At 47.0% G+C, this 57,671-nt stretch carries 53 protein-coding genes and 4 tRNA genes (1 of these 57 running past the window's edge); 20 read left to right on the plus strand and 37 right to left on the minus strand.

Annotation, left to right across the window (positions count from 1 at the left end):
* The 3 genes from I8H75_01210 to I8H75_01220 all read right to left on the minus strand — a co-directional run.
* On the minus strand, window positions 1–589 hold a 589-nt coding region (locus tag I8H75_01210), incomplete at its 3' end, for a hypothetical protein (protein ID MBH2005960.1).
* 260 nt (window positions 590–849) lie between these two features.
* Window positions 850–1,047, minus strand: a complete 198-nt coding sequence (locus tag I8H75_01215) for a hypothetical protein (protein MBH2005961.1) — start codon at window positions 1,045–1,047, stop codon at window positions 850–852.
* 45 nt (window positions 1,048–1,092) lie between these two features.
* Window positions 1,093–1,437, minus strand: a complete 345-nt coding sequence (locus tag I8H75_01220; protein MBH2005962.1) for a hypothetical protein — start codon at window positions 1,435–1,437, stop codon at window positions 1,093–1,095.
* On the opposite strand from I8H75_01220, the gene I8H75_01225 reads away from it, so the two are divergent.
* Complete coding sequence (locus I8H75_01225) at window positions 1,373–1,735, plus strand: transposase (GenBank protein MBH2005963.1); 363 nt, start codon at window positions 1,373–1,375, stop codon at window positions 1,733–1,735. The two genes, I8H75_01220 and I8H75_01225, sit on opposite strands and share 65 nt — an antisense overlap.
* Before the next feature lie 86 nt (window positions 1,736–1,821).
* Here the strand turns inward: I8H75_01225 and I8H75_01230 are convergent, their stop codons facing one another.
* Genes I8H75_01230 through mnmG form a run of 4 tightly spaced genes read right to left on the minus strand, consistent with a single transcriptional unit; the run spans window position 1,822 to window position 5,788 of the window.
* Entirely contained in the window at window positions 1,822–2,079 is a 258-nt protein-coding gene (locus I8H75_01230; GenBank protein ID MBH2005964.1) for a type II toxin-antitoxin system prevent-host-death family antitoxin, read from the minus strand.
* 37 nt (window positions 2,080–2,116) lie between these two features.
* Window positions 2,117–2,725 (minus strand): threonylcarbamoyl-AMP synthase, encoded by a 609-nt coding sequence (locus I8H75_01235; protein MBH2005965.1) that lies wholly within the window; start codon window positions 2,723–2,725, stop codon window positions 2,117–2,119.
* Between the two features lie 32 nt (window positions 2,726–2,757).
* Window positions 2,758–4,062, minus strand: coding sequence for a tRNA uridine-5-carboxymethylaminomethyl(34) synthesis GTPase MnmE (gene mnmE / locus I8H75_01240; protein MBH2005966.1), 1,305 nt, complete (start codon window positions 4,060–4,062; stop codon window positions 2,758–2,760).
* On the minus strand, window positions 4,055–5,788 hold the full coding sequence (gene mnmG / locus I8H75_01245; GenBank protein ID MBH2005967.1) for a tRNA uridine-5-carboxymethylaminomethyl(34) synthesis enzyme MnmG: 1,734 nt from the start codon (window positions 5,786–5,788) through the stop codon (window positions 4,055–4,057). The genes mnmE and mnmG overlap by 8 nt, the downstream gene beginning before the upstream one ends.
* A 51-nt stretch (window positions 5,789–5,839) precedes the next feature.
* On the opposite strand from mnmG, the gene I8H75_01250 reads away from it, so the two are divergent.
* On the plus strand, window positions 5,840–6,421 hold the full coding sequence (locus I8H75_01250; GenBank protein ID MBH2005968.1) for a hypothetical protein: 582 nt from the start codon (window positions 5,840–5,842) through the stop codon (window positions 6,419–6,421).
* Between the two features lie 10 nt (window positions 6,422–6,431).
* Here the strand turns inward: I8H75_01250 and I8H75_01255 are convergent, their stop codons facing one another.
* The 5 genes from I8H75_01255 to I8H75_01275 all read right to left on the minus strand — a co-directional run bounded on the left by I8H75_01255 (window position 6,432) and on the right by I8H75_01275 (window position 12,476).
* Complete coding sequence (locus tag I8H75_01255; protein MBH2005969.1) at window positions 6,432–9,179, minus strand: hypothetical protein; 2,748 nt, start codon at window positions 9,177–9,179, stop codon at window positions 6,432–6,434.
* A 72-nt stretch (window positions 9,180–9,251) separates the two neighbouring features.
* Window positions 9,252–9,971: a hypothetical protein gene (locus tag I8H75_01260; GenBank protein ID MBH2005970.1), complete on the minus strand. Its 720-nt coding sequence runs from the start codon at window positions 9,969–9,971 to the stop codon at window positions 9,252–9,254.
* A 161-nt stretch (window positions 9,972–10,132) separates the two neighbouring features.
* Complete coding sequence (locus I8H75_01265) at window positions 10,133–10,381, minus strand: DUF1566 domain-containing protein (GenBank protein ID MBH2005971.1); 249 nt, start codon at window positions 10,379–10,381, stop codon at window positions 10,133–10,135.
* Between the two features lie 72 nt (window positions 10,382–10,453).
* Window positions 10,454–10,801 carry a hypothetical protein gene (locus tag I8H75_01270; GenBank protein MBH2005972.1) on the minus strand — a complete coding sequence of 116 codons (348 nt, stop codon included), beginning with the start codon at window positions 10,799–10,801 and terminating at the stop codon, window positions 10,454–10,456.
* Window positions 10,802–10,934: 133 nt separating this feature from the next.
* On the minus strand, window positions 10,935–12,476 hold the full coding sequence (locus I8H75_01275) for a tetratricopeptide repeat protein (protein ID MBH2005973.1): 1,542 nt from the start codon (window positions 12,474–12,476) through the stop codon (window positions 10,935–10,937).
* A 118-nt stretch (window positions 12,477–12,594) separates the two neighbouring features.
* On the opposite strand from I8H75_01275, the gene I8H75_01280 reads away from it, so the two are divergent.
* A complete protein-coding gene (locus I8H75_01280; GenBank protein ID MBH2005974.1) occupies window positions 12,595–12,960 on the plus strand; it encodes a hypothetical protein in 366 nt (121 codons plus the stop codon).
* Here the strand turns inward: I8H75_01280 and I8H75_01285 are convergent.
* Window positions 12,944–15,046 carry a hypothetical protein gene (locus tag I8H75_01285; GenBank protein ID MBH2005975.1) on the minus strand — a complete coding sequence of 701 codons (2,103 nt, stop codon included), beginning with the start codon at window positions 15,044–15,046 and terminating at the stop codon, window positions 12,944–12,946. The genes I8H75_01280 and I8H75_01285 overlap by 17 nt on opposite strands.
* Window positions 15,043–16,479, minus strand: coding sequence for a signal recognition particle protein (gene ffh / locus I8H75_01290; GenBank protein ID MBH2005976.1), 1,437 nt, complete (start codon window positions 16,477–16,479; stop codon window positions 15,043–15,045). Before ffh ends, I8H75_01285 begins: the two co-directional genes overlap by 4 nt.
* Window positions 16,480–16,537: 58 nt before the next feature.
* Between ffh and I8H75_01295 the strand changes: the two genes are divergently transcribed.
* Together I8H75_01295 and maf are read left to right on the plus strand one after the other, a co-directional pair.
* A complete protein-coding gene (locus I8H75_01295; GenBank protein ID MBH2005977.1) occupies window positions 16,538–16,822 on the plus strand; it encodes an integration host factor subunit beta in 285 nt (94 codons plus the stop codon).
* On the plus strand, window positions 16,809–17,402 hold the full coding sequence (gene maf / locus I8H75_01300) for a septum formation protein Maf (protein ID MBH2005978.1): 594 nt from the start codon (window positions 16,809–16,811) through the stop codon (window positions 17,400–17,402). Before I8H75_01295 ends, maf begins: the two co-directional genes overlap by 14 nt.
* Here maf and I8H75_01305 read toward each other — a convergent pair.
* Both I8H75_01305 and I8H75_01310 read right to left on the minus strand, forming a co-directional pair.
* Window positions 17,362–17,436: transfer RNA gene (locus tag I8H75_01305), tRNA-Glu, on the minus strand. The genes maf and I8H75_01305 overlap by 41 nt on opposite strands.
* Window positions 17,415–19,193, minus strand: a complete 1,779-nt coding sequence (locus tag I8H75_01310) for a lytic transglycosylase domain-containing protein (protein MBH2005979.1) — start codon at window positions 19,191–19,193, stop codon at window positions 17,415–17,417. Before I8H75_01310 ends, I8H75_01305 begins: the two co-directional genes overlap by 22 nt.
* Here I8H75_01310 and I8H75_01315 point away from each other — a divergent pair.
* From I8H75_01315 to I8H75_01325, 3 genes are read left to right on the plus strand one after another with little or no spacing between them, the layout of a single operon-like run.
* Window positions 19,192–20,625: a trypsin-like peptidase domain-containing protein gene (locus I8H75_01315; GenBank protein MBH2005980.1), complete on the plus strand. Its 1,434-nt coding sequence runs from the start codon at window positions 19,192–19,194 to the stop codon at window positions 20,623–20,625. The genes I8H75_01310 and I8H75_01315 overlap by 2 nt on opposite strands.
* Complete coding sequence (locus I8H75_01320; protein MBH2005981.1) at window positions 20,622–21,107, plus strand: histidine phosphatase family protein; 486 nt, start codon at window positions 20,622–20,624, stop codon at window positions 21,105–21,107. The genes I8H75_01315 and I8H75_01320 overlap by 4 nt, the downstream gene beginning before the upstream one ends.
* The gene (locus I8H75_01325; GenBank protein ID MBH2005982.1) at window positions 21,074–21,439 is read left to right on the plus strand and encodes a dihydroneopterin aldolase; all 366 of its coding nucleotides are present in this window, start codon (window positions 21,074–21,076) and stop codon (window positions 21,437–21,439) included. Before I8H75_01320 ends, I8H75_01325 begins: the two co-directional genes overlap by 34 nt.
* Here I8H75_01325 and frr read toward each other — a convergent pair.
* Both frr and I8H75_01335 read right to left on the minus strand, forming a co-directional pair.
* Window positions 21,426–21,983, minus strand: coding sequence for a ribosome recycling factor (gene frr / locus I8H75_01330; GenBank protein MBH2005983.1), 558 nt, complete (start codon window positions 21,981–21,983; stop codon window positions 21,426–21,428). The genes I8H75_01325 and frr overlap by 14 nt on opposite strands.
* An 18-nt stretch (window positions 21,984–22,001) precedes the next feature.
* Window positions 22,002–22,706: a UMP kinase gene (locus I8H75_01335; GenBank protein ID MBH2005984.1), complete on the minus strand. Its 705-nt coding sequence runs from the start codon at window positions 22,704–22,706 to the stop codon at window positions 22,002–22,004.
* Window positions 22,707–22,761: 55 nt separating this feature from the next.
* Between I8H75_01335 and I8H75_01340 the strand changes: the two genes are divergently transcribed.
* Window positions 22,762–23,706, plus strand: a complete 945-nt coding sequence (locus I8H75_01340) for a DUF111 family protein (GenBank protein MBH2005985.1) — start codon at window positions 22,762–22,764, stop codon at window positions 23,704–23,706.
* Here I8H75_01340 and I8H75_01345 read toward each other — a convergent pair whose 3' ends face one another.
* The 9 genes from I8H75_01345 to I8H75_01385 form a co-directional block, all read right to left on the minus strand.
* Window positions 23,707–24,951 (minus strand): dicarboxylate/amino acid:cation symporter, encoded by a 1,245-nt coding sequence (locus I8H75_01345; protein ID MBH2005986.1) that lies wholly within the window; start codon window positions 24,949–24,951, stop codon window positions 23,707–23,709. It lies immediately after the preceding gene.
* 77 nt (window positions 24,952–25,028) lie between these two features.
* On the minus strand, window positions 25,029–26,630 hold the full coding sequence (gene uvrC / locus I8H75_01350) for an excinuclease ABC subunit UvrC (GenBank protein MBH2005987.1): 1,602 nt from the start codon (window positions 26,628–26,630) through the stop codon (window positions 25,029–25,031).
* Window positions 26,620–27,393 (minus strand): ABC transporter permease, encoded by a 774-nt coding sequence (locus tag I8H75_01355; protein ID MBH2005988.1) that lies wholly within the window; start codon window positions 27,391–27,393, stop codon window positions 26,620–26,622. The genes uvrC and I8H75_01355 overlap by 11 nt, the downstream gene beginning before the upstream one ends.
* Window positions 27,390–28,325 carry an ABC transporter permease gene (locus I8H75_01360; GenBank protein MBH2005989.1) on the minus strand — a complete coding sequence of 312 codons (936 nt, stop codon included), beginning with the start codon at window positions 28,323–28,325 and terminating at the stop codon, window positions 27,390–27,392. Before I8H75_01360 ends, I8H75_01355 begins: the two co-directional genes overlap by 4 nt.
* Entirely contained in the window at window positions 28,303–29,778 is a 1,476-nt protein-coding gene (locus tag I8H75_01365) for an ABC transporter substrate-binding protein (protein ID MBH2005990.1), read from the minus strand. Before I8H75_01365 ends, I8H75_01360 begins: the two co-directional genes overlap by 23 nt.
* Window positions 29,779–29,783: 5 nt before the next feature.
* On the minus strand, window positions 29,784–30,437 hold the full coding sequence (gene gmk / locus I8H75_01370) for a guanylate kinase (protein ID MBH2005991.1): 654 nt from the start codon (window positions 30,435–30,437) through the stop codon (window positions 29,784–29,786).
* Between the two features lie 81 nt (window positions 30,438–30,518).
* A complete protein-coding gene (locus I8H75_01375; protein MBH2005992.1) occupies window positions 30,519–32,279 on the minus strand; it encodes an ABC transporter ATP-binding protein in 1,761 nt (586 codons plus the stop codon).
* Between the two features lie 69 nt (window positions 32,280–32,348).
* Window positions 32,349–32,786: a type II 3-dehydroquinate dehydratase gene (gene aroQ / locus I8H75_01380; GenBank protein ID MBH2005993.1), complete on the minus strand. Its 438-nt coding sequence runs from the start codon at window positions 32,784–32,786 to the stop codon at window positions 32,349–32,351.
* Between the two features lie 48 nt (window positions 32,787–32,834).
* A complete protein-coding gene (locus I8H75_01385) occupies window positions 32,835–34,430 on the minus strand; it encodes a hypothetical protein (GenBank protein MBH2005994.1) in 1,596 nt (531 codons plus the stop codon).
* A 115-nt stretch (window positions 34,431–34,545) separates the two neighbouring features.
* On the opposite strand from I8H75_01385, the gene I8H75_01390 reads away from it, so the two are divergent.
* The 3 genes from I8H75_01390 (at window position 34,546) to I8H75_01400 (ending at window position 39,337) form a co-directional block, all read left to right on the plus strand.
* Window positions 34,546–35,232 carry a CYTH domain-containing protein gene (locus I8H75_01390; protein MBH2005995.1) on the plus strand — a complete coding sequence of 229 codons (687 nt, stop codon included), beginning with the start codon at window positions 34,546–34,548 and terminating at the stop codon, window positions 35,230–35,232.
* Window positions 35,233–35,293: 61 nt separating this feature from the next.
* Window positions 35,294–35,370 (plus strand) — tRNA-Arg (locus tag I8H75_01395).
* Window positions 35,371–35,443: 73 nt separating this feature from the next.
* On the plus strand, window positions 35,444–39,337 hold the full coding sequence (locus tag I8H75_01400) for a tetratricopeptide repeat protein (GenBank protein MBH2005996.1): 3,894 nt from the start codon (window positions 35,444–35,446) through the stop codon (window positions 39,335–39,337).
* An 8-nt stretch (window positions 39,338–39,345) separates the two neighbouring features.
* On the opposite strand, the gene I8H75_01405 is transcribed toward I8H75_01400, so the two are convergent.
* From I8H75_01405 to I8H75_01430, 6 genes are all read right to left on the minus strand, one after another.
* Window positions 39,346–41,085, minus strand: coding sequence for a hypothetical protein (locus I8H75_01405; GenBank protein MBH2005997.1), 1,740 nt, complete (start codon window positions 41,083–41,085; stop codon window positions 39,346–39,348).
* Window positions 41,086–41,117: 32 nt separating this feature from the next.
* Window positions 41,118–42,344 (minus strand): serine hydroxymethyltransferase, encoded by a 1,227-nt coding sequence (locus tag I8H75_01410; protein ID MBH2005998.1) that lies wholly within the window; start codon window positions 42,342–42,344, stop codon window positions 41,118–41,120.
* Complete coding sequence (locus I8H75_01415) at window positions 42,341–43,057, minus strand: hypothetical protein (GenBank protein MBH2005999.1); 717 nt, start codon at window positions 43,055–43,057, stop codon at window positions 42,341–42,343. The genes I8H75_01410 and I8H75_01415 overlap by 4 nt, the downstream gene beginning before the upstream one ends.
* Window positions 43,058–43,073: 16 nt before the next feature.
* A tRNA-Ile gene (locus I8H75_01420) sits at window positions 43,074–43,148 on the minus strand.
* 135 nt (window positions 43,149–43,283) lie between these two features.
* Window positions 43,284–44,423, minus strand: coding sequence for a class I SAM-dependent rRNA methyltransferase (locus I8H75_01425; protein ID MBH2006000.1), 1,140 nt, complete (start codon window positions 44,421–44,423; stop codon window positions 43,284–43,286).
* Window position 44,424: 1 nt separating this feature from the next.
* Window positions 44,425–45,603 (minus strand): mechanosensitive ion channel family protein, encoded by a 1,179-nt coding sequence (locus I8H75_01430; protein ID MBH2006001.1) that lies wholly within the window; start codon window positions 45,601–45,603, stop codon window positions 44,425–44,427.
* A 180-nt stretch (window positions 45,604–45,783) separates the two neighbouring features.
* Between I8H75_01430 and I8H75_01435 the strand changes: the two genes are divergently transcribed.
* The 5 genes from I8H75_01435 (at window position 45,784) to I8H75_01455 (ending at window position 49,236) form a co-directional block, all read left to right on the plus strand.
* A complete protein-coding gene (locus tag I8H75_01435; protein ID MBH2006002.1) occupies window positions 45,784–46,608 on the plus strand; it encodes a hypothetical protein in 825 nt (274 codons plus the stop codon).
* Window positions 46,545–47,444 (plus strand): RluA family pseudouridine synthase, encoded by a 900-nt coding sequence (locus tag I8H75_01440; protein ID MBH2006003.1) that lies wholly within the window; start codon window positions 46,545–46,547, stop codon window positions 47,442–47,444. Before I8H75_01435 ends, I8H75_01440 begins: the two co-directional genes overlap by 64 nt.
* Before the next feature lie 716 nt (window positions 47,445–48,160).
* Window positions 48,161–48,601, plus strand: a complete 441-nt coding sequence (locus tag I8H75_01445; GenBank protein MBH2006004.1) for an IS5 family transposase — start codon at window positions 48,161–48,163, stop codon at window positions 48,599–48,601.
* A gap of 99 nt (window positions 48,602–48,700) precedes the next feature.
* On the plus strand, window positions 48,701–48,961 hold the full coding sequence (locus tag I8H75_01450; protein ID MBH2006005.1) for a DUF4160 domain-containing protein: 261 nt from the start codon (window positions 48,701–48,703) through the stop codon (window positions 48,959–48,961).
* A gap of 41 nt (window positions 48,962–49,002) precedes the next feature.
* Window positions 49,003–49,236: a DUF2442 domain-containing protein gene (locus tag I8H75_01455; GenBank protein ID MBH2006006.1), complete on the plus strand. Its 234-nt coding sequence runs from the start codon at window positions 49,003–49,005 to the stop codon at window positions 49,234–49,236.
* A 93-nt stretch (window positions 49,237–49,329) separates the two neighbouring features.
* Here I8H75_01455 and I8H75_01460 read toward each other — a convergent pair.
* The 3 genes from I8H75_01460 to dusB all read right to left on the minus strand — a co-directional run bounded on the left by I8H75_01460 (window position 49,330) and on the right by dusB (window position 50,857).
* Window positions 49,330–49,406: transfer RNA gene (locus I8H75_01460), tRNA-Arg, on the minus strand.
* 47 nt (window positions 49,407–49,453) lie between these two features.
* Window positions 49,454–49,849: a TraR/DksA C4-type zinc finger protein gene (locus tag I8H75_01465; GenBank protein MBH2006007.1), complete on the minus strand. Its 396-nt coding sequence runs from the start codon at window positions 49,847–49,849 to the stop codon at window positions 49,454–49,456.
* 9 nt (window positions 49,850–49,858) lie between these two features.
* A complete protein-coding gene (dusB, locus tag I8H75_01470; protein ID MBH2006008.1) occupies window positions 49,859–50,857 on the minus strand; it encodes a tRNA dihydrouridine synthase DusB in 999 nt (332 codons plus the stop codon).
* 59 nt (window positions 50,858–50,916) lie between these two features.
* On the opposite strand from dusB, the gene I8H75_01475 reads away from it, so the two are divergent.
* Genes I8H75_01475 through I8H75_01485 form a run of 3 tightly spaced genes read left to right on the plus strand, consistent with a single transcriptional unit; the run spans window position 50,917 to window position 55,277 of the window.
* The gene (locus tag I8H75_01475) at window positions 50,917–51,780 is read left to right on the plus strand and encodes a prolipoprotein diacylglyceryl transferase (GenBank protein MBH2006009.1); all 864 of its coding nucleotides are present in this window, start codon (window positions 50,917–50,919) and stop codon (window positions 51,778–51,780) included.
* Window positions 51,781–51,819: 39 nt separating this feature from the next.
* A complete protein-coding gene (adiC, locus tag I8H75_01480) occupies window positions 51,820–53,100 on the plus strand; it encodes an arginine/agmatine antiporter (GenBank protein ID MBH2006010.1) in 1,281 nt (426 codons plus the stop codon).
* Window positions 53,097–55,277, plus strand: coding sequence for an arginine decarboxylase (locus I8H75_01485; protein MBH2006011.1), 2,181 nt, complete (start codon window positions 53,097–53,099; stop codon window positions 55,275–55,277). The genes adiC and I8H75_01485 overlap by 4 nt, the downstream gene beginning before the upstream one ends.
* Window positions 55,278–55,458: 181 nt before the next feature.
* Here the strand turns inward: I8H75_01485 and I8H75_01490 are convergent, their stop codons facing one another.
* Window positions 55,459–57,671, minus strand: the 3' portion of a protein-coding gene (locus I8H75_01490; protein ID MBH2006012.1) for a hypothetical protein. The gene runs 13 nt beyond the window's last position; 2,213 of the gene's 2,226 nt are visible here — the last part of the coding sequence; the start codon falls outside the window, past its right edge; the stop codon is at window positions 55,459–55,461.

The raw sequence follows: 57,671 nt of genomic DNA on the forward strand, positions 1-57,671 counted from the left end.
GCGTCTTGTTGTTGAAAACGCGTTCGCTAATTCCCCAAGGAATCCAGGAATCGGGTAAATCTTGACGCACGCCTGCCGGCAAAGGCTCCGGTTGAGGCGGCGGGCCACCGGCGGGAACCAACCGTAGCCCCGGCACCGAATGCTTGGCTTTAGAGGCAGGCAAAGACAACTCACCCGGTGCTGCATCCCGAAGCTCCAGCCCTATCTTCAAAGCTCCTGCCTTCGAACGCTTCTCAGGCAGAGACCCCAGCTCGATCAATCGCAAGAGCTCTTCTTCCGCGGCCGAAGCTTCCGAAGCTTTGTCTATTTGACGCAGTCTGTGCATCTTTTGTCGAAGTTCTTTCATGCGCTTATCCCGCTGGATCATTTGCGAGATGTAGTCGTCACCGATACGCGTGAGCGGCACCCAAGCTGAACCGAGTGAAAGGGGCTTCACTTCTCGAACGCTGTCTCGGATCTGCTGACCCATGCGAGCCACTTCCGAGTAAGCATCTTGCAACCAAGCAGGTCGATACCCCAGCAAATTCCAGGCGAACAGATTGGGAGATAAAGCAAAAACAAAGAAAATAGAAACGCAGATTTGATTCATACAAATAAACACTCCCTCTCATTGACGAGGCCATTCAACGACTTTCTCTGTTCCTAGACTTTCCACTGAAAATCGTCAATGCTTGAACCGATTGGATCAGCCATTCCCGCCAACGTGGAAAAATGGCAAGGGATGCAAGAGCAGCCCCTTATTTTTGAGAAAAATAACTCATTTTGACTGATTCAAGCTACGAGAGAATAAACCACCCCTAGATCCCCAAAAAAAAGAGATTAACAGTCAGAACAGATTGTGCCACACCCTCAGCTGCTGTTGTACCGATGCTCTGGTAGGATTTTCAAATACAAACCTTCAAAGCTCTCCACCATAAAAAACTTCAAAACAGCCCGCAGCTCTTCCCATAAAACGCAATAGCTCTTCGCAGACGCTTTCGCTCGTTGAAAGCTTTGATCCGATAGCTCCGAAAGCGGATCAATCAGAAACGCCAGCAGCATCAACAAACCCAGATTGCTGCACAGGTTCTGATGAATTTCAAATCCAATTCTTCAAGCAATTGCAGATGCTTGCCAGCCGCGTACAGACTGGTTCCAGAAGAGGCAAGATTCCAATATCTTGCCCCGCTGGGCAAAAGCGAAGAGGATTTTGAAGATGCCTCGCAGGCTTTTGGAAGAGAGCTCATCTAAACGTTCGCGTAGGGTGGTGTCACAAGGGAGGTTTTGGACTCGATACAAGGTCTTGAGGTTCGAGCCGGTGATTTTTCGGCATTGCTGATCGTATTGGAGCAGAGAGGGAAACTTGAGGTGAAATACGGCCAAACCTGCCAGGATGAAGCTTATTTTGACGGGAATCGCTGGTGAAGTACAAGAGGCAACCGTCGCCCATAAAATCATCAGCCAGGCCTATGGAGCCGAGAACGTAATTGCTGATAAGGGCTATGATTCAGATGAAATTCGGCGACACATCCGAAATCGAAGTGCAATACCGATTATTCCGCGCCGTTCGAACAGTATGAGACCAAATTCAGAATTTGACTCCCATTTGTACAAGCACCGCCATCTTGTTGAAAATTTATTCGCGAGACTGAAGCATTTGAGAAGTATTGCGACTCGGTTTGAGAAATTAGCTCGAAACTACCGGGCAATTGTGTATTTGGCCTGTTCGATGATTGGGTTGAAGTTAGGAAAATGAAATGAGGACACACCCTAGGACTTTTGATGGCAAAATTTCAAGCAAAGGCAAAAAATTTTAGTCATGATATCAACAAGCAATAATCGTTAAACGATCGGACTCGAAAGAATAGACAAATCAATACCATTTTTAACATCCCTCACGGCATCATTTAGTCGTTGTGCGTTATTGGGAGTTCGAAGAAGATGCAAGGTTTCGGCTATTGCATTAAAATCTTCTAGAGAAAGCATCACGACTGGTGCCTCATTCTGGCGAGTAATCATGAGTGGAGCATGATCTGAACAGACACGTTTCATTGTTTTCGTAAAATTTCGGCGTGCTTGAGCATCACTAATCGCATCCACAGCTGCATGCTACCATATCTGTACTCATTCGATCAATTTAAACCGTCAACCAGCTTAAATCCCCCGCGCCTTCTCGAATCACGATGGGATAAGGCCCGCTTAAATCCACCACAGAGGAATCGGATCCATCGAGAGTACCCGCGTCCAGAATGAGATCCAAATCGTGGCCGATGTGTTCAACAATTTCTTGAGGACCGTATAAAGTGCGATTGCCAAGCTTGGTGCTGGAAGAAACAATCGGGCGCTTATAAGTACGAGCTAAAGCGAGGGTAACAGGGTGATTCGGCACACGAATCCCCACGGTTTTACGCTTGCTTTGGAAAATTTTAGGCACTTCTGGGGCGGCTCGCAGAATAAACGTGTATGGCCCTGGCAAGTAGCGCTTCATCATCCGATAGGCATCGCTTTCAATTAAAGCGTAACGAGCAATATCCGATAAATCCGGAACCACAAACGATAAAAGATGCTCCGGATCTAAGTTTCGAATTCGATAAATTCGGTCAATCGCTTGTTTGTCAAAAATCCCACAGCCGATTCCATAGCGGGTGTCGGTAGGATACGCGATCACCCCACCTCGTTCCAAAATCGTCACCGCATGAGCAATCATACGAGGCTCCGGAAACTCTGAATCGATTTTGAGTCTCAAGGACGAACTGTGGGCCATGGTTTTGTACCTTACTACTTCCCAATGCAAAAGCGACTAAAAATTAAGTCTAAGACCTCTTCATTCAGCGATTTACCCAGCAAACGATCCAAAGCGTGACCCGCGCTGCGCAATTCAAACGCAACAACTTCATCAGGCTCTCTATTTTTTAAAGCCCAAAGAGCTTCTTCCAGCGCCTCCTTGGCCGTCTGAACCTCTTCTACTTGCCGCGCGCGAGTCAGAATCGTGTTTTCTGGATCGCGAGAAGGCCCAGCCAAAAAGTCAAAAAGCTTTTCTTTTAAAGATTCGATCCCCCAGCCTGTCTTAGCAGACAGAGCCTGTTCACAGTTTTCACACCTGAGACCCAAGTCGGATTTACTCGCTATAGTCAGCAAGGGTACGTTCATCTCGGGTTCTTCTAAAGAGCAATCTCCCTGCGGCTTCAACCAAAGCACGAGATCGGCACTCTGCAGCTCTTTTCGCGCTCGCTCAATGCCAAGCTGTTCAACCGGGTCCAAGCCTTGATCTACTCGAATGCCAGCAACGTCAATCATACGCACCGGTATTCCATTCAGCACCCACTCGGCTTCGATCACATCACGCGTTGTGCCTGGTTTTTCATGAACCAGCGCTTTCTCCTCCCCTAAAAGCGTATTCAGCAAAGTCGACTTACCGGCATTGGGTGCACCGTACAAGACAACACGGGCTCCTTGCATCAAGCGTTTGCCCAATTGGGCGTTGGCAATCAAGCTGCTGAGATCGGTAACCACTTGTTCTAAAGCCAATTGGAGGCTTTGTCGAACGGCGGAACCGATATCTTCATCCGGAAAATCCAAACGAGCCTCAATTTCACACAAAGCATCAATAATTTGGATCCGAGCCGGTTCAAGAACTTGGGCAAGTCCTCCTTTGAGGTTTCGAAGAGCCACTCGAGCAGCTTCTTCTGAACGAGCCGAAATCAGATCACAGACAGCCTCTGCTTGAGTTAAGTCAAGTTTACCAGAGAGAAAGGCTCGCATGGAAAATTCACCCGGCCGAGCCAATCGAGCCCCTGCTTTTTGGAGAGCATGAAGCGTTTGCTGAATAATGAGGGAACTTCCATGCAACGAAAGTTCAAAACTCGCTTCTCCAGTAAAGCTCTTTCCTTCTGGGAAAGAGATGCAAACTGCGTCATCAAAGTCGAGCACATCGCCACGAATCGCTTTGAAGTCCGCTTGCTTGCCATACTTTGGAGTGAAGACGGCTTCACGAATTCGAACAGAATCCGGCCCGCTGACTCGGACAATGGCTAAAGCGCTTTGACCAGGAGATGTTGCCAGTGCACAGATCGTGTCACGCATAAGATTCTTGGCTCCGAGCATGGCGTTTAATGGCTACTCGAATCAGCGTTTGAGCGGCGGGGGTAATGCCGCTCAGCCGAGCCGCTTGCCCCAAAGTTTGAGGTCGGTGTTTTTTGAGCTTTTCAAAAACTTCGTTGCTCATGCCTGGAATTTGCGAATCGAATACCGACTCCGGAATCAAACAAGCATCCAAGTCCATCTGCTCGCGGAGTTCCTTCTGAACGCGTCCGATGTAACCTGCGTACTTTTGCTCCACTCGTGCCCGATGGCGAACGCGGGGATCCTCATGCTCTAAAGCTAAACTACTGCGAGCCATGTCTTCAAATGCCTGTATGCTTTCAAACCTTTCCGAACTGAGTAAGCCCGCTTGATGCCCCAGCAGCGCCAAACGCTCGTAAACGTTATCCTCTCTCAAAACTAAGCGATGCTCGGCTCTGGAAGTAAACATACGATAAGGCTCGTCTGTCCCCAGCGTGACCAAATCATCGATCAAAACGCCTGCGTACGCTTGATGTCTTCCAAGAACGATAGGCTCTTTGCCCAAAAGTTTCAAAGAAGCATTGAGGCCCGCTAGAAGTCCCTGAGCAGCGGCTTCTTCGTAACCGGTTGTTCCATTGATCTGCCCCGCGCAATAGAGCCCTGAAATGCACTTGGTTTCCAAGGTTGAAAAGAGTTGGGTTGGTTTGACAAAATCATATTCGACGGCATAACCCCAACGAGTCACTTCGACGCGTTCCAAACCTTGCACGGTTCTTAAGAATTCAATCTGGACATCGGGAGGCAAGGAAGTGGAAAGGCCATTGGGATACACTTCGTAAGTATCAAGCCCTTGCGGCTCTAAAAAAATCAAATGAGATTCTTTTTCAGCAAATCGAACAACTTTATCCTCGATGCTTGGACAATAGCGAGGGCCTGTTCCTGCAATTTGGCCGTTATACAACGGAGCTCGATTGGAACGAATGCTCTCTCCGATCACTTCATGCGTTTTAGGGTTGGTGTAGGTCAGATGACAAGAGATTTGGCGCAACACCGGTTCACGGCTCTCAAATGAGAACAAAGGCGCTGGATGATCCGGTTTTTGCTCTTCTAAAGCGGCGTAATCGATGGTTCGAGCATCCAATCGTGGACAGGTTCCTGTTTTGAGGCGACCCAGTTCAAAGCCCAGATCCGCCAAAGAAGCAGAGAGCCCTGAAGTGGGAGCCTCTCCAGCTCGTCCACCCGGCATTCTTTGAAAGCCCAAGTGAAGTTGAGCGCCCATAAAAGTACCGGTGGTGATAACAACTGCAGAAGCCAAGAGAGAACCGCTGTTTTTCGTTGAGACACCCTGTACACGACCTTTTTCAGTCAAAATACCCAACACGTCGTCTTGTTTTAAATGCAGATTGGGAGTCGCGAAAAGCACTTCCGTCATTCTTCTGCGATAACGTTCCATGTCGCTTTGACAGCGCGTCGCCTGTACAGCGGGCCCCCGTGAAGCGTTTAAGGTTCTAAAATGGATTCCTGTTCGATCAGCGATGCGAGCCATTTCGCCACCCAGCGCATCGATCTCTTTTACCAAATGACCCTTGCCCACGCCTCCAATCGCCGGATTACAGCTCAAAGCAGCCATTCGATCCAAAGATCCTGTGATCAAAAGAGTCTTAAGACCTAAACGCGCCGCAGACAAAGCCGCTTCGCACCCCGCATGGCCTGCTCCTACTACGATGACATCCAATTTCATCGCCATTTTTTATCAAATAGCTTGATTTCAGCAAGAGGGCAGGAGTACTTACAACAAATGAGAAAGTTTCGCTGGATGGTTTGCTTCATTTCCTTAGCCACTCAGGCTCAGTACTTTAACAGCAGTGCCTTCCAACTCTATCTCGGATGGGCGGGTTATGACACCTCTGCTTCTTTTTTAAGACCCCAGCCAGATCCCAACGAGTGGCCGATGACCGACCAGCTTCAATTGGGCCTCGGTTATCAATACGCCCTGTACCAATACAGTCTTTGGTGGTTCACCCAAAGTGCGGTTTCGTTTGGCTACGCCCGGAATTACGGTTTATCGCAAACTCAAATCTTGCCCGCTGTGAACGCTTTAACGGGTTTGCGTTGGAATTTTGCATCGCAAAACTGGCGACCCTTTGTTCAAACCGGCATAGGTCTTGTGGCTTTGTTTAACAACCCTAATTCGAGCTCCGACAGCAGCAGCCCAAGCAAACAAGCCTGGATGATTCTAGAGCTTGGACCTGGTCTTGAATGGGTGTTCATGAACGAAATGAGTTTTCAAATCGATCTAGGAGCCCAAGCCTTTTTTGATTTTCATCATGCAACGCGTTTCTCATACGCGGGCCGCTTTTCTTACCTTTTTTATTTCTAAGCGATCTACTTTAGACATCGGATCCCGTTTGTATGATCGCCAAATTTTGCATGAGAGGCGAATCTTCTGGATAATGCCGACCTTCCGACGTAGCAAAGGCCTGCAATAAAGCAGCCTGGTTCTGGGATAAATGATAGCCAATTTCCAGAAAACTCATGGGATCCTGCCCAATAAGCTTCGTTAGGCTGAAATTGGCTTGCGTGCTGGTCTCTTTAAATCCGAGCTTTTGAAGCAGTATTTCTGGCGTGACTTCCATTCGAACGCCCAGCATTCTACCCATCGTCTTTACTTGTTCCAGACTCGCTTCTTCAATTTCTTCGAGGATGGAACTTAGGCTTTCACTCGACCCATCTGAGCGAAGAATGTGATCCACAAATTTCTGAATCAGATCCTCTTGCCGCTCAGTTCTTGGGAGAAGATCCGATTCTTGCTCTAGAATTTTGCTGGCTCCCTCTTGGTCCGCATTAACTTCTTCTCTGAGACGATGTTGGGGGGAAGATTGGCGCATGAGAGCCAGTCTTTGTTCAGAATACGCTAACAAGATTTTGGCTTGGTATTTCTGCAAACCATAGCTGCCCTCGCCTATCGATTCGAGCATGGTATACTCGCCGCCAGGACTCATGTTGGCGCGGCTGGTCGCTTGCCAATTTCCAAAAATTTCTCTTTTTAAACCCATACGCTCTAAGAGCTTTTCCGCGCTCGAATGAACGCCGTACTGAGTCGCTAAGAGTTGCCCCAGTAATTTTAAGTGTTCATCCGATGCTCCAGAGAGCCTCGCTGGAACATCGCCCTGAGCGATGGAGTTGAGATCTTTTCGAACCGCTAGATTCAGACTTATCTTTGCTTTGATTGCCAACAGCCGCGCTGCATCGCTATCCGGTCTGGGTTTTATACCCGTTGGAGGCAACCAAATTCGATGGGCCGCTGAACGCTCAATCTGCTCAAAAAGCCGCTGATAGCCGATGGAATCCGGATTGCGCTCTTTTTCAAGAGTTTCAAGCTGCTGCTGAAACGAATTGAGCTGGGTTCGCAACAAAGTTTCTGTCTGATTGCGTGCCATCGCACGAAAGTCAGAGTCCTTTTGCTTGACAACGATGGCAGCTTCCTCAGAAGTTTTTACAGATCTGAGCCAAGAATCCACCGCGTTGTTCATCTCCTCAGACCAATCTCCCACTTTTTTGGCTTTAAATGCCTCTTTTGCTTTCGCTCTCACGCCTAGAATGCGCTCGTGTTCGGATTGCAGGTTTTTCAGCTTTCTGAGAAGATTCGCTTTTTGCGATCTAAATTGCTCTCCCTCAGTGACTTTCGATCCATCCTGCAATTCAAGCACAGGGACAAAACGGATGTATTCATAGAGATGTCTTTCATGCCCACAGGGGTAACCCGGAAATCTCTGTTCCCAACGTTCTTTCGCCAAATGATGAAGCGTGAATTCCTCAACTTGAGGGACAAGAGCGTGTACTTGCACTTCAAATTCAGACGAACCCGGCTTGAGATCACGGAGCCGTTCATCAAACCGCTTTGACAGCTGATTCGACAACAATCGATCAGCATCCTCAAGCTCAAGCTGGTCAATCGCCTTGGAAATTTGATCAGGCAACGTCGTTTGATAGCGCCGAACGCTCTCAAATCGTTCGGTTTGTTGGATCCTTTCTAGCAACTGAGTATATTCTGCTGACTTGCCCCATTGAATTCGAACAGCTCCTATTTTTTCGACAGGTTCGAATTGCTTATCTACTTCGTCCAATTCCGTTTGAAGCGCTTGCATACTTCGATCGAATGTCTTTTCTATGCGAGCGGCCTCTATTCTCTCGCTTAATTGACTTCGATAACCTCCCCACTCGAGTTGAAATCGACGTTGTTCAAGCCTCCAACGCTCGCAGGAAATTCCTTTTTCTCGAATTTCCCGAAGCTGAGCTAAGCGCTGCTGGATCAAACGAGATCGCTCTCCAAGATCGCTGGGCAAGGTCGTCAAGTCGGAAGCGGATGCCATTGCATTTTCATCGCTAGCGATTGATTCCAGAGCCTGTTTCTCTAAATTCAAGTTTAATAACACCGCTTTTTGTTCCGATTCGGATGGCCTTAAGGACTTCAATTTTTCTGCAAACCACTCACGATGAGATCGATCGTGGTTGCTTGGACTCGCTTTCCACTGTTTCCAATCTTTTAATTCCTGTTCCGTCAGGCCACTCTCCAGGGTATTTCGAAGTTTTTGTCGCGTAAAAAAACCGCTGTTAACATAGCGATTCTCGCAATCTAGAATGTGTTTAATCGGCTCGCTGCTATTCACAGCTTTCTGAAGCTCTGAAACCTTTTCAGAAAACCAGACTCGATGATCTTTTGAACTATTTCGCGGTGTATCTTTCCATGCTTTCCATTCTCTAGTTTGTTCTTCACTTAATCCAAGCTTCGTGCCAGAACGTCTCAAGCTCCTTCTTTCAAAAAGTCCAGCCCGTGTGTAAAACGTTTGAGCCATGCGAAACGCATCGATTTGAGCCAAGCTATCTTTTTGCTTTTGAAGGGTCTCAATCTGAGTGCTCAACTTCTGCAACTCAAGTTTGATCGTATCACCCGCTTTAGGCTGAATCGCTGTCAGTAAACTTCCTGGCATTGTCCTGGTTGAGACAAACAGATCCGCCGACGAATCTGCTAAAGCAGGGCTTGTTCCAGAACGATACAGGCTCTCTGTTGAGCCTTCCACTGCCTCTGGATCTCGGGCACCAGGCAAAGTTCCAATTCCAAATTGATCAACTGCCATCTCTCCCCTCAAGAATCAGCGTGACTTATCTGCAATGATTCATCTTGCAGCCAAACAAATCTTAATACGCTTTTACTCTTCGATGCTACCGCCGCGCAGAGCAATTCCTAACATGGCTATCAATCCGCCTTCTTTGCGATCGATTTTCTGCAGGTTATTGTAACCGATTTGACCGAAGACATCGATCATCGGAGTCACCGCATAAAGCGCCTTCAGGAAAAGCGGAGTCCTTAGACCTACATGCTCGTAGTCCCCGGTTGTGCTGATCTGGGCCCAGTTAGTGACTAAATTGAGACAAAGTGCCTCAGTCGCTTGCCAAGAAAGGCGTGTCTCGAAAGCAAAGATTGCTTGCGGATTTGAGGACCAATCAATCGTTATCAAATTCTCTAAAAGCACTAAATTTAAATATCCTCGCACCAAAGGAATGTACGTTGCCATGCTCAGGCTCATCCCTTTCACAACGCTCGCATCAAAATGAAACGGTATCGAAGCGATTGCCATGGAACTCAGGTACTTGGTTGCAAAGAGATAGTGAGCCAGGTTTAAACTGATTTTTTGATCCGGCTCATTTCCTGCTTGCAGACCTGCCCACGATAGACCCAATTGAAAGTGATCGGTTATCCCGTAATCAGCCGAAAGAGACACCGCATTGGAGTTAGAGAAACGAAGCGCTGTTTCAAAAGAATTGCGAGGCATGGTGAATGGGCGCGAGAACACCGTCATCGGGTACTTGGCGAAAGACCATGCGCCAATCGATACAAAACCCAGCACAAGAAAACCAACTCGATTCATAGATACTACCTCAAATGAAAAACCCGGGAACTCTGAGCGCCCGGGTTTCGGAAAGAGCTTCCTAAACGAAGAGGGAGTCTAACAAGACCCTATCAAATCACAAGAGGGAGCTAGAAATATCAGCGATTCTCAGCAAAATGGCGTTCAAACAGTCGATTCCCTCAGCGCACACAACGAACATAGTAACGAACCCTCATATCGTGAGAGGAGACGTTGCCACTAGCGAAAATGACGACCCACGCGGTACCAGGACTACCCTCAATCAGAGTGCCTGACCAATACCAATTGTTATCTCTTTCTCCTAACACACCTTGCTGCTGATACAGCGCCTCTAATTCCCAAATTGTTGACAATCGCCACCCTTCCGACCGACGACTCCCTGCATAGGCTTCGGCCTCTTTAAAAGTCATTCTCTTAGACTCTCACGGTCCCACTCCAGAACAGGGACGTCTTGAGCATCCCGCGGGCCTTGATACCAATCATCAACTCGCCTGAGCGGGGACACCCCCTATTACACTCGGAGCTCCTACCATGGCTTGACGCACAGGCTTATCCATCCTCCCTTGCCCATCGAACAGCTGAGCGAGCTGCTCATACATCTTCAATTGATCCTCTTCCAAGTCCATCGCAGGATGTTCCACTTGAAGTTCCACCCAATAACGCGGCAAGGCCTGCGAAGGTTGAAAAACCACTAACTCATCGCAAATAGGCGCTTGATCTGCTAGGCAAGGGTAATAATATTGACAATCAAAACTATCCTCCGTTGGAGCCACCGGAATGTAGTGCGCATTGTAATTCTTATAGGCTGCTTCACCCGATAAAAGCCCCATGTCTGACTAGTGAGCGGCACCCAAGCCGAACCGAGCGAAAGAGGCTTCACCTCTCGAACGCTGTCTCGAATTTGCCGACCCATTCGAGCCACTTCCGAGACTTTCCACTTGGAACCGTCAATGCTTGAGGGCTTTAGCGCTCATCAACTGTCAAAGCCCACAACAAATCCTGGCAATACGAGCTGCCAGGATTTGTAGCAAATGCTTTTCGAGCATGCTTACGGGCTCTTGAGAGGTTGCCCTGCCGCCAACAGACTTGGGCCAATGTCGCATGCGCATCGGAAAAATGAGGATTCACCTCAATTGCCTGCTGGAGTATCGATTCTGCTTTTTTGAATTGTTTATTTGACAAATAACAGCGCCCTAGGTTCGCTAAAAATTGAGCTTCCTCCGGACAAAGTCCAACTGCCTTTTCGAGCGCTTCTTGAGCCTGATAACCTTCTCCAATTCCTAAGTAAGCAATACCAAGTCCATTCATGACATCGGGATCTTCTGGAAGCAATGTTTGTGATTTTTTCAAAAATGGAATTGCTTCGCAAGGGCGAGCCATTTCAATCAACGATCGACCCAAAGCATGGTTGATATCTCCATCGTTCAAGTTGTATCGGACGGATGCACGAAAAGACTCTGCTGCCTTCGCCCAAAGCTGAATCAATTCATAGGATAAACCTCTCAAATAATCGGATCTGCCTGGAGAAAGAGACACTTTCGCCTCTTCGGCAGCCTGCACCAAGTCAAAATAAGGAGCAGGAATAGTTTGAAATTGAAAATGACCACAAGGAAAATTGGGTAATTCACAGAGAGATTGGTAGTCGAGCCTGTCAATTCCATCCGTGCCAATATCGCTCAGGAGAACTTCGGCTTTTTCCCTCAGTTCTCGCAAGAGTTCTTTCGAAATGCCCGGGTCTGAGACGATGAGCACATCTTCACAGAATGCATTCAGAAGCACTTTCTTAAGTTTGCAATTCGAGACTTTGATCGCTCCCAAAACCAAATCTGGAAACGCCGCGATACTGGCAACTTGCTCGCCGACACAAACAGCGGCAAAACGACTTGGATCCTCATGAATGTAGATCATTCCCTCGAAATGCCACCGGCCTGTTTGCTGTTTAGCGCGTGCACGAAACTCTTCAAAATCGCCATACTCGATGGATTGCCAGTGATCTGATTCATACCGTTCGACAATCCATCCAAATTTCTCGTTCTTAATGCCACACGGCTTATGCGTTTTAGTGAAATAAGTGGGAGACCTCAACGTCATCTGGATGAAGTCCTCAACAGGGTTTCGCTTTACTTCCACAGAATCGATCGGAATACCGAGCCAAATCGCTTCGCCAGCTTTGAGCTGTTTGTCTTTTTCAACGAAGAAAACAGCCTGTGTTTGCTGAACACTTAACCAGGCCTCAAAAGGTGGATGGCGCCACTGATTGGAATCAATAATTTCTTGCCATTCTAAAACCTGAAAGTCATGTTCCGGATGCTTGCTAGGTAAAATATTTTGCTTCATTTCGTTTGCGATCTGCTTGATCTCGTAAGCACTATACGAGTAGCATTTTGGAACAAGCAACAGATGAACCCAGTTTTCCAAAGTGACAAAAAGGATGATTTGCTCCTCTTCTACGCGTAAAAACGCATCTTGAATTCGTTTTCGAAATTGAACGGTTTTAGGTGTCACAATTAAAAACTAACACGATCTGTTTTTTATTTTCAAAACAGTATTCTAAAAATATTTTTTAAATAGGCGCTTGAAAAAAAACACAATCTCAAATAAATCCCAATTCACTGAGAGGTCCATGATGAATTTTTCCGCACTTTTCTCGATTTTATTGACCCTGGGTTTGCTTCTATCGGAACCGATCAACGCTTCAACAAGCAGTTGTCGAGAACACTTAAAGACCCCCATTATTGTCTCAGGAGCAGCCTCTCTCTTCATGGGCCTAGCCGGAGTCATCACGCTATTTCCGCTGGACGGCGGGCGTCTTTATCCTTCGGATCCAGACAGTAATTCGACCGAAACCCCTGTGCCTATTTTGGCAACCGGAGAAAGAAAAACGACCGGGTTTGCTTTTCTAGGAACAAGCGGTGTGCTAGCAGCGATTTCAGTGCTTTTTTACTGCGCTTACGCATCGCATGTGCCTGAGCTCAGTGAAGAGGGCTGATAAACGGACTCTCCCAAACTCCTAACAAGTACTTTTGCCCAGATGCAATCAAACTGGCGCGCTCGGAGAGGTCTGCCAATCGAATTCGATCCGCTGCTCGCCAAGCTTCTTGCTTTAAAGCTTCAAACATTGCTGAGGCTTCTAAAGCCTGACCCATTTGCGATTTTCCCAAAGCGACGAGTCGTTTGGACTCCAAGCCCAAAACACCCGTCATGTGGGTAGGCATCGTTTGCAGACCTAACTCAAAATTGCCCGATAAAATTTGGGCTCTCGCGAATAGATACGAAGCCGCATCCCGCTCTGCGCTAGGACTTAAGTGAGAGCTTAGCAGATATCCTAAGTCACCAAACAAAGCCCCTATTCTTAATGGATCTTGAGGCTTCTCAACAAATATCTGAAAACTTGCTTTCCCCAATCGGGAACCCGTCAATAAGGCCTGCTTTAGCAACAACCTACGTTGAATCGATACCGATTGTTCACGCCCATCGATTTGGCGATAAGCCTCCGCTGCAAGCGCCCATTGCCCAGAAAGAGCCAAGGCATCTGCTTTTGCTTCAAGAGAAAGAGGACTTTCTACTTTTTGAGCCCTGCAATCTTGAAACAAAATGGAACTTGCACGATGCTCCGTTTTCATCCACGGAATCGCATCTTGTGGCAACGATTCTTGTTTTAAGCGAAGGTGAAATAGCTTTAAAAAATCACTTGAAAACCAAATTTCGCCTGTTTTAGCGATATCGCGTATATTTTTTTGAACACACGCTTCATCTGAGCATTGTTGAGTCAGATAAGCATCGAGCAAAGTGGCTGAGGCAACACCGCTTCGAGTCGACCCATTCAGCCAAAAGGACCACAGATCTGGGTTCAAGAGGTCTTCTGGGCTTTTTTCAAATCCGAGACGATCATTCGCCATGGCTTGTTGTTCGTAGGTCAAGCTTTCTTGAATCGCCAACTCAGGAGTGAGGTAGACGGCTAAGCCCTCGGAAAGTCCCCAGTTGGGGATCAATCCAAAGATGCCAGGAACTCTCCATAACGTGTTGCTAACTTGCCCGATTAAAACATGCGCTAATTCGTGCCCCAGAGTTGGATGGGGAATTTGAGTGCCAGTGATGTGTATTTCTCGATGACTGGGCAGAGAAAAGTGAACGTTCTTCGCTCCCGTGTGACGTGCAAGGTCTTCCGAATTTTTGTAGAGCCAAATGCGAATGGGTCCAGCCGAGCGAATACCGGTTCTTTTTTCCAAACGATTCAACCACAAATTGGCTTCCTGCAAAATTCCTTCTGCCGAATTGTGACCAACAGCTTTTAAATTTGTGTGCAGGATCACATTTCGACGAACGATTTGATCAGGATAGTCCAACAGACGTTCTTTATAGGGAGGCGATATCCAAGAAGAACTCTGCCACTGACCGAACAAACCAAGTCCTAATAAAGTCAAAACAAGCCAGAATTTGGTAGCATGAAACTTCGTATAAACTCCCATGCCTATCAGAGCCAACGCCAAAAGAAGATTCGAAAGCTTATAGAAGAGCAACGCGGGATCCAGATTTTGCCCACGCACTAAGTCTCCTGCAATAAATAGCCAATAAGGCTCAAAGAAGCGTAAAGAAGGCTGGTACCACCAAAGTACGATGTTCATCGCCCAATAACCAACCCATAAAAGAACCGAAACGAGCATGGCCAGACGCATCTGCCCAATCAAACGACCTATCCAAAGCCCCGTACTCAAGTTTAAAAGGAGTTGAGGAACAATCGCCACCAAAAAAGGAACCATACCCGCACTTGTGCTGCAACTTTGAACGACAACAGTGTGCGATTTGAGAAGAAAGAGCACTCCAACGAGCGAACCAAACACCCAAAAACTTTCTTTGCGAAAATCTTGCATGTAACCTTGAGAGGCGCGATGTACTCCTCGAGAAACTCCGGCAAAGAATGAAGCAGGGGCTAAAAATAACCCAAAATACAATGCAGACTCAAAGGTTGGCGTAGCCAAGATTTGAGATTTCCAGCCAATCACCGTTGCTGCCAATGCGAGCAAAGGAAGGATCATGGAAGCCGTCGAAGGAAATCGATTCTCTTTTAAACTCATTTTCTTTTATTCTTTTTTCGAGCCAATTTTTCTCGTTTACGCTTTTCTTTTCGATTGGGATCTAATTTGGGCGCAGAAAATTCAGCGCTGCTCCTAGGCATTGGAGGGATAGACCCTCTCAATCCGCCCAATTTACCGATATTTTGCATCTTTTCTTTCATCCAAGCAAACTGCTTCAAGAGGTCTTCCAGATCTTGTTCTTTCCGACCGGATCCTTGTGCAATGCGCCGCTTCCGAGTTTTACTCAGCCGTATCAAATCGGGTTGATGTCTTTCTTGAGGGGTCATGGATAAAATGAGAGATTCGATTTTTCGAATCTGCGCATCGCCATCGGAGCGAAGCATGGGCAACAAGGACCCCATGCCTGGAAGTTTTTCCAAGAGACCGGCAATGGGTCCTATTTTCCGAATCATTCGAATTTGGTCCAGAAAGTCCTGCAAACCAATCCGACCCTTCATCATGCGTTGCGCATCTTTTTCCGCTTTTTCTTGGTCAATGTGCTCTTCAAAATCTTTGACCAATGAAACGATATCGCCCATGCCGAGAATACGAGAAGCGAGTCCTTGTGCTCGAAACTCTTCCAACTGGGTATTCTTCTCACCGACTCCTAAGAAGCGAATAGGCTTTCCAGTACAGGTCCGCACAGAGAGCGCTGCTCCTCCACGCGCATCGCCATCGAGCTTCGTCAGAATGATACCATCGACTTCAAGCCGCCGATTGAACTCAGAAGCCGTATTGACCGCATCTTGCCCCATCATGGCATCGATGACGAGCATCACTTGATCGGGATTCGTCAAACGTTTGATACTTTCCAATTCGCTCATCAACTTATCGTCAATGGCTAAACGTCCTGCCGTATCGAATAAAACCAAATTAAAATTTTGAGCCTTGGCATACTCCAGGGCTCTTACACACAGCTCGGGTGGCTGAAGGTCGGGCGCTGAAAACACAGGAATGCCGAGCTCTTTTCCCAGAATTTCAAGCTGCTGGATCGCAGCCGGCCGATAGATATCGGCTCCAACCAACAGAGGTTTATAACCCAATTTTTGATAGAATCGAGCGAGTTTAGCGGTTGAAGTCGTTTTCCCAGAACCCTGTAAGCCCACCATCATCAAACTAGCAATCGGTTTTTTGAGTTGAATGGGCTCGGAGCCAGAATCCATCAAAGACTCAAGTTCCTCCTGGCAAATTCGAATAAAATGTTCTGCTGGGCTTATCTTTCGATTCTTAAAAGAGACCGTCACGGCAAGGCCCAGTGCCTTATCCTGAACGCGTTGCAGAAACTGTTCCACCACATCTGCGTGCACATCCGCGTCTAAAAGAGATTTTCGAATTTCTACTAAAGCATTTTTAACATTGCTTTCCGTAAGCAAAGCTTGCCCGTTTAGAAAATTTCTGGCAGATCGAAAACCGTTGGATAGCGTCTCAAGCATGCACAGTTCTGTAGCTTGCTGTTTGCTAATTGCCAAATACCTATTGTAGGTTCAATTTATGTTAAGAAGCGAATTAATCGAGCGTTTGGCCTATGAGGCAAAAGATCTGTCCGACTTGGATGTTGAGATCGTTGTTCGTACGGTGTTGGAGGCAATGAGCGATCAACTGGCTTGTCATGGGCGCATTGAAATTCGCGGCTTTGGGGCTTTTTCTTCTAAGAAGCGTAACCCTCGAAATGCACACAATCCGAAAACAGGCGTGAAAGTCTCAGTTCCTGAAAAATGGATTCCGTTTTTCATCCCTGGAAAAGAACTTCGTGAACGAGTGAATCGTGCAAACTAAGATAGCCCTGGCCTCAACCAGCCCAAGACGACGAGAACTTTTGGAAGCTGTCGGTTTCGAGTTGGTTCTTCTGAACCCCAATGTCGATGAGACAGCGATTCCTGGAGAGAGTGCTCAAGACCTTGTTTCACGTCTTGGACGTGAAAAAGCCCTAGCGGTGGTCGATCAAACTCATCTGCCGATCGTTGCTGCCGATACGGTAGTCGAAGTGGAAGGAATGATTCTAGGGAAACCTCAGGATATCAACCACGCTCGCGAAATGCTTGAACTTCTTTCTGGAAAAGAACACCGTGTGCTCACCGGATTCGGCATTTTTTATCGAGGAAAACTACAGACCGATACCATTGTTACGCGCATTCAATTCCGATCTTTGTCGGCGCAAGAAATTGAGAACTACCTGACAACGCGGGAATGGGAAGGAAAATCCGGAGCTTGCACGCTTCAAGGACGAAGCGGGCCTTTTGTGGACAAAATCCAGGGTAGTTTGACCAATGTCCTCGGTTTACCTTTGAAAGAAGTGCTCGATTGTCTCGATCGGTTGGTGACCCCTACGGGATTCGAACCCGTATTTACAACGTGAGAGGCTGCTGTCCTAACCCTTAGACGAAGGGGCCACGCTGACCTTCGTACCCGAAGACAAAGACTTGATCAAGGGTTTTTCTCCAAGCAAACCAAGTTCCAGGTCTCGATTCAGCCATCGGTAAGTAAACCAAGCTTCGGTCACTTTCTTCACGTAATTTCGAGTTTCCTGATAGGGAATTTGCTCAATAAAGAAATCGACGGGCACTTCGTTCGGCATTTTTTTTAACCAACGTTTTACGGAATCAGCTCCTGCATTGTAGGCTGCAATGACTAAAATCGGGTGCTGCAGGTCATCAAACAAGGCCCTCAAGTGCTCCGCGGCGGTGTCAATATTAACCAAAGGGTTTAATAGTTCGATCGAAGATTTTCGAGCCGTTTGGGGCATCAATTGGCATAAGCCTACTGCCCCTGCCCAAGAAACGATTTGAGCATCAAATTGACTCTCTTCACGACTTAGACCTCGTATGAGTTCAGACGGCAAAGCATTTCGCAGAGATGCTGATTGATAGAGTTCCGGAAAAGCATCCGGAAAAGCCAGTTCATAAAAAAACGATTTTTTGTTTGTGGGAAATCGAGGAAAAGCCAGTCCGGCTCTCCTCATCAACTGGTGCGCTTTTTCAGGCTTTTTCAAATCGAGATATTCTTTCGCTAAAACAATTCGATCCGCCTCCGACGGATTTTCTTTGACCAAACGATCCAAAACCCAGACGGCTTCTGAATCCTGTTTCTTGCGCTTCAGGCAGCGAAAGATTTGATACGTCGGATTTTCCGTGAGAGTTTTTGACTTTGGAATCGCACTTTTTAAAGGCTTTGAAACAGAAAGCTCCTTCAAATGCTGCGCGGCCAAATATCCGTATAGGTTTGTCGGAAAATCGTGAGCAAGATTTTGAAGCACTTGCCTGCCCTTCTCTGGCTCGCCCAGAGCCGCCTTTTCACCCTGATAGGAGTTTAAGTCCGGATAAAGCAGCAATCGCCCGAACCAATACCGAGCCTGTGGAGTACTCTGTTTTTCTAAAAGCTTGAGTCCTTCGGCTCGATCCCCCCATTGAATGGCATTAAAAGCACGTTCAAATTGCGCTTGAACGCTCATATCGCCTTGAGGAAAACGTTCGATAATTTCTGAAAGCGCTTTTTGAGCCGAAGCGGTTTGGTTCAGATCCATGAAAACGTGTGCTTTCCAAAGCATGACATCGTCTGTCAAAACATCCGTCGGATACTTGGACAAAAAATTTTCTAAAACAATCAAGCTCTCTTCACTTGAATGCATCGCGGCTAGGCGAGCTTTCAAATAGTGTGCTTTCTTAAGAGTCTCTCCTGTGCAGATCGAAAGGGCCTTTTTAAGCTGCTCCCGAGCTTCCGAATAACGACGCATTCTTCTAAAGGACAGGCTCTTCAAATAACTGACCTCACAATTTAGATCGGCATTTTCGACAGGCTGAAGTGTTTCAAGAACTTCTGCATTCTGATTAAACTGAGACTGAATTCGAGCTCTTTGGATTCGTTCTTCGGTCGAAAGCCCCAGAACACCTATTTGCCTCGCCGCGCGAGTTTCAGGTAATTCGACTAAAACGCGTTTGGGGTTCTGTTCTACGAGCAAAGACGCCAATTTTTCTCGCCGCTCTCGATCCTGAGAAGAGGATGAAATATTTTTTACGAGCTCTGTCTGGTTTTTCACAGGAAGATTCAAGACTTCCTGGTCCCAAAAGTGAGCAGGAATTGAACAAACCCCGAATACCAATCCAGCTCCCACTTGAAATTTATTGACTAAACGGTTTTTAATCGCATTCATGAAAAGAATCCTACCGATACTGACCATTACTTTACCACTGGCTTTTTTATTGGGCTTCTTTGGAGACAAGCCCGCCGTCAAACCAGCTACCAAAAACGACCTTTGGGTTGAGATGAACGCAGAACAAGCCAAGACTCAAATCCTGGCTATTCCGTCTTTAGCACCGCTTGTAAACCGGGTTAAACCAGCGGTTTTAGTCATTACTACGGAATCCATAGCCCGATCAGAACAGCAAATTCCACCTGGGTTTGAAGACTTATTTCGATTTTTTGGTCCAGGACCTAACATGCGAATGCCGGAACAACGAAGCACAGGCTTAGGCAGCGGGTTTATCATTCATCCCTCTGGTCTTGCCCTCACCAACAATCACGTCATAGAGGCAGCGAGCAAAATTAAAATCAAAGTGGGAGGGGAACTCAAGGAATACGATGCAGAAGTCATTGGTGCAGACCCAGATACCGATGTGGCTCTGATTCAAATCAAAAGCGATCGAAAAGATTGGCCTGTGATCCCGTTGGGCAGCTCAAACAGCATGCACGTGGGTGATTTTGCGATGGCGATTGGCAACCCTCTTGGACTTGAACATTCAATTTCTTTTGGCCCAATTTCCGCACGAGGTCGCCGAGACATTCAGCCGTCCGGAAAACGCGGCTTGTTTGATTTCATGCAACTAAGCGTTCCGATCAATCCAGGAAACTCAGGAGGCGCCTTGCTTAACATGTCCGGTGAGGTGATTGGAATTAACACCGCGATCAGTGCTTCAGGTCAAGGTATCGCATTTGCGATTCCGATCGATCAAGTCAAACACATGTTGCCTCAGCTCAAAAAAACAGGGAAAGTCTCCCGTTCGGGCATGGGAGTTCGCATTGAGAACATATCCTCCGATCTGGCCAAAGAACTCGGTTTACCTTTTGCGCAAGGGGCCCTTGTTCGAGAAGTTCTCCCGAATGGCCCCGCTGCGAAAGCGGGCATCCAACCCGGAGATGTCATCACGGAGTTTGATGGAAAAGCGATCGAAGATGCCAGCTCTCTTTCTGTAGAAGCCGGACTCGCAGGCGTTGGAAGAAGCGCTCCGATCACTCTTTTTCGAGACGGAAAATCAATCACGTTGAAAATTACCTTGGAAGCACTCAATCAAGAAATCCCCCTCAAAAAAGCCGATCTCAAAAGCCTCGAAGAGCTGGGACTGAGCGTAGCAAGTTACAAAGACTCCTCGGTTCAAGGAGCCAAGGTTCTGGAGATAAACCCTCGCAGCATCGCGGCCATGGTAGGTCTTGAAAAAGAGGATGTGATTATCAAAGTCAACAACCAAGCCATCAAAAACGCCGAAGCACTCGCAAATATTGTTAAAAAAGCGCCTGAACGCGCTATTTTGCGAATGTTTGTCCGCCGAGGACAAAGCACATTGTTTGTGGTACTTCAGAAACCATGACCCTGCACCTGATCCTCATGCGCCATGCTAAGAGCGCTCTTGCTTCGGAGCATTTCACCGATCATGAGCGCCCTCTGGCGCCTGAGGGCCGAGAAGCGATTCAAGCGATCGCTTCTCATCTCAGCCAGCTCGGAAAAATTCCGGATTATATCTATTCCAGCGATTCTCTGCGCACACGGCAAACCACCGAAATTTTGGTACCCGCTCTCGGTTTTGCTCCAAAAATCGTTTACACTTCAAGCCTGTATCAAGCTTCTGCAGGGGAAGTGATCGATTTTCTTCGACTCGAAGCCAAATCCAATTGCGTGCAATTGGTTGGCCATAATCCAGCGATGGAATCGCTTTTGGAGCTTCTTTCGCATCAATATCGACCGATGGATCCTGGTAGCGTAGCGATTCTTCAACATGATACGAATGATTGGGAACAAGCTTTAAGGAAAGCAGGAACATGGACTCTAGCCGGCTTTATATCCGCGACTTAAAAATTGCGTGCATCATTGGTTGCAACCCAGATGAACGCATACGAACTCAGACGCTTGTTTTGAATCTCGTTTTAGAACTTGGTTCGATGAAGGCTCGGCAAACCGATTCTTTAGAAGATACCATCGATTACTCGGTACTGAGCGAAATACTAACTCACCAAGCAAAGCAGAGCTCTTATTTCACTCTTGAGTGTTTAGCGCAAAATCTCTTACAGACTTGCCAAAATTTCGATTCGAACATTCGAAGCATTGAAATGGATCTCGAAAAACCCCAATGTCTGCCGAATGCTCGCTCGGCAGGAGTTCGAATCCATTTCACTAAACGACCATAATCTCAGCTTCTTTATGGCTTAAAATTTTATCGATCTCGGCGATAGATTGATCGGTAATCTCTTGGGTCGTCTTCAAGCCTTTTTTCTCATCATCTTCAGATAAGTCTCCTCTTTTGACGGCATCTTTAAAAAGATCATTGGCATCGCGACGCGCATTTCGAACCCCAATTTTAGCGTCTTCGGCTCTTTGGCGAGCTTGTTTCACAAACTCCTTCCTTCTTTCTTCCGTCAAAGTAGGAATTGGAACCCTCACCTGCTCACTATCGGTGACTGGAACAAGACCTAAATTGGCTTCTTGAATCGCTTTCTCGATTGGCTTTAACATTCCCTTGTCCCAAGGTCTTACGACAAGCGTACGGGAGTCCGATGCACTGATTGAAGCCACTTGAGCAATCGGGCTCAAAGATCCATAATAGTCTATCCGAACACCCTCCAGCAAACTGACGTTGGCTCTACCGGTTCGAATAGTTGCCAACTGGCGCTTCAGTACTTCAATGGTTTTATCCATTTGATCTTTTGCTTCTAAGCAAATATCATCCAACATTTCTATTGCTCCTAAAAATTAGTTTCTTACCACTGTCCCTATTGTTTCGCCACTTAAAATCCGTTTAATATTTCCAGATTCAGTCATATTAAACACATAGATTGGCATAGCATTATCCATGCACAGCGAAATGGCGGTCGAGTCCATCACTTTAAGCCCCTTCGTCAGGGTTTCTTTGAAAGAGAGCTCTTGGTACTTTTTGGCTTTTGGATTTTTAAACGGATCATCATCGTAAACACCATCTACTTTGGTTGCCTTAAAAATAGCATCTGCATGAATTTCCATCGCACGCAATCCAGCCGCCGTATCGGTTGTAAAATACGGATTCCCCGTACCTCCGGCAAAAATAACGACTCGTTTCTTTTCGAGATGCCGGATGGCTTTTCGACGAATATAAGGTTCACAGAGCTCTGCCATCACAATGGCCGACTGAACGCGGGTGCTCACATCGATATTTTCAAGCGCATCTTGAAGCGCTAATGAATTCAAGATCGTGGCCAGCATACCCATGTAATCCGCGGTCGATCGGTCCATTCCCTGCGTGCTTGCCGCAAGTCCTCGGAAGATATTTCCTCCTCCAATCACCAATGCCACTTCAATGCCCATCTCCGTAACGTCTTTGATTTCTTGAGCGACTCCTTGGATGATTTTAGCGTCTATTCCAGAGCCCAACGATCCCTGCAACGCCTCTCCTGAAAGTTTAAGCAATATTCGTTTGAACATGAGACCTTATAGGGCCAGGTTGTGCGGAAATCAACTCAGTGCTAGAGCAAGGTCCGTGCTCCATTTTGAAATCCGCCGAGGCTCCTCGCTAAAGTCGTTGTCCAGCGCTCTCCATAATCTCAATCAGGACTTTCGTCCAGAATTTAGCCAAACTGTGGTTTCAGATGCTTTGGCTCTGAAAGCTCAAAAGCTTTTACAAGATGTTTCTTACCTCCTCTCGGACCAAGAACGAGAAGAAATCAATCGGTTTTTTAGGCTGTTGTGTGCATCTGGAGCCAAAGTCCTGTCTTGTTGCAGAATACCCATTGCAGGAGCAAGCCCCGAACTTTTAGCACTCTCGGTTGGGATTCCTGTTTATGAGCACCCCGAAGAAGAGGCCAGTTGCGATATTTTAGCCTTCGCGGTTCTAAAAACCTGCGTTGGGTATTTTGGACCCCGTGGCTCCAGCACCTTGAAGCGCTTTGCGCTTAGCGATGATAAGCGGGTTCAAGTGCTGCTTTGCGAGAATTCGGACATTTCCTCTCGCGCAAGCGATGATGGGCAGCCTCGGGTGGAGCCCCTCATCCAAATCGAAGCGCTTATTTCAGAACATTCCACGCTGCAGCCTCTTCTGGAGCGTTTGTCCCAAATTGGCATCAAACAATACTGGACTGCAACTGTTCACGAAAAGGCGAATTTTCCTCAAAGCCTTCTTTGCATGGTCGCCAAGGCCTCCGATAAGTTTACGATTCTCGAGGCTATTTTTATCGTCGGAAATACCTCCGAAGCCAGAGTCCACCTCATTGAGCAACACCAGCTTCAAAAACGAGTCTCCAGTGTCACGCTAGGGTCTCAGCAAAAACTGAAAATTTGCCGTATCACCGAAACTCTTTTTGGCGATCGAATTATACGAGTCGATCCTTTTCCAGAAGACCTTCGAAGCATCTGCCAAAGCACTCAACAAGCTCAAGAAATCGTTCGAGCAGATATTTTGGATGCCTGGCGAGAATCCAGAGCCTAGTTATTGATTCTTCGATTCGCTCGCCTGGATAACCTGAGCACAGACCAAATCCCCGCTGACGTTTAAAACGGTTCTACACATATCCAAAATCCGATCAACGCCCAAAATCAACCCAATGCCTTCCGCTGGAACTCCAACGGTTTGCAAAACAATCATCATCATCGGAATCGAACCGCCGGGAACTCCAGCCGTTCCCATGCCTGCAACCACGGACATAAACAAGACGACCAGTTGCTCATCTAAACCCAAATGGATGCCGTACAATTGAGCCAGAAATAGAACCGTTACCCCCTCAAACAAAGCCGTTCCATTTTGATTGGCAGCCGATCCAATGGTCAAGACAAAGGAGCTAATATTTCGATTCAGTTTCAGATTATTTTCAGCCACACGAATCGAAGTAGGCAACGTGGCGTTGGAAGAAGCTGTAGACAATGCCGTTAGCATGACTTCTTTAATTTGAGAGAAAAATTGCCAAGGTGACTTACGCGCAAGCAATTTCAGAATCAACCCGAAAACAATAAACTGCTGAAATGCAAGGGCTGCGATGACCACGGCGGTGTATTTCCCAAGGTTCGCAATCAGGCCAAGACCAAATTGAGCCGTCATCGTAAACATCAGTGCCGCAACACCCAAGGGAGCCAATGACATCGCAAAATCAACTATTTTCATGGAGACCGCGCGGACCGTTTCTAAGCAAGCAACCAAAGGGTCTCGTTTATTGTCCCCACGAACCAGTAACAGGGCTGCCCCAAAAATAAGCGTAAAAATCATCAAAGAGAGCATATCGCCCTCTAAGGCATTGGCCGCAGACGCGATTGGATTCTTCGGAATCAGAGAAACTAAGGCAGCGGTAAAAGTAGCGGGTTGCGAACTTCGAACCGGCTCGGATAGCGCGCCCAAATGCTTCGTCATTTCGGGGTCAAGCCCTTCACCCGGTTTAAAGATAGAGACAAAAGCAAGGCCCACTAAAACGGACGAAAAAGAGGCAAGTACAGTATAAATCAGTGTTTTTACACCGACGCGACCAAGCTGCTTAAAATCCTGAAGTTCAAAGATGCCCAAGATCAACGAAGAAAAAACCAACGGCACCACAATCATAAAGATAAGCCGCATGAATAGCTGCCCGAGCGGTTGTGAAATGTAGGCAATCGCAGCATTGAGCCAAGGACCTGGATATTGATGGCAAATCAATCCAAGAAAAATGCCTGAACACAGGCCCAAGATAATTTTGAGAGGTCGACTCATGAGGGTCCGAACTTGCCTGGATTGCCTGTTTTTATCAAGAGGTTCCTCAAGGAGTCCAATTTTGACGGATCGATGCTTTAACTGTTTAAAATCCGCTTTGCCCGGCGTTTTCGATGACTGGTAATCGCAAAGCGATGCGCTTCATCTCGGATCCGCTCCAACAAATAGCGCTCGGGCGTGTGGTGTTTTAAGAAAATCGGTTCTTTGACATTCGGCAAAAATACCCGTTCAGGATCCTTCGCGATCGAAGCGACAGGGATGTTTAAAGCCAGATCTTTCAATAAAGCAACCGCCACGCTTAATTGCCCTTTTCCACCGTCTACCAAGAGCAAATCTGGGAAATCGCCTTTTTTGAGACGCCGGCTCAGAACTTCTCGCATACTGGCGAAATCATCGGTTCCTTCAACCGTCTTAATGTTGTATTTTCGATACCGCGATTTTTCTGGCACTCCATCCACGAAACAGATTTGAGAAGCCACCGAATCCGTCCCCTGAAAAAGAGAAATATCAAAGCACTCAATCACCCGTGGAAGCTCTTGGAGTCGAATCATTTTCTGCAAGGCCATCAACGCTTTATGGTTCGTATCCTCCTGTTTCAGCCTTTCCGAAAGACCGTGTTTGGCATTCTCGTAAGCAATCTGCAAAAGATCTTTTTGTTTGCCCCGCTTGGGTTGTTTGATGAGAAATCCAAAGGGTTCCAATTCTTCGATATCCAGATCAATCGGTAAAATCAGTTCATTCGGCTTATCATCCGCCTGTATGTTATCGTAAAACTGGGTGATAAAGTCGGTCAAAACCTGTTCATCCGGAAACTCTTGATCCGAAAATGCATAATGCTCTGCCCCTAAAATTCGGCCTGCTCGAATGGGCATCCGAACCACTTCCAACAGATCTCCTTCGCGCGCAAAGGCAATCACATCTTCCGAATTTGTCTTAGCGAGACGATAAGCGGCTTGCTTTTCTGTGGACTCTTGAATGGCTTTAATGTGATCCCTAATCTGCGCAGCACGTTCAAAGTTTTCTTGCCCAGCAGCCTCAAGCATTCGAAGTTTCAGGCGTTCTTCAATTTCTCGGGTTTGCCCTTTTAGAAAAAGAACCACGTTTTCAATTTCAGATTCGTATTCCGGTACTTCCAAGACACAAGGTGCCAAACATCTTCCCATCTGATGTTGAATGCAAGGACGTGTTCGATTTCCAAGGACCCGATCCGAACAAGTGCGAAGTTGAAACTGCTTGTTCATTTGCAAGATCATTTCACGTAATTTGCTCGCAGAAGGATACGGCCCAAAATACCGCGCTTTATCGGCCCTGGCTTTTCGAATGATTTCAAGCCTCGGATATTGTTCGGCCAAAGTCCCCTTGGGCTTAGAACGAGCAAGTCGCAACGAAAGGAACCGTTTGTCATCTTTTAACAACACATTGTGGCGAGGCTTATGCTTGGCAATCAAAGTCTGTTCAAGCAAAAGCGCTTCGGTATTGTTTCGAACCAAAATAACTTCGATGGAATCTAAAATCCGATCCAGCCACGAGACAAATCGACGCGTATCCTGCCCAGAGAAGTAGCTTTTAATTCGTTTACGAAGGTTAATCGCTTTTCCAACGTAGAATATTTTCCCCTTTGCATCTTTCATCAAATAGACGCCCGGTGCTTGGGGATATGAATTAAAGTCAATGTTCATAGCGATCTCGAAGCCAGTCTCCTAAAAAATTAAACAATAAAACCGCTGAAGCAATACAGATGCCAGGTGCAATCACCAAATGCGGAGCAACCAACAAATAAGTCACTCCTTGTTCCAAAAGAGCTCCCCAAGAAGGAGTCCCAGGAGGAACTCCCAAACCCAGGAAACTTAAGCTTGCTTCCGCTAAAATGAGGGATGAAATCCCAAAGCTTGCTTGAACCCATAGAGGCCCCCAAATGTTAGGCAAGATATGGCCAAAAAGTATGCGTTTGTGTGTGGCCCCTAAAGCAGAGGCCGCTAAGATAAATTCTCGATTTTTAATCGTCAAAACTTGTGCTCGAGCAACCCGAGCGTAGCCCACCCAACCAGTTGCACACAAAGCAAAGATCAGATTCGCAATCCCAGGTTTTAGCAAAGCTGCAATGTAGAGTGCCAGCAAAATACCTGGAAAAGCCTGCAATACATCGATCAAGCGCATCATGACTGCATCGACCTTCCCACCCCAATAACCTGCCATCAATCCGTAAAATACCCCCAGCGACAAAGACAACATTGTGCCAGTCAACGCAACGAAGAGGGAAAGTCTGGCCCCGAAAATAAGCCATGTGAATACGGAAAAGCCGTTTTCCCCATACCCCGGTGCTAAATCCAAATCGAGATCAAGCGTTAAACCCGAATCCCCAATCAGTTCTGGCATCCCCAAGACTGCCAGCAGCAGCAAGGTGAATCCATAAAAAATTGTTTGATCGCTCCAAGATTTCATGGCTCTCTCTCTGCGACTCGAACTCTGGGATCGATTAAAGCATAAACCCAATCTGTCAGAAGATTAAGCAGAACATAAGAAAATGCGATTAAGAGAACAGTGCCCTGCACCATCGGAACATCGAGTTGTTGGATGGACTCTAAAAGCAAAAGCCCGATTCCAGGCCAGCCAAATATTTTTTCGACAACCACTGCCCCAGCCAAAAGAGAACCAAGCTCGAGTCCAACAATCGTTACGATCGGAATCAAGGCATTGCGGAGCGCATGCTTAAAATACACCGACCATTCGCTCAAACCCTTTGCTCGAGCGGTTCGAATATAGTCTTGATGGGAAACCTCTAGAATAGAGGCTCTGGTAAACCGCATTTGAACCGCTGCCATGGTTAAACCCAAACTAAAAGCGGGCAGCAGCAATGAAGCCATTCCATCGCTCGCACCACTGATCGGGAAGATCGGCCAATAGATTGAAAAAGCCAAGAGCAACAACGGAGCCAGGAAAAACTTTGGCAAACTAAGGCCCAGCAATGCCAAAAAGCGAATAGCATAATCGGGCCAACGTTCTTTACGCCAAGCAGCCAGAATGCCCAAAAAGGGCCCCATCGTCAGCGCTATCAACATGGACGCAAACGCTAAGATCAAGGTGTAGGGTAAACGCGCTCTGATTCGGTCGAACACCGGCTCGTGGGTGCGAAAACTTTTGAGTTCATTCGTTGCCACGCGCCGTACAAACAGAATGTACTGCTCTGGAATCGACAGAGGGTGGCCTTCCAGGCTCGTTAGCCCCAAATCGTACGAAAGTTTTTGCCGAGCGGACTCGCTGGCTTGTTCCCCTAAAATCGAATCCACAGGATTGCCTGGAATCACATGCAGCAACAGCGTCACCAAAAACGTCGCACCGAATAGAACCCAGCTAATGGACAACAGTTTTGACATAAGCCCTCGTCAGTGGAAGGAAGGAACCGGTTCGCAAAGGAGTAAAATTCTTGAGACGCTGACTCAAGACCACAATCTGATCTTCGAACCACAGAGGCACATAAGGCAAGGTTTGGATTAAACGACTTTCAATGTGAGCATAGAGTTCTGCTCTGCGATTCTTGTCAAAAGTTTGAGAAGCTTCCTCAATCCAAGAATCTACTTGAGCATCTCGGTAAGCTCCGCGATTGCCTCCACTTTTTCCCTCTGCAGGTATCTTGGATGAGTGAAATACCCAGTCGTACAAGTTGGGCTCCACAACCGGGGTCCAAATGGCACTGTAGAGATCAAAATTTCCCTGCTTGATATTTTGAAAGAGCGTTCCCCACTCCTGAATCCGGAGATCGAGCTCAATTCCAACTTCTTTTAACTGCTGCCGATAAATCAAAGCAATGCTTTGCCGAAACCGATCGGTCCCCACTAAGTAGCGCAAGCGAATCGGCAAATCATACCCAGATTCCTTGAGAATTTGCCGAGCGTGTTTTGGATCGTACTTGGGCACCACCAAACCTGGTGTCTTGGCCCAATGATCCTCCGGAATCAAACCTGTCGCTCGCTTCGCGTAGCTTTGAAACTTAACTTGGAGGATTTTATCGATATCCAATGCTTCCGCAATGGCTTGTCGAACCCGAATGTCCGCAAGCACGGGGTGGCGCAAGTTGATGGCTAAATAAGCATAGTCTAAACCTGGCGTTTTAATCACCTCAATTCGATTTGAATACGAAGCCAAAGCTGGCAACTGAAAAGGTTTGACATTGCCTAAAGCCAGATCTGCTTTGCCTTTGATGAGCTCCAGAAGGCGTGCGTTGGGGTCACGCACCACACGAAAATCTAAGCGCTGAATCGCAGGCTCTCCTTGCCACCAATCCGAAAAAGATTCCATTTTCCAGGTTTCGGTTGCAGAATTAGCTTCCAACAAACGATAGGGCCCGGAACCCGAACCGGTTATAGCAGACACAATTCCCAGACCGCACAAATCCACTAAGAACGGAGCATACGGTCTCTCCAGAACAAATTCGACCGTATCTGCGGAGAGTGGCAAAATATCCTTGATCGGAGCTTTGATCTCAGTTTGAGCCAGATTTCGAAATACAGAGACAATGTCTTCGGCTGTTAACGAACGATGATCGTGAAACTTTAAGCCCGGCTTCAGTTTGATACGATACCGAGTAGGGCTTAACTGCTTGACGGATTCTGCTAAATACGGGACCGGCTCAAGCTCGTCGTTCATTTCAAAGAGCGGCGCATAAAGAAGCTTGCTCATCTGCTGCGCCACTTGCGTATTTGCGTATCGAGGGTCAAGGCTTTCTGGAGCTGTCGCAACGATTATTTGAAGAGGCTTTTCATCTTGATCAGCTAAGCGAGAACAAGAAAGCAGGATATAAAAAGCCAGAATACAGGCAATCGAGCGCATAGGTCCTAAAAACAGGAATTCAGGGAAGGATTTGATGGCTCGCCCAGCAACTTAAACCGGATGCGATCACGATCAAAACCTTGCAAGCGATGAGTCCGAACAATGGAAGTTAAGTCAAACAAAGCACGATCCAATTTTTCATTGTTAATCACGTAGTCGTAGGATGTCAGGCCAACTCGAATCTCTTGCCGAGCAGCTTCTAGGCGTTTTTGGATCTTTTCATTGGATTCAGTCCCTCGCCCCCGGAGGCGCTTTTCAAGTTCATCGATCGAAGGAGGCAGAATAAAAATCAAAATCGAGTTGGGAAAACATTGCTTGATCTGCAAACCTCCCTGGACATCAATGTCAAAGATGACATCTACTTTTGCATCCAGCTTCGCCTGAGTCCATTCCGCAGAAGATCCATAGCGGTACCCGTACACGGAAGCCCACTCCATGAAAGCACGGCGCTGGATCATGGCATCGAACTCAGCATCTTGCACAAAATGATAATCCACCTTGTCGACTTCGTGCCCACGCATCGGTCGCGTGGTATGACTGACACTGATTTCCAAGTTAGACATACTGTCTATTAAAAGATGGGCTAAGGTAGTTTTGCCTGTACCGCTTGGGGCGCTCAGGACAACCGGAAATGCATTGCGTGCCATGTTCTGGCCCATATTAAGGGAGTATTTCTGAGGAAGCAATCCACTCTTGGATCACCTCAGGCAAGCCTGAGGTGATTCTCAAGGAAGCCGAACTTAAGAAAGTAGCATGCCGGTTTGAATCTTCCATAGCTTTTGATACAGCCCCTGCTCTTCGATCAATTGTTCATGGCTCCCGGTTTGAATGAGCTGCCCCGCTTCAAGCACTAAAATTCGATGAGAATGACGAATCGTTGAAAGGCGATGCGCCACTAAAATAGTGGTTCGTCCTTTAGAAACTTGTTGAATGGAACGTTGAATCGCCGCCTCTGTTTCGTTATCAATCGCCGAAGTGGCTTCGTCAAAAATAAACACAGGCGGGTCTTTCAAGATTGCACGCGCAATGGATATACGCTGACGTTGCCCACCGGATAATTTTTGCCCGCGTTCGCCAATGATCGTGTCATAGCCTTGGGGTAATTGATCGATGAAATGATGCGCCTCCGCCATCTCTGCGGCTTGTCGAATCTCTTGATCACTCGCACCGAAAGAGCCATACGCGATATTTTCGCGAATGGATCCGTGAAAAAGAAAGACATCTTGGCTAACAAAACCAATGGATCGACGGAGAGTTTCCAGGGAAAGGGTTTTGATAGATTCTTGTCCCCAGATAATTGATCCGGAAGTTGGCTCGTAGAAGCGAAGCAAGAGCTTAATCATACTGGACTTTCCAGAGCCGGTTGGTCCTACTAGAGCCACCGTTTCGCCAGCTGAGATTTGCAAAGATAGATTTTTTAGACCATGGACTCCATTGGGATATTGCAGGGATATCTCTTGAAAGCCAATCGCAATCGGAGCATGAACCACTGCGGCAACGAGCCCACTGTCTTTGGGGATCGGAGTTTCTAACAGATCCAAAGCACGCTTTGCAGACGCCATCCCGCGTTGAAAGAGATCGGTCGTCTCGGCAAGATCCGTAAAGGGCCACAACAGACGCTGAGTTAAAAAAACCAATACACTGTAAGCTCCGATCGATAACTGGCCGCTCAGTGCCAAATGCCCACCGAATACAATTGTGGCGATAAATCCGATCACAATTGCCATGCGAACCATCGGAATATAAGCTGAGCTCCAGACAATCGCGGACCGATTCGCCTCGGCATACGCCTCGCTATCGGCTTCTAAACGGCCCAGCTCATACTCTTCGGCCGCGTAGCTCTTGACAACCGCGACGCCCGATAAAGTATTATGCAAACGCTCCGAAAGAGCGCCTGCTCGCTCCCTTACATTCAGGTAGCAAGGCCCCAAATGCCTTTGAAAATAGTAGGCACCCGCAAGAATCAAAGGAATCGGCATTAAGGCCATTGCCGCGACGCCAGGAGCCAAAAAAAAGAAAATAACAGCCACAAAAACCGTGCTCACGGCCGTTTGAATGATCGAATTTGCGCCTCCATCGAGGAATCGCTCCAACTGATTGACGTCATCGTTCATGATCGAAAGCAGCGAACCGGTATTTTTCTCTTCAAAATAACTCATGGGTAACTTCTGCGCATGAGCAAAAACATCTCGTCGGAGCGAGTGCTGAATAACTTGAGCCAGGTTTCGCCATTCAATGGATTTTAAGTAATCAAATAAGGACTCAAAACCCCAAATCAAAAGCGTGACTCCTCCTAGAATCAGCAACTGATGCTGCAGATTCAAGATACCCATGGAACCCAAAAACGATTGATCGCGTTTAACAACGACATCAACGGCCACACCAATCAGGATTTCCGGCAGAATATCGAAAAACTTGTTCGCAACCGAATAGAGGATAGCCCGAACAATCCGCGCTCGTTCGAAGGCTGTGTATTGAAAAAAGCGTCTGAAAACCGTCATGTTCGGACTTTATTGGAGCCCGTGTTGCTTCACAACCCTAAATGCACATCCGATCAAAACTTGATGTACCTACCGTCGTTCTATGAGCTGCAGCAATCCACGAATGGCAAGTTCGTAACCAGCTGTTCCGAACCCGGATATTTGCCCCACACAAACTGGGGCAATTAAGGAAATATGCCGAAAGGATTCCCGTGCGTACAGCTGTGTCACATGCACCTCAACCGCAGGGACTCCGATTCCTTCAATAGCATCTCGGATGGCGTAAGAAGTGTGCGTATAAGCCCCTGGATTGATCACGATTCCATCCATGCTCTTGCAGTCATGAATTGCGTCGATCAAAGCTCCTTCGTGGTTACTTTGAAAAAAGAGAAATTCGGCTTGATGGCTAAACTTTTCCGTCAGCGCGCGATGGATCTCCTGAAGCGATTGAGACCCATAAAGTTCCGGTTGACGAGTCCCTAAAAGGTTCAAATTGGGGCCCTGGATCACCCTTATTTTTTTTTTCATGACAGCAAGAATCTAGCACATCTATTTGCTTTTCACTGCATTTCGCCCTCATGCCTTTTTGGGAGCTTGCACATCAGGACTATAAGCAGCAAGAACCGCCAACAGTTTGCCAAAAGCTGGAAACTCTTGATGAAGTTCTTCCATCGCTTCTTGTTGCATCTTCGGATTCTCTCGATCATTCAAGCGGTCCTCCAGATCGGAGTGCTCCAACAAAAAAGAGTCTGTTTGCGAGTTCGCCGCTACAACATCTCGAATCGCGTCTCGAATGGTTGCGAGCTCTGGGGCACATTGAACGAACTTTGGATCGCTCATCACAACCCTATCTGGAACATTCCAAGCAAACCCAAACAGCATCTCCAAGCTTGTGCGTGCGAATCCGTACGCATCTGAAAACGGAGTAACAATGCCCTCTCGGGACAAAGCGTCCCAGTACGGATAGTCGGACCTTATCTCGCTTTGACCGAAACTGTTCGTTAAATCATAATCATTCGTATACCCGCGTTTGTCATGACTCACTAAAATATTGGGGGGTTTGATGTCGCGATGTACGATGCCCTTTTCATGAAATCGCTGAATTGTTCGAGCGGCATCCCCAATCACAGCGAGCTTTTCCGAAAGAGATCCCTGAAAAGTTTTTAGCTCACCGACGTATTCCGCTTCGCGCGCTTCGAGTTTATTTCTATTAACTCGGCTGGTCTTTGACAGGATGCCTGCAATTCGAATGGAAGGATCGCTCATATCTGAACTCAAAGCCGCTTTCACAATATCTGCACCTTGAATAATCACCCGATTTGCTTCCGGAGTATTTGCTTTCACCAAAACAGTACGATGGATGGATTTTTCGTGTTTCTCGCTGTTTAAATCGATATTTAAAGTTCGGGACTGAAAAACCGTCTTATAGGTCCCACTTCCCAGCTTCTTACCCACAAGCTCGACTTCAATCCCAGCCTCTGTTTTTTGAACCCACATATCAAATGGCAATTCGAGAGAAACAGCTTCCTGTTTCCGAACATCCGCCGGCATGGCTTTTCCCGCCTTGAAGGCAGCTTCCGAAGCAAAAGCATACGACTTGCCTAAGAGAAGCTTCGTTCCTGGCGTATTCAGTGCTCCAGAGTGGTCTAGATTCAATATCTCACGGGCAATCATTCGACTTATCGATGTTAAATCAGAAATATCCCGCTTAAAATCACCTAAATTGCTTTCCAAAAATTTCTGAATTTCGGATGGCATGACGGTTTTCTTTCGAACCATTCTGCCTAATGCGTTTGCTTCAAGCAACTGCTTCGCTCTTGCTTCGCGAGATAGCTCCGCGAGAAGAACTGGACGACTGCTGGATCGTTCAGAGTTGCTTTCTCCTGGAGAACTCGTTGCAACGCTGCCTTCGCTGTTCACTCGATTGTCTTCCCCAAAAGCTGCGCGAAGTTGATCGGAATTGGCTTCGGAAGAGAAAACATGGGCAACACCGTTTGCTTTGGCCTGAGGAATCTGGATGTTCAGAATGGGTTTTGTTTCAACAGGTGATACCATGACCCAGTCATCACACTGCAAGAAATCGGAACTGTTTTTCTTGGCATCGTTTTTAAGGTCTTCTGATTCAACGCGCGGAGGCTTCGCATCCTTCAACCATCGGTAAAATCCAAGCATATTTCTAGAATAACCGAACTCAAAATCAATATGGCATTACAAGGTATTAATTTTTACACGGTAAGTTTGAGCAAATCTGATTGTATCAAGGTTTGAACCTGATAAAGTCTGCGCCATGCTGCAGCAAGAAATCGAACTCAAATACCGAATTCCGACTGAGACCGATTTCAATCGATTGCTCCAATCTCTAGGAACCCCTCGTTGCCAAGAAGAACAAATCAATTTCTTCTTTGATACAGTCGATTTTCGATTAAAAAACAAAGGGTTATGCTTAAGACTTCGACAATCAAATGAAGTTTTTTTTCTCACTTGCAAAGCCCCTGTCCAAGGGCTTCAAAGCCCCAATCAACAGGTTTCTATGCATGATGAGTGGGAAGTTTCCATCGATCCTCCACTGGCTCAGTCTCTGTTGTCCGGATCTCCAAGTTGCTTGGAAATGATGCGTTCTACGGATCGCGATTGGAGTCCGATTCTAGCCCAAACCCGGCTCTGCCTATTAGCTCGCCTGGAAAAGCAATTAGAGAATCGAAGCATTCAACAAATAGGTTCATTCTCAAACCTTCGGACTCATTTTTCTTATGAATACGAAGGGCATTCGCTTGATTTCGAACTTGATCAAACTCGATTCTCAGAAAAGCAAATCGATCGAGAACTCGAAATTGAAATTCCTGCTTTGATCTCGCTTTCAGGATTTCAAGCTCATGTCGAAGAGTTTCTGCGCAGCCTCAGTATCCCCATTGAAACTTCAACAGGCAAAAGCGAGCGATTCTTTGCTTTGCTTCGCGCAGAGGCCCTTATCTGAGGGATTCACTTTTTCCTCCGTTGACAGAATAGACAGGTCATGAAAACAGACTCGTCTCGTTGCACCCGTAGCTCAGCTGGATAGAGCATCAGACTACGAATCTGGGGGTCAGAGGTTCGAATCCTTTCGGGTGCACCAGTCAATGTCTCTCATCGCAACCCAAAAAAAATAAATTGCAATCGAACAATTGTCGCTGTACTCCGTGGCCTAGTTGCAGCAATGTGCTTCACCGTTAGCTGATTTAGCATTCGAATTGAAACGAAATTTCTTTTTTGGTGGGTTTATGAAGCTTTTTTGTTCATTTTTGTTTTTTTCATTCAGTTTGCTAGCAGTGAATGATACCGATGCTGAGCAAATTTCTGAGATACCGCCTCATACTGGCGAAACGAAGACCACCGCCGATCAAGAATTTGCAACGGTTTGGAAGGGAACGAGAACTTCTGAGTGGGATGACTATGTAGGTCATGAGGGACAAGGAGACCTGAATCGTTTTTACCAATCCGATCCAGTTCTTCGAGAATTCTTAGGGAACCTCACCAATTTGACCGTGTTGGATGTAGGTTGTGGAAACGGCTATATGTCTCGCTGGGCGTGCCATGCTGGCGCTGGGCGTGTAATTGCCGTTGATATCTCGGAAGAATTCATCAATATAGCTAAACAACATTCTCCTAAAGAGCAATTCAAGGAAATTGATTTCCGGGTTGAGAGCGGCAACGATTTGGCTTCTGTTCCGGATGACTCTATAGACCGTGTGGTGTCAAACTACGTGTTGATGGATGTTGCAGATCTGAAAGGCAACATTCGTCGCATGTATGAGGTTCTCAGACCGGGTGCAACAGCTTCAATCGTGATCGTACATCCTTGTTTTCCTATCAAGTATCGCAGCGAACATGATGGGCGGCTTATTCTGGAGTGGGAAGATTCTTATTTTGCAACTCATTTGCAAGTTACTCCTCCTTTTGATCAGACTTTTACAACTCCATTCAAAATTATGCACCATCCTCTGGAAGAATATGAAAAGGCTTTTGAAGAGGCTGGATTTAAACGAATCAAATTGAGAGAGCCTCATTTAACGAAATCGCAAAAGCAACACTTAGACCCTTCCTTGCCAAAAAATCTTGGAGAAATACCCATATCAATCGCCTGGTTGCTGAAAAAGCCGAATGAATCTGTAAAGAAACTACTATCAGCTTTAGAGTGCTTCTGCCCTGAGGTTGGAATCGGATTTAGCGAAGGTGAAAACAGGCGAGGCGAATTAGTCGAACATACGAATAATATTTTCAATACAATAAAACAGCGGAAATCTGGTTCTGGTTTGTTTCATCTTCTACTGCGCAAGCTGGGACGCTCTTTTCAATGGGCCGCTAAAGATGGCGAAAAGGCCCTTTACTGTTTTCAGATGTCTCTGAGAATAGCGAGAACCCTAGATAGCCCCGATGTAATCGTCTATCTTTCTGACGTTGGAGAGCTGTACTTTGAACGTGAACAGTATAAGAAATCTCTTCAGTGCTATACTGATGCTGTGGATGTCGCAAGGCAGAAAAATCGAGTTCAACTTGCTTCTTGTTTGCATGGTGTTGGTTATCTTGCTCGAGTGACAGAGGACTACGAGACAGGTCTGCAAGCATTGGAAGAGGCTTCGGTGTTCGCTCAAATTTATGATAACGGACAGGCGGCTATTCAAGTTAGTGGTGAGATCGGCTGGATTTACCGCCAATTGGGCGAATATTCAAAGGCGCTCAACCTAACCAAGGCGGCGGTAGATCGTATTCGAGAAAATCCTCAGAGCCTTGATCCTAAACAAACGCCTTTGGATTATGCTTACTTAATTAATAATATTGCATTAATATATAGAGATTTGCATGAATATTGTGAATCAAAAAAATATTTCGAAGAGGCTTTAATTTGTTATAAAAATATATATAAAACTAAAGATGAAATTTTTATATGCGTTTTAAAAGATAATATTTCATTAAACAAATACTCCATGGGACGACTACAAGAAGCCCTAGAGCTAGCTCAAGAAGTATTGGAGCAACGACTAAAACTTTACCCTGATGGTCAGAGCGTCGATATCGCTCGATCGTTCTATAATATGGCAACCATGCATCGAGAATTAGGGCATCTTAGATTAGCGCTTGAAAAAGTGAATAAATCATTGCTAATGCGAAATCAGATCTTGGATAACAATCATTCAGATGTAGTATGGTCACGATATGCTATTGGACTTGTATACCAAGACATGGGTAGACTAAGCGATGCATTAGAGGTTTTTCATCAAGCCTACTCAACTCTTGACGGTAAAAAAGATTTTGCTTTGAGAGCAGCCCTATTAAGCGCATTAGGAAAGCTTTATCGCTCGATCGGACAGTATGAGGAAGCTTCTCAAAAATTCAAGGAGGCATTAAATTTTGAAAAACTCTATGCCACCGAATATACAAGCCTACTGTTGGAGAGTGCGCTTCTTGCTAAAGATCAAGGTAATTGGGAGGAGCTGACTCAGTTTTTAGAACAAGCTTCCAAAGATTTTTCAAGTCAATCCTTTCCAGAAGTAATTCCCTTGTACACCCTGCAGGGATGGTTAAGATCGTTTCTCGATGAACCAGAGCAAGCATTAGCACTTCACCTCAAAGCGCTTGAAATTGCCACTAAGGCTTTTGATACCCTAGAAATACCCATCATGGGAGAGCTTTATACCTACGTGGGTGATTCCTATATGGCTCTCGGTCAACAAGCTACCGCTACGCAATTCTATGAAAAGGCGCACCAAGTGAGGCAGGAAGTAACAGCACGAGAGTATCCTTTTACGCGCAGAACCAAGAATGAACCCGTGTTCACTCAGCCTGAGGTTTTACTTCCGGCCCATCAGAATTTATGGAATGGGTCTGTTAAATATCTAAATCCTCATTCTGGGAAAAGCTATGAGGTAATACCACTCAGTTCGCATGGTGACGATTGCGGCTTTGTAGCCCTTGGAGCAACTCGAGAACAGTGTATTGAACTCATCAAGAAGCATGCCGATAACCCCAAAGTTCAGCATCTGCTTGCTGCAGATATGGCATTAAAAGCCTTTGCTTCGGATTCTTTCCAGCCGGATGATTCTGTACCTACGGCTGAACAAATAAAAGCATTTCTAGATGATGAATTTATCACTCAGCGAAACCCCTTAACCTATTTCAGAGATGGTGGTGGAATGTTGGAAGCTTTGGCAGGTCTTTTAAATATCAATGTGTCTGTATTTGCAGGAGAAGCTGCGCTAACAAAAACAATCTCCATACCCTTCGCTCAAAATGCGAGTGCCCCAAAAGCAAACAGCACGGTAGTAATTCAGCACGTAGCTGGGCTAAGCAGAACCGGTCACGCTTACATGAAGAACGTAAATTTGCTGCGTGAAACACCACCTGAACCGTATCTCTCCGGCTTGTACACGGGCACGGAGGAGCGCAGCAGGTCCGAAAAAACTGCTAAACAGACACTAATAAGAAGTGCTGAAGTCGTCCTATCGGAGTGTGATGATGCCGCTAATTTTGAAGAAACACAACTACGATTTGCTAATCGTGAAACAATTTTAGCGATCAATCGTGCTAATATTCACGATGCTAACCATACAGTTCTTCCAAGGTGGACGGAAGATGACGGAGACTGCGCTTTCCATGCTTTGCGTACCACAAGAGCCGATTTTCTCAGGGAAATTCATGCTATTGTGCAAAACCCATGGCATAATTTACATAGGGATGTCGTCGCATTATTCAACGGACTGATCAGCGCAGGAGAGTATACCTATGAAACCTGGCGGCTGGCAATGCTGGGTGTACGAGCAGCCCCTTTGTGGGCAGGAGAATTTGAGCTTAATCTTTGGGGCTTGCTCCATCACAGGAGGGTACGTGTTTTTGAGTTAGGTAATAACGGATTCTTTAATAACGGAGCATTTGTCTTTGGACCAGAGAATGCCGAAGAGATTTGGGTTGCATACGTAAATGCTGGTGGACCACTAACGGGGACGGCCATTCAGCAAGCAAACCATTATATTGAGCTGCAACGGCCTTCCGAAGTTGCTTTATTGGGATTAGCGACTCCTCTTAGACTCACGAGTAACACCAGATGAGTCTGGGTTCACTGATAAGATAGAGCCAATCCGCTCCAAGGTTCCACCTCCTCACTTGTGCACGTTGACGAACTGCAGATCAAAACACTCGCCTCTTGCTCATGTTGCAATTGAATCGTTTGGCTACCAAAATTAAACAAAACCCAAACCGTATTCTGTTCATAACTTCTGGAAATCAAAAGTAAGTTTGGATTAGCTGTCGAGTGAATTTTTTGATTTCCCAATCTCAGTGCTGCACTCTGAGTTCGGAAGTAGATTAACTTACGATAGAGCCAGTAGATGGAATCTCGATAGTCATCGCTCTGCTCTTCGACAGAGTCCGTGGCACTGGAAAATGGAATCCACGGAGCATGGCTACTGAAGCCTTTATACTCTCTTGTCTCCCATTGCATGGGAGTACGAGACTCCTGTCGTTTCAATGGAATATAGGGACTTCCTGTCCAATAGCGAAACCAGGCTGCTTTGCTCATGATGCGATGCAGGGGATCTGGACCTTCTTCCCAATGCCCCTCTCCTTCCCGTATCCCAATTTCTTCGCCATAATAGACAACGGGTGTACCTCGCATTGTCATCAATAGAAACGCTGCTAAGCGCGCTTTTTCATCGCTATTTCCGAATCTTGTATAGTGTCGAACTCGGTTCTGATGGCTAAACGAGTTGATCGGCCAATCACTGCTGGAGCTACTCGTTTCAATCTCCGTCCATTTTTCTTGAAATGCTTGAGCGCCTAGATTGAGACTCCATAAATCGGAATCAAAAGCGAGCGGAACCCCCTCTCCTTTTAAGCCTCTTAACTGAGAGGCAGCGTACAGCCCTTCTCCGAAATCAACATCGTTTTCTGCGAGCAAAACGGCATTATATTCATCCGTAAGATGCCGCACCTGCAAGAATATCCCTTGAAGCTCCTCCCAGCGATCGCGATCGTTGGAATGCTCTTGGCTCCAGTAGCGATAAAAAAAGCTTTGAACCCAGCGCATCGACAAGAAAGTGCTTGGATTATTTTTAAGATGCTTTTCTTTCAGGTAGCAATTGGCAAGGTCCAGTCGAAAACCCTCTACACCGTTTTTGAGCCAGAACTTCATGATTTCCAGAACCTCATCCACCACAGCTGAATTTCTCCAATTTAAGTCTGGCTGCTCTCGAAAAAAAGAATGGAGGTAATACTGATGGCTGCCGGAATCATATTCCCAAACAGACTCATCCAAACGAGAAATCCAATTATTAGGCTGATCTCTCCAAAGATACCAATCACGCTTTGGACTTTGTTTTGAGCGACGCGCTTCTATAAACCAAGGATGCAAACGAGACGTGTGATTTACCAGCAAGTCTAAAACAATTTTAAGGTCGCATTTCTTGGCTTCTGCCATCAAATCCTTGAAATCGCTCCAAGTGCCTAGCTTGGGGTGAATACCATAGTAATCGGTGACATCGTGCCCAAAATCATCTTCTGAAGAAGGGTGTATCGACGAAATCCAAACGGCTCCAATCCCCAGAGATTTCAGATAACTCAGTCTTTGCGTCAGTCCTCGCAGATCTCCAACCCCATCTCCGTTGGAGTCTTGGAAGCTTGGAAGGTAAACGTGATAAAAGACCCTTTCTTTCCACCAAGGAGGGTTTTCCTCCTGACGTGCCGGGTTCGGATCCTGGAGAGCCGCTGAAAATCGAAAGGTCGTCTGCGATGAATCTTGCCGAGAGTGATAAAATCCAACCAGTACCCCCAGCATGGAAAGAAATGCGCCCAAAATCATGGCTAGAGAACGAGTGCCGAAGGCAAGTTATTTCAATACGACAGAGTGCTCAGCGTCGAGATTTCATGGCTGATCGATGCTGCAAGCTCAATATCTTCAGGGGCATCTAGGATCCGTTCAACCCATCTGGCAATGCACAGCATATGACTTTCTCGAAACCCTCGAGTGGTAATCGCGGGAGTACCCATTCGAATCCCAGATGTCACCGTCGCGGGCTCAGGATCAAATGGTATCTTATTTTTATTGACCACGATACCGGCACGCTCCAGGGCTTCTTCGGCACGCTTGCCTGTGATTTTTTTGCTTCGTAGATCGATCAAGATAAGATGGTTATCTGTACTGCCCGAAACTAAATCAAAATTTTTCTGCTTTAACTCCCAAGCAAGCGTTCGAGCATTGCTTAAAACCCGCTCTTGATAACTTTTAAAACTTGGCAAAGAGGCCTCATAAAGGCAAACAGCCTTACCGGCAATGACATGCATCAAAGGCCCCCCTTGGGTCCCTGGAAACACACAGGAATCTACCCGCTTTCGATATTCGTCTTTGCATAAAATCATCCCACCTCGAGGGCCTCGTAAGGTCTTATGGGTCGTGGTGGTGACAAAATCAGCATACGGAATCGGCGAGGGATGAAGCCCGGCGGCTACGAGGCCTGCGATGTGAGCCATATCGACCCAAAGTTTAGCCTTTACCTGGCGCGCAATGTCGGCAAAGCGTTCAAAATCGATGGTCCGGGGGTAAGCGGAAGCACCGGCCAGAATCAACTTGGGACGCTCTTGATGAGCCAATCGTTCCACCTCATCAAAATCAATCAACCCCGTCTCAGGAGAAACTCCATAGGGAACGATTCGATAAAGTTTGCCTGAAAAATTAACTTTTGCTCCATGCGTGAGATGTCCACCGTGATCCAAATTCATCGCCAGCACGGTATCTCCAGGATTGACTGCCGCCATGTAAATCGCCCAGTTCGCATTCGCGCCTGAATGAGGCTGAACATTGACATGTTCTGCATGAAACAGATTTTTGGCACGCTGGATCGCTAAATTTTCAACCGCATCAACGTGTTCGCATCCGCCGTAATAACGGGCTCCTGGATAGCCTTCCGCATACTTGTTGGTAAAAACGCTTCCCACAGCCTCTAAGACTGCCTCAGATACATAATTTTCACTGGCAATAAGCTCAAGACCGTGTGATTGACGACTTTTCTCTCGTTCAACAAGCCCCGCGATCTGCGGATCTATTTTAAACAATGCACTCAACTAAGCACCTCTGGAATCAAAAGACGTTGGCAAAATGGGCAAGATTCCAACAGTTCCCCCTTCGAAACTCGATTGTATAATTCGGGAGGCAGTGCGCGCTTGCAGGCGGTACAGACTCCCTGAGAAAGAATTGCGATTGCGACACCCGCTCGCTTGGAAGCCACTTGCTCGTAGCGCTTGCCCAAGGAGCTTGGTAAGCGAACAAAAGCCTGCGTTCGATCTTCTTCTTCCTGAAAACGCCGTTCAGCAAGCTCGACAAGCTGGGCTTTCACTTGATCGGTTTCTTCTTGAAGCAAGAGCGTAGCTTTGCGCAACTCCTCTTGAACACCTGCAAGCTCTTTTTTGAGACGCTCTTCAACTTCAAAGAGCTCAAGCAGCTTGGTTTCCGATTCTGAAATCAATCGCTTCTGAAAGCCTATTTCGGAAATGAGAGTTGAATATTCGCGTTCTCCTCGAATTTTATCGGCACGAGCCTCCCATTTTCTAAGGTTCATTTTTTCCGTTTGGAGTTCGAGTTCGTGAAGGCCTTTTTGCTTCAAACACACGTTGAGCTTATCTTGAACCTCTTTCCCTTGAACATTCACGCAATCTATTTTTACTTTTGCTTGGTTGGCCACGGCCCTAAGCACTTTCTCTTGATCGATCAGTCCGCGAATGTTGAAATCTTTCGCTGCTAAATCCGATAAAAGAAGCAATTGTTCTCGAACGGTCATGCACACACTCCAGTTTTGGTGGGCCCGGCGGGATTCGAACCTGCGCGCGGTCGGTTATGAGCCGAATGCTCTACCGCTGAGCTACGGGCCCACAATGGAAATGCCTTCTTCCTTGTCGCATAAATCGCCGCACGAATCAACCTCATGGACTACCGGAATTCCTAGCAAATGACAGCACAGAAAAAAACGGCACAGGGAAAGAATGACGGGGGGGGGCGATTCTCTTTTACCCGTCTAATACGAAACAAGCAAATTTTAGGTAACGCAACTCTGGGCACACGTGAGGAAAAGGATGATCCATTCCCTGCCCCGAGACGCGTATCAGTTGTCCTCGGCGGCGAGCTTTTGCGAGAGCTTCTTCGTTTATTTGATGAAAATCGTTAAAATCGATTTGGCTGCTGCAGGAACTCAAGGCCAAAAGCCCTCCCGGAGTCACTCTTTGAGCTGCCATGGCAAAGATTTCAACGTACTTGCGCTTCGCTCCTTCCCGTTGCTCTCGCGAGTGGGCGAACGAAGGTGGGTCGACAATCACCAGATCTCTCAAATCTCGATGCTGGCTCAAATACTCCGAGACATCTTCAACACAGGCTTCGTGCAGATCGCCCTCCAATCCATTCAACAACCAGTTTTGATGAGCAGAGCGAATCGCACCCTCAGAGATATCGACACTCGTCACCTGCTTCGCGCCTCCGAGCCCCGCATAGACCGAAAATCCACCCGTATAACTAAAGAGATTGAGGACGCGCTTTTCCAGGGCAAGGGATCGAATAAACTGTCGATTCTCTCTTTGATCAAAAAAGAAACCTGTCTTTTGCCCCTTTTCGAGATTGACCTGGAAGCGAACGCCATTTTCTCGAATCATAACTTCGGGTTCTTCGAGCACCGATTCTTCCCGCCGTTTTTTTTCAAGTATGCGAGAGCATCCCGTTGTCTCAGTAATCCAATGTTTGATCCACGCACGATTCCAAAATTCCGAAGGTCCTTGGCCATCTAATTGCAAAACCGCCGTATCTCCGTAAAGATCGCAAACGAGACCGGGAAATCGGTCCCCTTCCCCATTGATCAACCGATAGCCGTTGGTATCACTCTGACGAACAGGGCTGCGCAAGCGGTAGGCCATTTTAAATCGCTCAAAAAAATAAAACTCGCTGGGAGGAGCCGATTCAAAACTCAAAATACGAAGAGCCAAAACGCTATTGGGGTCGTAAATCCCCCACGCTAGAAAGCCACTCTTATCCTCCACACGCGCTAAAGAAGCCCGTTCGACTTGCTCGGGCGCTTGAATCGCGTCGCGATAGACCCATGGATGCCCTCTTAAGATGGAGCGCCGTAAATTGCGTGTCAAATAAACTCGAATTTTTTGCATGTTAACTTAATTCCGGTCTTATACTGCCCTGAGGAGGATAGTCTAAAGTATCGTCCAGTTGATCGATTTGGGCCTGCGAAAAATCAGGCACAGGGAGCGCATGATTGGCTCTCAGAGCGGCTATTTGATCACGAGCAAAATCCGGATCAATCTTCGAGGGACTGTAACTCTCTTGAAGAGATAGGGCTAAAGAGGTTCCTACTTCAGCGACTTTATCAAGAAAGCGAAGCAAAAGATCCTCTTGAACCGCTAGAAATTCTCGATGTTCAGTGGTGAGTACGTACGCTTGAATAGCCAAATCCAGCGAGTCTAAAGAGATGCCGACAAAACGCACCCGAGCCCCTTCGGAATCCACTTTCGGATGGGCGTAGAGAATCTTCTGCAACTCGATCAACAGCAATCGAATTTGATCGGATGAACTCATGCGATGAACGCCCAGCGTGCACGTAAATCGAATGCGATCGCGAAGAGAGAGATTCTCTAATTGCATTTGAGCCAAGTCCGCATTCGGAACCGACAGTAAACTTCGTTCCTGAGTTCGTATTTTTGTGGTCCGGATTCCAATCTCTTCGACTTTTCCCGTCTGACTCCCAAAACGGCATTCATCACCCACACGAATTGGGTGATCCAACAGCAACATAATACCGCCAATGAAGTCACCCACCATTTTTTGGGCACCCAATGCCACGGCAATTCCCCCCACACTAATGCCTGCGATCAAGGCTGTTACGTTAACGCCAATATTTTGGAGAAAGGTCACGAGCGCCAAGAGTGCTGCAACAGCTTTAAGCGTCTTGCGGCCGAGGGGGATCATTCCAATCATTCCCCCTTGTCCATTGGATTTGAGATGCTCAGCAAGCCATTCGCCTAGGAGATCAACCACACTGAAAACAAACCAAGTGAGAATGAAAGCAGAGAAAACAATCGCCGAGTGCTGAAAATAAAGATCCCAATTCTCTGGTAAGAGCAAGACTCTCTTGGCCAACGTAAAAAGCATCAAAGCCAATCCGGCTCGAATAGGCGTAAACCCAAGGCGAATCATATTTTTGTCAAAGGTCGGGATTCGCTTCAATATTTGAATTCCAAGCAACCGCACCAGGAATCGCGTTAAATAAAAAGACAATAGGTACGACCCGACTGCCAGAAGAATTAAGATGGAAGCTTGTATCAGCACGCTCATTCTTGCAAACCAGGCCCTTCGAACCTAAGCTCGTCCTTAATTGGATCTTTGAAACCGGGACGCAAAGGCAATGCATCCGGGTGATCCGTTTGGTACTGTAACACCTTTTGGTCTCTTGGCAAAAGATGTTTGGCAAGCGTTTTCATTCCTTCGAAATCTATGTTAGAGCTGCCTTTTAGTATGATTTTAAACGTTTCGGGTTATTGTTTTGCCCACCTCACCCATCTGCCGAAAATGCGCGAAGCCCTGGCAAATCATTGCAAGGCTCAAAATTTAAAAGGCACCATTTTGCTTAGCCCAGAAGGCATTAATGTGTTTTTAGCGGGCCCTCGCACGGGCGTAGAATCAGCCATGGATTTGATTCGAAGCTATCCAGGTTTAGAATCCTTTGTAGGCAAGGAAAGTTTCTCAGAGACTCAACCCTTTCGGCGCATGCTGGTTCGCTTAAAGAAAGAAGTTATCTCTTTCGGCGTAGAGAAAGCCAATCCTTTGCACCATGAGGCTCCTCGATTGAGTCCGAAAGATTTAAAACGCTGGTTGGATGAAGGAAAAGAACTGATTTTGCTAGACACTCGAAACGACTACGAAGTTGAGTTGGGAACTTTTCAAAACGCTGAACACTTTGACTTGAAAAGCTTTCGTGCATTCATTCCAGCGGTTGAAGAAAAAAGAACAACTTGGAAGCACAAAACAGTGGTCACTTTCTGCACCGGAGGAATCCGATGCGAAAAAGCGGCTCCCTTTATGAAGATGCTTGGATACGAAGACGTCTATCAGCTTGAAGGCGGTATTCTTAAATATTTTGAAGAAGTGGGAGGCGAACACTGGAACGGAGATTGCTTTGTCTTTGACCAACGCGTCGCGCTCAACCCCGAACTCAAACCAAGCGGTCATGGTCTTTGCTTTGACTGCCAGACAGTCCTTCCTCACGCCGGTGACCCATGCCCGACCTGCTCGCCTTTGAACGTTCCGCACGAGAACTTCGACAAGACAAGCCACATTTAAATACGCGTCCCATTAGGATACGAGGCCTGGCTGTTGGAGAGTCTTATTTGACTTATCTGAACAGGCGAATTCCCTTAGAAGACCCGGACGCGTGGACACGAGCGCTTGAAGCTGGAGAGCTTTGCTTGGATGGCAAGGTGCTTAGCCAGGATACCGTGATCCAATCGAACAGCCGTTTGTCCCACACCCGAATGGAGCCAGCGGAACCGGAAATCAACATCCATTTGTCGGTTGTTTACGAAGACAAGGCTCTTCTGGTTTTAGATAAACCCCACAATCTTCCCGTGCATCCTTGCGGCCGCTACCACCATCATAGTTTTTCAGTCATTGCCGAGCATGCCTGGCCAGAGCTTACCCTAAAACTCGTTCATCGATTGGACGCCGCAACTTCTGGTCTTTTATTGCTCGCCAAAACAGCTTCCGTCGCGCGCGATCTCGTTCATCAATTTGAACATCGTCGCGTTAAAAAAAGCTATCTAGCCAGAGTTTATCCAGAACCTACTTGGACAAAATTCGAATGCAACGAGCCCATTGGTACCCATCGCCTTGATCGCGGTTCTCGAGGCATTTCAAAAAACGGCCAAGAAGCTCGAACGCGCTTTGTTCATCAGGGGCATGGAATCGTTGAAGCCCAGCCCATCACTGGAAGAACGAATCAGATCCGTGTTCACTTGAGCCAACTTAGGCATCCGATTATGGGAGATACTCTGTACGGAGGTGCTGCTGCGCATCGATTATTTTTACATGCTTCGACACTTCAATGCCTTCATCCACTAACCCAGGAAGAACTTTTATTTCACAGCGCAGCCCCACAATTCGGCTCTGACTCAAGATGACCAAAATTTCGTAAATTCATCGATCAAGTTAAGGAATAGCTTCCAAAGTTTTCATAAAAAGGAAAAATTCCCTGAGCAACTAAAATAAGCATAAAACATCTCGCTTCCTATTCTACTTTCACGCTTGCATTGCAAAAGATTCTGATTGAAAATAACGACTATGTTCGCCGGACAAAGATGAGATATACCGACAAAGCGCACCCTAGAAATTGGGTGAAAGTTAACGCAACTGACTTGTTATTCCAGATCTTCAGTCGTTTTTTCAGATTGATGCTCGATGCCAAAACAATCAAACCTTCGAAGGGAAGGCATTTAACCACAATAACAATGTTATTGTGGCCTGAACACCGTTGATCTTTGAAAAATCCATATTGACTAAATAAATCCGGATAACATTACAGAAATACCCCCCCCTTCTCTCTGACGATGTATCCTCAAAAGACAATGACGACCCCGAAGCACACTGGCACCGCCTGATCCAAGTGGAGGCTGCGGTCCACGTCTGTGGCCTGGAACTTCAGGACTCGTCTCCAACAAAAGAGGCAATTTTTTTATTTCCTTCTTGGTTTCGTCCTTTGGCTGATTTTTAGTTCGAAGCGCAATATAGTGGTTAGCAGAACGACTATTTGCTTGCGTCACAGGCTTTTCACTGACAAAAGCAAGCCAAACCTGGTCAGCAGCATGCGAGCGGAGCTCAGCACGGTGCCGAACGAGCGATTGGACTTTCGAGAGGAGGACTTACCACAAAGATTCAGTTGGCCACCGATGCGCATGGAAATCCAATCGATTTTGAAATCACAGGGAGTGAAGTACAGGATGCAACCGTCGCCCATAAAATCATCAACCAGGCCCATAGAGCCGAGAACGTAATTGCTGATAAGGGCTATGATTCAGATGAAATTCGGCGACACATCCGAAATCGAAGTGCAATACCGATTATTCCGCGCCGTTCGAACAGTATGAGACCAAATTCAGAATTTGACTCCCATTTGTACAAGCACCGCCATCTTGTTGAAAATTTATTCGCGAGACTGAAGCACTTAAGAGGTATTGCGACTAGGTTAGAGAAATTAGCTCGAAACTACCGGGCAATTGTTTGTTTGGCCTGTTCGATGATTTGGTTGAAGTTAGGAGAATTAAATGAGGACACGCCCTAGAACCCCATTCACGACAGTCCATCTAAACGCCATAATTTATTTTGCCGGGAATCGCTATCATTTCTCCACACATCCCTTCTAATTTGCTAGGATCAAAGAGTGCCAACAATCAGTTCATTTTATGGAATCATGATTCAAATATTTTGGGGCGATCATTCTCCGCCTCACTTCCATGCATTTTACGGTGAATTTGAAGTTTTAGTTGATATTGCTACTCTTGAAGTGATTGAAGGAGCCATGCCCCGCAGAGCTCTGGCGCTTGTTTTGGAATGGGCCTTTTTACATCGGGTCGAATTGATGGAGAATTGGGAATTATGCAAACAGAAACAAACACCCAAAAAAATCAAACCTCTGGAATAGCTTCCTCGCCAGTACCTTGGCGGATTCAAAGCATTCAACTTATGGAAAACTACCGCATTGCCATCGAATTTAAGGATGGCCTGAAGGGCGTTCTGGATCTCTCTAAACTGGTTATGAGTCATGATGCGGGGGTTTTTACCGCTTTACGCGATCAAGCACTATTTCATCAAGCTTATTTAGACCACGGAGCTGTTACATGGCCTGGAGAACTCGATTTAGCGCCAGATGCCATGTATGATAGCATTAAGAAACGACATCAGTATCTGCACTTTTGAGGGTTTGATCGACTTTCTGTCTGCCTCGTAATCCCAACGGGCTTCAAAGCGAGGCCCAGATCATTCCAAAACTGTCGGAGATTGGCTGTAGCCTGGCGCTCTCAACAGGATTCGAACCTGTGACCTTAGGTTTAGGAAACCTACGCTCTATCCTGCTGAGCTATGAGAGCAGATGGCTTGCTTTTCCTTCAAAAAAGCATCCAAGTCAAACCCGGATTTACTCACCCGTCCCGAGCCTTTTTTCTTCTCGCTCGAGTTCTTCTTTGTAGGTTACGCTATAACGTGTCCAAGGTCTCAATTTCAACCGAGCGTAGCCAATCGGTTCATCCGTACCTTCGCAAAGACCGTAGCTTCCATTCTGGACTTTTTCCAAGGCTCGCTCGACCTCACGCAACAGCTTCGCGTCGCGATCCATTAAACGGGTCTCCAAAGAAATCTCGGCGTCCTCTGAAGCCAAATCAGCTTCATCACCCGGTACTTGCTCGCTGGTCGTACCGTTGCGCCTTTTTTTCAATTTTTCTTGAAGCTCTGTTCGAGTATCTTCAAGAATCCCGATCAATTCCTGCTGCTGTGCCTCGGTAAGCGATTTTTCAGCTGATTTAGTTATTGCCATTTCGGTTCTTTATCCAAAAGCCTGTCGGTAATCAACAAAATCTGTCGTTTCAAGATCAGAGTTTGGGTTTTTACCTCGAAAGAACTGTTCGATGGCCTCGCTAACTTCTTCTTCTTTTTCAAGAGTCATGACTTTCGAGCGAAACAAGCTCGAATTTTCAAAGCCCTTGGAGTACCACACTAAGTGGCTTCGAAAAGACTTCAAACTGCCAAAACGAATTTGTTCAAAAAAATGCTTTAGAATCAAATCGCAGCGTTCATCCGACGAAGGAGGAGAACCCCCTGTTAAATCGCGAAATATCCAGGGATTGCCCAGTGCCCCTCTTCCGATCATCACGGCATCGCAACCTGATTCAATCTGACGTCGACGGGCTTCACCGGCCGATTCAATATCTCCGTTGCCAATCACTGGAATTTGCATACGCTCTTTGAATTGACGGATCAGGTCCCAGTCTGCTTTGCCTGAATACCCTTGAGCTCGCGTTCGTCCATGCAGAGCAATGGCTGCACATCCAGCATCTTGCAAGGCACTGCCCATCTCAAAGCAATTGATGCTATTGGAATCCCAACCCGTTCGGATTTTCGCCGTTACCGGCGCATCGGTTCCAATGGCTTGACAGATCGAACGAACCATCGAAGCCGCTCGCTTGACATCCGTTAGCAAAGCCGAACCGGCCCCGGTCTGAGTAACTTTTTTAACCGGACACCCCATGTTGATATCAATAATATCCGCCCCTAATCGAACGGCTTCTTCTGCCGCGCGGCACATCGACAGCTCTTCTCCACCGAACAACTGCAATGAGTAAGGTTTCTCAACCTGTGGATCGTATCTTAAGTAGCTTTGGGTTCGGGCGTTTTTAAAAAAAATCCCTTTAGCCGATATCAACTCTGTGGTGGCTAAACCTGCCCCCATCTGGAGGGCTATCACTCGAAAAGGCATTTCGCTCACACCCGCCATAGGTGCAAGAAAGTAAGGAGACGGAATTAAGTGTTTTCCAATCGATAGCATGCTGATAGGGGGTGAAGTCTAGTAAGATTAGCCATTCTTGTCCAGTGAGGTTCACCTAAATGCACCCTGTGCTTGTTCACATTCCGTTTATTCATCAACCCATTCACATGTATGGCGCCTTAATCCTGGTTGGATTTCTGCTCGCGCTCCAGGTCTCCAAGTGGTACGCCTTGAAACAAGGCATCCAAGAGCAAGACGTGATGGACTTCGCTTTCTGGGCCTTGCTTGGCGGGCTCATTGGCGCCCGTATCGTCTTTATTGCCGTGAACTGGGAAGAATATTTTGTGACCAATCCCTGGACCGAGCTTGGCTCGCTTGGAATCACCATCCCGAGTGCTTTCACTTTTTGGCAAGGAGGCCTTGTTTATTGGGGAGGCTTTTTGGGTGGATTTGCGGCTTCTATCGTCTATGCTTGGGCGAGAAAGTTACCCTCTCTTCAATTTTTTGACATCTTGGTTGTAGGCGTTCCGCTTGCCCAGGTTTTTGGTCGTTTTGGATGCATTGCTTCGGGTTGTTGCTACGGCCGTGCTCTCTCGAGTCCGGAGTCGATAGGTTTGCGATTTCCCGCAGGATCAGCCGCTTACGACACCCTCATTCACTCCTCTGAATTACCCCTTCGAGAATACATGATCGAGCATGCTCACACATGGCCTCTCTTTCCGAGTCAATTGCTGGAGTCCGCTGGTTCGCTCGTACTTTTTTTCGCCTTGGTTTATCTCGCCAACCGAAAACGCTTTCACGGCCAGCTGCTTCTGACCTATGCGGCCGCTTACTCCGTTATGAGATCGGCGATCGAGCTTTTTCGAGGCGATCTGGAACGTGGTTACGTGCTGGACGGCATTTTATCAACCAGCCAATTCATCTCGCTGTGTGTCATCTTAATAACCCTATCTGCTACCATGGCTTTAAAATCTAGGCCGTGAACTGGATTTTATGAATGCCTTCTTGCTAGCCTCAGAAGCATGACGGATTCAAAACAACGGATTGGCCTGACAGCAGCAACTTTGATGGTGGCTGGTAACATCATGGGTTCGGGCGTCTTCATGCTGCCCGCCAATCTAGCTGCAACGGGCGGGATCGCCATCTACGGTTGGATTGTCACCATCCTGGGCGCGGTTTCCTTATCTCTTGTATACGCAAAAATGTCTGCTGCAGACGATAGCCCGGGTGGCTCCTACGCCTACGCAAAAAAGGCATTTGGACCCTTCATCGGCTATCAGACCAACTTGCTATACTGGTTTGGAAACTGGATCGGAAACGTTGCGATTGCGGTAGTAGGAGTCGGCTATCTAAGCTATTTTTTCCCCATTTTAAAAGAAACTCTGGCCAGCGAAATCGCGTGCATCGCAGTTTTGTGGCTCTTTACCTACATCAATATCTTAGGTCCGAACCTGACCACTCGAGTCCAATCTTGTACGACGATTTTCGCACTCGTTGCAATCGTAGGCGTTGCTTTGCTTGGCTGGTTGCGTTTTGACCTGAATCTCTACTTGGCCTCCTGGAACGTTCACAACGTCAACGACTTCTCGGCAATTCAATCTGTCTTGAACGTCACTCTGTGGTCTTTTATTGGAGTCGAGACCGCTTCAGTGGCGGCAGGCGTTGTCGAGAACCCTAAAAAAAATGTCCCCATTGCGACTATCGGAGGCGTGCTGATTGCTGCAGTTTGTTATGTTTTGTCCTGCACGGCCATTATGGGTGTCATCCCAGGCCCTGTCTTGGCCAAATCGGCAGCTCCTTTCGCTGACGCGGCTCGGATCGCCCTTGGAGAAGCTGGTGGCGCGATGGTTTCGTTTTGCGCAACCTTGGGTTGCCTAGGCTCTTTGGGAGGCTGGATCCTAGCAACCGCACTAACAGCCAAGGCAGCGGCTGCAGACGGTTTGTTTCCCAAAGTATTCGCCGATAGCAACTCCGACGGAACTCCGGTCAAAGGTCTGATGATTGTTGCCACGCTCATGTCTTTGGTGGCTTTGGGATCCATTGCCCCCTCTGCCTCCAAAGAATTTGGAACGGTGTCTTCGATTGCGGTTTTAATGACCCTCGTGCCTTACGTCTACGTGTCTTCGGCACTCCTTTCGTTAGGCAAACTCAACAAACAGACCATACTTTTAATCGCATTTGCGATCGTCTATTGCGCCTGGGCTTTATTAGGCTCAAATCACAGCGAAGGAGATTGGCTTGCGGTCTTTTTGCTCATCAGTACAGCCCTTTATCAGTTCCAATTTCGAGGTAAATTGACATGAAACCCTATCGAACTCTTTTGGCTCATGAGTGCATTACCCCATCGGACGCTTCCTATCGAATCGTTCATGAGCTCACGCAAACACTTAAAAACCGAAACATCGATGTTTTGACAGCCTCTCATGATCCCATCAATCTATTTGACTCCGATGCAGGATTGAGTGCAGTGCTGGTCAGCTGGACACTTCCCCAAGCAGAATTGCTCATTCACCAAATTCGAAATAAAAATCTTAGTGTCCCCATTTTTCTGCTGATTGAAAAAGAGGAAGCGCAAGACCTTTCAACCGAAATTTTAAAACTTGTTTCGGAGCTGGTATGGATTTTTGAGGACAGTTCTCATTTTATCGCAGGCCGCATTGAGGCTTCCATGGTCAACTATCGAAAAACCATCTTAGGCCCCATGGCTTCAGCGCTGATTGATTTCAATAGTACTCACGAGTATTCTTGGCATACCCCCGGACATGCGGGAGGCACTGCGTTTCAAAAAAGCCCAGCGGGTCGAGAATTTTGGGACTACTTCGGAGAAAATCTATTTCGTTCGGATCTATCGATTAGCGTGGGCGAGTTGGGTTCTTTGCTGGATCACTCTGGACCCATTGGCGAAAGCGAAAAATATTCAGCACGCGTTTTCGGAGCAGACCGGACCTATACAGTCACAAATGGAAGCTCCACGGCAAACCGCATCATTTGGACCGCTTGCGTGGCGCGTGGCCAACGCGCGCTAGTGGATCGAAATTGCCACAAATCCAACGAGCAGGGACTCACTCTAACCGGAGCCATCCCTCAGTATCTCATGCCGACTCGAAATCGTTACGGAATTATCGGGCCAATTCCACTCAAGAATTTAGAAAAAGAATCGCTGATGCGCAACGGAAAGCCAAGCCACTGTGTCATCACGAATTCCACCTACGATGGACTGATTTATCAGGTAGAAAAGGTACTCGATTTACTGGCAGGTACAGTCGATCGCATCCATTTCGATGAAGCTTGGTATGGCTACGCCCGTTTTCATCCACTGTACAAGAACCGATACGCCATGCGAGGCACACCCGCTCAATCCAACACAGACTCTCCAACTCTGTTTGCCACCCATTCCACCCACAAGCTCTTGGCGGCTCTGTCCCAGGCTTCGTTTATCCATGTCCGCGATGGACTGAATGCAATCGATCACAATCGATTTAATGAATCGTTTATGATGCATGCTTCTACCTCGCCGTTTTATCCTATCATCGCTTCCAATGATATTACCACTTCCATGATGGATGGCCCAGGCGGGGAAGCGCTCATGGAAGAATCCATTCGTGAAGCGATTTTATTTCGTCAAATGGTCACTCGCATTTGGCGTGAATACGATTCAACTCAAGATTGGTTTTTCCAAACCTGGAATCCGACTCACATTCAAGAAACCTTCTTTGAAAAAGTCCCCGTTGAAGAACTCGTTAAGAATGCACACTACTGGGAACTTAAGCCTGGAGAAACTTGGCATGGTTTTGATTACGATGCTGGCTATTGCATGCTGGATCCCATTAAAGTCTCTGTCCTGTCCCCCGGTATTCGTTTGGACGGCAGTCTGGATATCCATGGCTTTCCTGCTTGTCTCTTAACTGCTTATTTGGATTCTCAAGGGATCCAAGTCGAAAAGACGAATGACTTTTCTATTCTGTTTCTCTTTTCCCTTGGAGTCACTCATGCAAAATGGAGCACTCTTTTGCATCATCTGATGGAATTCAAGCGACTCTTTGATGAGAATGCTCCGCTCTCGGTTGCCATCCCTGCTTTGAGCAAACACTACCCTTCGCTTGGGCTTCAGGATCTTGCCCGTCCCATGATGCAGCACTTAATCCAAACAGACTTCATGAAAGTTCAACACGAAGCTTTCTCGATTCTTCCTTCCATGAACCGGATCCCCGCAGAAGCTTACCAAGCGCTGCTTCGCAATGAAATCGAACGCGTCAGCTTAAAAGAAGCTCAAGGCCGAATTGCAGCCACCGGTCTTGTCCCCTACCCGCCTGGAATTCCGATGATCATGCCAGGAGAAGAGATTGGAACACTTCAAGACCCTTGGTTAGGTTACTTGGCCGCACTGGAGTCTTGGGATCAGAATTTTCCGGGTTTTAGCCATGACATCCATGGTATCGAATTCGAAAACGGGTGCTACAAGCTTTCAGTACTGAGATAAAGAGGCTTCTTGCGTAACCAGAGGTGTTGCACGGAGGATGATTTCTTGATGCACGATGTCATCAAACTTCGGAACCGAAATGAAGAAGTATTCTGGGAACACATTATGAACTTCAAACTTGGCTTGGTTGCACATCTTCAAAATGACGACTTTGCGATCGCTCTCAGGAAATCCAGGATTTCTAGTTGCATTGACCAGAGCGTCCTGGAGCATTAGGGCTTGGATTTTCGCTCCACCACGTTGAATAATTTCCGTCTGGATTAAAGGGATTAAAACCATATTGGGTCATAACGCCCCAAGAAGTGGATGTTAAGCTTGGCAACGGATTCGAAAACCATCCAAACGGGATAAAATAGCGTTTGCTCGCATAGATAAACCAGCCCCCCTCGGAAGACGCGCTGGTGGTCGGAACATATTGGGCATAATTCGCTGGCCGCCCTGTTGTCAGATCGTTATTGACCACTTGAAATGCTTCGGCTGTCGCATAGTAATCTGAATGCAGACTTAAAACGCCTTGAACCATCGCCTGCTCATCAGTCAATAGGTCTGGGTACTTATCTCCATAGTAAGAGATGAGGGCTCGCACAAAATTAATCGCCCCAAAACTCCACTCCGCGGACATAATCCCCCCTTTTTTATTGGGGCCGTTGTTATCTTGATCGGAATATCCAACACCCATTAATTGCTGCGTTGCTGGATCGTAATAGCCTCCCCATTTCTTGATCTGGATCCAATCCTGATAAGCTGTTCCGGCTCCAAACCAGGTATCCAATAATTCAGGGCCCAAAGCTGCAATCCCCCAAGTATTGACATCGATGGCATTGGCGCCCGCGCTATACTGGACTGTACAATGCCCAGAAGCATCATACGATTCAGTTACCCCTTGCTTGAAATATCCATTCGCTTTGTCCCATGAGTAGTTTTTGAAGTAACTCAAGATCGATGGAGACACTGGGCTCGTTGCACTTCCCCCCTGCCCCCAGATCAACCCATTAATAGCAGGAATCAAGTTTTCAGGATCAGCGGGCACCATGTTGGATAAAGCCTTTCGAAAAGCAAGCAATGCTCCGAGTGTGCTGGCATTGTTCTCGGTGGAAATTTGGAATGGGTTCACCGACAAGGACCCCGTGTTGCCCAAAGATCCTTGTACCGCATAATAAATGGCCCCTGTGCATTTTGACTGCATGTTCTGAAGCGCGCTGAACAATCCTTTAGCCACTTGATAGCGCGTATCGCTGGTCGTTAATTTCTCAGCCAAAATATTCGCCGCAACCATCGGCCCCATCATCAATCCCCAGACATTCTCTCCCGTGATGGGTTTATAATCTGCCCAGGTTACCACTCCGGGGAAGTACGCTGAATTATGAGCTGGTAAATTATCGGGCAAAGAGACGTAGGAAGCGTAGGTGCAACTTTGATCAGCCACCAAACACGAAGTTCGATTGGCCTCACATTCCGTTAAGCCCAGCGTACAGGAACGGTAACTTTGTTCGCAAGCTTGGCAGCCCAATGTCCAGAACGGATCCAGGCTGGTCCATTTTTGAGTCAACATTCGATAGGAGTAAGCCCCCAAAGGTTCTGCAATCGCTAAGCCAAGAGGCATCCCCGCCGCATAAGTCACCGGGCCATTGTTTTGTCCGTTCGGGGCACTGCCACCATAATAAAAAATTCCATTGGCTGCGTTTGTTAAACCTCGATTCCCACCCGCGGATCCACAGTTGGAATCATTGCCATCGGCTCCATTGAAATGATTCACCGAAAACACCGCGTTCTGAGCTCCAATGTAGCTTTGCAAGTCCACCAAAGTGGCAACCTGATTCACTTTCGCTAAAGCGAGCGCAATTTGATAGCAGGCCGCATCATAAATATCAGTTCCATTGCCAGTATTGATGCGTTCATACTGCAAATTGACCCCACCCGCAGCCAAAGAACCGCTGGGATCCAATGCCGAATAACTGGGTATCACCTCGTAGCTCTGGGCATTGTATTGATTCTTCACATTCAGAATTTCTGCCGTATTGCCTGATCCGGCACCTTGCCCCAGAACGGGAATCTGTCCTTGCGTTGCATCCGAGTAATAAATTTGCCAAGCATAGTCTCCGAAATAATCGATTGAGGTCCAATAACTCAAAGGCAAAGGAACATTCGAATACTGAGAACAAGTGGGCGTATAAACAAAACCAACCGTCTGAGGAGCATAGGCATTGGAAAACACAGGAGATTCTGTTGTAAGCGTCTTTACCAGCCGAGCGACTCCGTTCGAATCGCTAAACAAGGGAGTGAACGCAATTCCATTGGCAGACAGCTGCCCTACCGGCGTGCAAGTGGCCCCATTTGGATCGCTTGAACTCTTGGAGCACTGAACCAGAAGCAATGCAGAGAAAACAACTCCGA

The sequence above is a fragment of the Myxococcaceae bacterium genome, assembly GCA_016000045.1.
Taxonomy (GTDB): Bacteria; Myxococcota; UBA727; order UBA727; family JABDBI01; genus AER2-1.

What these genes read in the sequence shown, in the direction of transcription:
- I8H75_01225 (MBH2005963.1), top strand. Translation starts at nt 1,373, where the DNA reads ATGAAGCTTATTTTGACGGGAATCGCTGGTGAAGTACAAGAGGCAACC.
- I8H75_01220 (MBH2005962.1), bottom strand. Translation starts at nt 1,437, where the DNA reads ATGATTTTATGGGCGACGGTTGCCTCTTGTACTTCACCAGCGATTCCC.
- mnmE (MBH2005966.1), bottom strand. Translation starts at nt 4,062, where the DNA reads ATGCGTGACACGATCTGTGCACTGGCAACATCTCCTGGTCAAAGCGCT.
- mnmG (MBH2005967.1), bottom strand. Translation starts at nt 5,788, where the DNA reads ATGGCGATGAAATTGGATGTCATCGTAGTAGGAGCAGGCCATGCGGGG.
- I8H75_01250 (MBH2005968.1), top strand. Translation starts at nt 5,840, where the DNA reads ATGAGAAAGTTTCGCTGGATGGTTTGCTTCATTTCCTTAGCCACTCAG.
- I8H75_01255 (MBH2005969.1), bottom strand. Translation starts at nt 9,179, where the DNA reads ATGGCAGTTGATCAATTTGGAATTGGAACTTTGCCTGGTGCCCGAGAT.
- I8H75_01260 (MBH2005970.1), bottom strand. Translation starts at nt 9,971, where the DNA reads ATGAATCGAGTTGGTTTTCTTGTGCTGGGTTTTGTATCGATTGGCGCA.
- I8H75_01265 (MBH2005971.1), bottom strand. Translation starts at nt 10,381, where the DNA reads ATGACTTTTAAAGAGGCCGAAGCCTATGCAGGGAGTCGTCGGTCGGAA.
- I8H75_01270 (MBH2005972.1), bottom strand. Translation starts at nt 10,801, where the DNA reads ATGGGGCTTTTATCGGGTGAAGCAGCCTATAAGAATTACAATGCGCAC.
- I8H75_01280 (MBH2005974.1), top strand. Translation starts at nt 12,595, where the DNA reads ATGATGAATTTTTCCGCACTTTTCTCGATTTTATTGACCCTGGGTTTG.
- I8H75_01285 (MBH2005975.1), bottom strand. Translation starts at nt 15,046, where the DNA reads ATGAGTTTAAAAGAGAATCGATTTCCTTCGACGGCTTCCATGATCCTT.
- ffh (MBH2005976.1), bottom strand. Translation starts at nt 16,479, where the DNA reads ATGCTTGAGACGCTATCCAACGGTTTTCGATCTGCCAGAAATTTTCTA.
- I8H75_01295 (MBH2005977.1), top strand. Translation starts at nt 16,538, where the DNA reads ATGTTAAGAAGCGAATTAATCGAGCGTTTGGCCTATGAGGCAAAAGAT.
- I8H75_01315 (MBH2005980.1), top strand. Translation starts at nt 19,192, where the DNA reads ATGAAAAGAATCCTACCGATACTGACCATTACTTTACCACTGGCTTTT.
- I8H75_01310 (MBH2005979.1), bottom strand. Translation starts at nt 19,193, where the DNA reads ATGAATGCGATTAAAAACCGTTTAGTCAATAAATTTCAAGTGGGAGCT.
- I8H75_01320 (MBH2005981.1), top strand. Translation starts at nt 20,622, where the DNA reads ATGACCCTGCACCTGATCCTCATGCGCCATGCTAAGAGCGCTCTTGCT.
- I8H75_01325 (MBH2005982.1), top strand. Translation starts at nt 21,074, where the DNA reads ATGGACTCTAGCCGGCTTTATATCCGCGACTTAAAAATTGCGTGCATC.
- frr (MBH2005983.1), bottom strand. Translation starts at nt 21,983, where the DNA reads ATGTTGGATGATATTTGCTTAGAAGCAAAAGATCAAATGGATAAAACC.
- I8H75_01335 (MBH2005984.1), bottom strand. Translation starts at nt 22,706, where the DNA reads ATGTTCAAACGAATATTGCTTAAACTTTCAGGAGAGGCGTTGCAGGGA.
- I8H75_01345 (MBH2005986.1), bottom strand. Translation starts at nt 24,951, where the DNA reads ATGAGTCGACCTCTCAAAATTATCTTGGGCCTGTGTTCAGGCATTTTT.
- uvrC (MBH2005987.1), bottom strand. Translation starts at nt 26,630, where the DNA reads ATGAACATTGACTTTAATTCATATCCCCAAGCACCGGGCGTCTATTTG.
- I8H75_01355 (MBH2005988.1), bottom strand. Translation starts at nt 27,393, where the DNA reads ATGAAATCTTGGAGCGATCAAACAATTTTTTATGGATTCACCTTGCTG.
- I8H75_01360 (MBH2005989.1), bottom strand. Translation starts at nt 28,325, where the DNA reads ATGTCAAAACTGTTGTCCATTAGCTGGGTTCTATTCGGTGCGACGTTT.
- I8H75_01365 (MBH2005990.1), bottom strand. Translation starts at nt 29,778, where the DNA reads ATGCGCTCGATTGCCTGTATTCTGGCTTTTTATATCCTGCTTTCTTGT.
- gmk (MBH2005991.1), bottom strand. Translation starts at nt 30,437, where the DNA reads ATGGGCCAGAACATGGCACGCAATGCATTTCCGGTTGTCCTGAGCGCC.
- I8H75_01375 (MBH2005992.1), bottom strand. Translation starts at nt 32,279, where the DNA reads ATGACGGTTTTCAGACGCTTTTTTCAATACACAGCCTTCGAACGAGCG.
- aroQ (MBH2005993.1), bottom strand. Translation starts at nt 32,786, where the DNA reads ATGAAAAAAAAAATAAGGGTGATCCAGGGCCCCAATTTGAACCTTTTA.
- I8H75_01385 (MBH2005994.1), bottom strand. Translation starts at nt 34,430, where the DNA reads ATGCTTGGATTTTACCGATGGTTGAAGGATGCGAAGCCTCCGCGCGTT.
- I8H75_01390 (MBH2005995.1), top strand. Translation starts at nt 34,546, where the DNA reads ATGCTGCAGCAAGAAATCGAACTCAAATACCGAATTCCGACTGAGACC.
- I8H75_01405 (MBH2005997.1), bottom strand. Translation starts at nt 41,085, where the DNA reads ATGATTTTGGGCGCATTTCTTTCCATGCTGGGGGTACTGGTTGGATTT.
- I8H75_01415 (MBH2005999.1), bottom strand. Translation starts at nt 43,057, where the DNA reads ATGACCGTTCGAGAACAATTGCTTCTTTTATCGGATTTAGCAGCGAAA.
- I8H75_01425 (MBH2006000.1), bottom strand. Translation starts at nt 44,423, where the DNA reads ATGCAAAAAATTCGAGTTTATTTGACACGCAATTTACGGCGCTCCATC.
- I8H75_01430 (MBH2006001.1), bottom strand. Translation starts at nt 45,603, where the DNA reads ATGAGCGTGCTGATACAAGCTTCCATCTTAATTCTTCTGGCAGTCGGG.
- I8H75_01435 (MBH2006002.1), top strand. Translation starts at nt 45,784, where the DNA reads ATGATTTTAAACGTTTCGGGTTATTGTTTTGCCCACCTCACCCATCTG.
- I8H75_01440 (MBH2006003.1), top strand. Translation starts at nt 46,545, where the DNA reads ATGCCCGACCTGCTCGCCTTTGAACGTTCCGCACGAGAACTTCGACAA.
- I8H75_01455 (MBH2006006.1), top strand. Translation starts at nt 49,003, where the DNA reads ATGGAAAACTACCGCATTGCCATCGAATTTAAGGATGGCCTGAAGGGC.
- I8H75_01465 (MBH2006007.1), bottom strand. Translation starts at nt 49,849, where the DNA reads ATGGCAATAACTAAATCAGCTGAAAAATCGCTTACCGAGGCACAGCAG.
- dusB (MBH2006008.1), bottom strand. Translation starts at nt 50,857, where the DNA reads ATGCTATCGATTGGAAAACACTTAATTCCGTCTCCTTACTTTCTTGCA.
- I8H75_01475 (MBH2006009.1), top strand. Translation starts at nt 50,917, where the DNA reads ATGCACCCTGTGCTTGTTCACATTCCGTTTATTCATCAACCCATTCAC.
- adiC (MBH2006010.1), top strand. Translation starts at nt 51,820, where the DNA reads ATGACGGATTCAAAACAACGGATTGGCCTGACAGCAGCAACTTTGATG.
- I8H75_01485 (MBH2006011.1), top strand. Translation starts at nt 53,097, where the DNA reads ATGAAACCCTATCGAACTCTTTTGGCTCATGAGTGCATTACCCCATCG.